Here is a 50,848-nt window from a genome sequence, read left to right as displayed (position 1 = left end):
TGCTCAAACTCGCCGATGCCATCGAGGCCCATGGCGAAGAGCTGGCCAAACTGGAATCGGACAACTGCGGCAAACCCTACAGCGCCGCGCTGAACGACGAGATCCCGGCGATTGCCGACGTGTTCCGCTTCTTCGCCGGCGCCAGCCGTTGCATGAGCGGTTCGGCCGGTGGCGAATACCTGCCGGGCCACACCTCGATGATCCGCCGCGACCCGGTGGGCGTCATCGCTTCCATCGCGCCGTGGAACTACCCGCTGATGATGGTCGGTGGCGAATACCTGCCGGGCCACACCTCGATGATCCGCCGCGACCCGGTGGGCGTCATCGCTTCCATCGCGCCGTGGAACTACCCGCTGATGATGGTYGCCTGGAAAATCGCCCCGGCCCTGGCCGCCGGCAACACCGTGGTGCTCAAGCCATCGGAGCAAACGCCGTTGACCGCCCTGCGTCTGGCGCAATTGGCGTCGGAGATTTTCCCGGCCGGTGTGCTCAACCTGGTGTTCGGCCGTGGTCCTAGCGTCGGCAGCCCGCTGGTCACTCACCCGAAAGTGCGCATGGTGTCGCTGACCGGNTTCCCGGCCGGTGTGCTCAACCTGGTGTTCGGCCGTGGTCCTAGCGTCGGCAGCCCGCTGGTCACTCACCCGAAAGTGCGCATGGTGTCGCTGACCGGCTCGATCGCCACCGGTTCGAACATCATTTCCAGCACCGCYGACAGCGTCAAACGCATGCACATGGAACTGGGCGGCAAGGCCCCGGTGATCATCTTCGACGACGCCGACATCGACGCCGCCGTCGAAGGCATCCGTACCTTCGGNGTCAAACGCATGCACATGGAACTGGGCGGCAAGGCCCCGGTGATCATCTTCGACGACGCCGACATCGACGCCGCCGTCGAAGGCATCCGTACCTTCGGTTTCTACAACGCCGGCCAGGACTGCACCGCCGCCTGCCGCATCTATGCGCAAGAAGGCATTTACGACACATTCGTCGAGAAGCTCGGCGCGGCGGTCAGCAGCATCAAGTACGGCTTGCAGGATGACCCGGCGACCGAGCTCGGCCCGCTGATTACCGCGCAACACCGCGACCGCGTCGCCGGTTTTGTCGAACGCGCCATCGCCCAGCCGCACATTCGCCTGATCACTGGCGGCAAAGCGGTCGAGGGCAATGGTTTCTTCTTCGAACCGACCGTGCTGGCCGATGCCCAGCAGGACGACGAAATCGTCCGCCGCGAAGTCGAACGCGCCATCGCCCAGCCGCACATTCGCCTGATCACTGGCGGCAAAGCGGTCGAGGGCAATGGTTTCTTCTTCGAACCGACCGTGCTGGCCGATRCCCAGCAGGACGACGAAATCGTCCGCCGCGAAGTGTTCGGGCCGGTGGTGTCAGTGACCAAATTCAGCGATGAAGCCCAAGTGCTGGGCTGGGCCAACGATTCAGACTACGGCCTGGCCTCCTCGGTGTGGACCGCCGACGTCGGCCGCGCCCATCGCCTGTCGGCGCGCTTGCAGTACGGCTGCACGTGGGTCAACACGCACTTCATGCTGGTCAGCGAAATGCCCCATGGCGGGCAGAAATTGTCTGGCTATGGCAAGGACATGTCGATGTATGGGCTCGAGGATTACACCGTCGTACACTTCATGCTGGTCAGCGAAATGCCCCATGGCGGGCAGAAATTGTCTGGCTATGGCAAGGACATGTCGATGTATGGGCTCGAGGATTACACCGTCGTACGGCATGTGATGTTCAAGCATTAAAAGCATCGCGAGCAAGCTTTGCTCCTACAGGATTGATGTCGTTGGCAGAATGGGTGCACGCCACAAAACCCGTAGGAGCATGGCTTGCCCGCGATGGCGTCACCGCAATCTCAGGGAAGAAACCGACACCAGGCAGCACCAGGCGCCACACCAAAGAAGTCAAAACAATAACCACCGATCCGGGCGGCGCCTCCATGGCACCGCCACGGCCTCGGACATCCGAAATCTGCCGATTTCCCGGAGCAAACACACATGAGTGCATCACCCGATCTCTCTGCAGCCATTGCCGACAGCGATGCCGAGCAACTGCGCAAACTGGGGTACACCTCCAACTTCAACCGCAGCATGAGCCTGTGGGAAAACTTCGCCCTGGGCTTCACTTATCTCTCGCCGGTGGTAGGGGTCTATACCCTCTTCGGCTTGTGCCTCGCCGCTGGCGGGCCACCAATGTTCTGGGCTTATTTGCTGGTCGGTTGCGGCCAGTTGCTAGTGTGCCTGATCTTCGGTGAAGTGGTTTCGCAGTTTCCGATTTCCGGTGGCGTGTACCCGTGGGCTCGTCGCCTGGTGGGCAAACGCTGGGCGTGGATGGTCGGCTGGATCTACTCCATCGCCCTGTGCGTCACCATCGCCGCCGTTGCGGTAGGTGCAGGTCCTTACCTCGCCGCCATGCTCGGTTTTGAGCCGAGCAACAACACCAACATCGTCATTGCCCTGGTGCTGACGCTGTTCGCCACGCTGGTCAACCTGAGCGGCACCAAGACGCTGGCGCGCATCGCCATGTTCGGTTTCCTCTGCGAACTGGTCGGTGCGGTGATCGTTGGCGTCTACCTGTTGCTCTTCGAACGTCATCAGCCGATCAGCGTGCTGTTCAACACCTTCGACATCAGCATCAACGGCTCGTACCTGCCGGCATTCCTCACCGCTTCACTGGCGGGGATGTTCCTGTATTACGGTTTCGAAGCCTGCGGCGACGTGGCCGAAGAAACCCCGAACCCGAGCAAGAAAATCCCGGTGGCCATGCGCATGACCATCTACATCGGCGGTATCGCAGCGATGTTCGCTTGCCTGGCACTGATCCTGGCCGTGCCGGACATGCAAGCGGTGATCAACGGCACTGACAAGGACCCGGTCGGCACCATCCTCAACAACGCCTTCGGCCCGGTCGGCTCGAAAATGGTGATGGCCGTGGTGATGATTTCCTTCATCTCCTGCGTGATCAGCCTGCAAGCGGCGGCGAGTCGTCTGCTGTACTCCTACGCTCGCGACGAAATGGTCATCGGCAGCCGGCTGCTGAAAAAGATTTCGCCTGCGACTCAGGTTCCGGTGGCCGCACTGTTCGTCTCCGGCGTCCTGCCGGCGCTGATCATCATTCTCGGTTTCTTCCTGCAAGACGCGGTCGCCACCATCGTCAGCTTCGCTGCGATCGGCATCTACCTGGCGTTCCAGATGATCGTGCTCGCTGCCCTGTACGCCCGCATGAAGGGCTGGAAGCCCAGCGGCAAATTCACCCTCGGCGCCTGGGGCTGGCCGGTCAACATCGGCGCGCTGGTCTACGGCGTCGGCGCCATCATCAACATGGCCTGGCCACGCACCCCGGATGCCGCGTGGTACATCAACTACGCCATGGTCCTGAGCACGGCCATCGTGATTGGTTTGGGGTTGCTCTACATGTGGATTGCCAAACCGTATGATCACGGTACGGCGCCTGCGGGGGATGCGTGGAAGGTTAGTCGCTGATTCAAATCGCTCCGGGATCATGTGGGGTCCCGGGGCGAGCTCTGCCCATCGAGCAACCACTTTCGTCACCACGCAGCAAAATCATCAGATCATCCGTACGCCATTTGATATCGGCTTTACACCGTACAGCTTCGAAGCGATCCAGGGCTTCAAACTTACGCATTCGTTTTCACTATCAGTCATCACTCTGTTCCTGATGCACAGCGGTTAGGTGGATGAGAATTCGAATAGATAGCGGAAAAATTGCCCATCATGTGCAGCTTCTCTGCAGCCGGCACAAAAACAGGAAATTCCTACAGATCCGCCCTTCCTGAAAATCCCCCGATTCCTACAACAAGCGTCGCCAGAGTAGACTTGGCGCCGCGAGCGCCTGACCGATAGGCTTTGTCCCGTCGCTGCCAAATCAGCGATCCGGAGTCGAAGCCGGAACACGTCAAAACGGTGCTTGCGCGCCCCCATAGAACTGTGGCTGTTTTTGCCTTCAGTTCTGTTTTATGGCGGGCCGTGTGGCGCGGGCCTTTCGGCTTCCGTTTTGACCTGGAAGTGTCCCGACTTCGAACGCCACTCGGTCCGCCACCCAACCTGTCGAAGGGTTGGTGGCGACTTTCCAAACCAAAACGGAATTCACGCCATGCCAATGCATCCTCAAAGCTCGCCTAGTCCCTATTTCGATCCGACCGTCTTCACCCGCCACAACCGCTTCCTCCACGCCTTCATGCAAGACAACCAAGCCTGGTTCTGTGTCCAGGATCTTGGTCGCCTGATGGGCAAACCACTGAATGAACGTCTGACCCTGAAACTCGACCCCGACCAACGCCGCAAAGTCTGGTTGCTCAAGGACGGCAAAACAGTTGAAACCCTGATGGTCAGCGAATCAGGTATGTACGCCTTACTGGTTCACCACTTCGTCCCGGAAAACCGCAACCTGCGCCAGTGGTTGAGTAAAGAGGTCATACCCTCGATGCGTGCCGCGAAATCAGAAACCATGGAAAACCTGCCCAGCCTGAGCTCATTGAATTGGGCCGGAGTCTCAGTGCCTTTGCTGCATTACCAACATCACGCCTGGATCAAGTGGCGCGACATGCCTGAGCTGATGCATGGACAGCGACCTTCTCCGGCTTTTAGGGCTTGAGTGCATGACCTGTGGCGAGGGAGCTTGCTCCCGCTGGACTGCGCAGCAGTCCTCGTTTTGAAGGTAAAGCGAGGGCCGCTACGCGCCCCAGCGGGAGCAAGCTCCCTCGCCACAGCAAGTTGATGGATCTGGCCAACGTAAAAGCCAAATGGCTTTCACGGTAACCAGCCCTGCTTCAAAACCTCGAAACACTCCTCATCGCATCCACCAGATACCTCATCGCGATCCGGTCGCTCTCCGACAACTCTCGATAGCGTTCCACCAGTTTCATTTCCTCACTGTTCAGACGACGTCTTCGCCGGCCGCTGGCCAGGCATGGAAAGATTCCCAACATTTCGGTGATGCCTTGTACTTTCGACATGGACGATGTCCTTCTCTACGTCAAAGAAAACTTCAGAAACCGCATCGCCCTAATCCTTTTTCAGCAGCGCCTCATGTCAGCTGAACCGCACCGGCCCGAAGGGCATAAACCGGTCATGTACACAGGATAGAAATAATCCGGGCGCTGAAAAGCGGTTTTTAGAGTAATTAGTCGAAAAAAGCAGAAATGCCCTGTAAATCAGAAGGTGCTGTCGGAAATGTTTCCCGACATGTCTTGTTTCATTGCCGCGCCAGCGTGGTGCCATCAATCATTTTTGCTCTGCAATCGAACGGTTTAAGCTAGCGGGCATCTGTTTTAAAGTCCGTTGCGTTTGGCCGAAGGCATGTCCGAACCGATATTTCTGATCCAGCACGTGCCAGGAACGGCGCGGGATTGTTAACGACAGGTTGTATTTATGCATCGCAGGAACTTGCTCAAAGCCTCCATGGCCATCGCTGCCTACACCGGTTTGTCCGCCTCCGGCCTGCTTGCCGCCCGCGCCTGGGCTGCCCCCGGCACCGCCGATGGTGAAGCCAGGGCCTTCGATTTCGAGGCGCTGAAAGTGCAGGCCAAGCAGTTGGCCAGCAATCGCTATCAGGACACCAAACAAGTGCTGCCGCCGACCCTCGCGACGATGACCCCGCAGAACTTCAATGCGATCCGTTACGACGGCGATCATTCGTTGTGGAAGGACAACAAGGGCCAACTGGACGTGCAGTTCTTCCACGTCGGCATGGGCTTCAAGCAGCCGGTGCGCATGTACAGTGTCGATCCGAAAACCCGCATGGCGCGCGAAGTGCATTTCCGCCCTTCGCTGTTCAACTACGAAAACACCACGGTCGACACCAAGCAACTGACCGGCGACCTGGGGTTTTCCGGGTTCAAGCTGTTCAAGGCGCCGGAGCTGGACAAGCACGATGTGGTGTCTTTCCTCGGCGCCAGTTACTTTCGCGCAGTTGATGCCACTGGCCAATACGGCTTGTCGGCCCGTGGTCTGGCGATCGACACCTACGCCAAGAAGCGCGAAGAATTCCCCGATTTCACCAAGTTCTGGTTCGAGACGCCGGACAAGAACAGCACCCGCTTCGTGGTCTACGCCCTGCTCGATTCGCCGAGCGCCACCGGTGCCTACCGTTTCGACATCGATTGCCAGGCCGAGCGCGTGGTGATGGAGGTCGATGCCCACGTCAATGCGCGTACCGCCATCGATCAACTGGGCATCGCGCCGATGACCAGCATGTTCAGCTGCGGCACCCACGAGCGCCGCATGTGCGACACCATTCACCCGCAAATCCATGACTCCGATCGCCTGGCCATGTGGCGCGGCAACGGCGAGTGGATCTGCCGCCCGTTGAACAACCCGGCCACCCTGCAATTCAACGCCTTTGCCGACACCGACCCGAAAGGTTTCGGCCTGGTGCAGACCGATCACGAGTTCGCCAACTATCAGGACACCGTCGATTGGTACAGCCGCCGCCCAAGCCTGTGGGTCGAACCGACCACGGCGTGGGGCGAAGGCTCGATCGATCTGCTGGAGATCCCTACCACCGGCGAAACCATGGACAACATCGTCGCCTTCTGGACGCCGAAGAAACCGGTGGCTGCCGGCGACTCACTGAACTACGGCTACAAGCTGTACTGGAGCGCATTGCCACCCGTCGGCACGCCATTGGCGCGGGTTCATGCCACGCGTTCGGGAATGGGCGGTTTCACTGAAGGCTGGGCACCTGGCGAACACTATCCACCGGTCTGGGCACGGCGCTTTGCCGTGGACTTCAACGGTGGCGGCCTGGACCGCTTGCCTGAAGGCACGGGCATCGAACCGGTGGTCACGTGCTCAAACGGTGAGGTCAAGGATTTCAGCGTGCTCAAGCTGGACGACATCAAGGGCTACCGCATCCTCTTCGACTGGTACCCGACCAATGACAGCGTCGCTCCCGTCGAGATGCGCCTGTTCATCCGTACCAACGACCGTACGCTGAGTGAAACCTGGTTGTACCAGTACTTCCCGCCCGCTCCGGACAAGCGCAAATACACCTGATGAACCGGTAGCACCCTGCCACCATTCGGTTTTCCGAACGCGACCTGCGGGTCGGTTCGGTTAACCGGATTTTTTCATCACAACAACACCGCCATAAATATTTAATTTCCTTATAAATCAATGCTTTGACCAATTGGCACTGGTCTGGCACGAGTCATGCTCTACACTTCTTCGACGAATGTCCTTTGCGCGAACTCACGTAGCGCCCAGGCATTTTTGCAGCACAAAAGGGCCGGCCAACTGGCTCCATAAAAAAAACAATGTCGAGGAAAATTTGATGCGCATCGTTCCCCATATCCTGGGCGCAGCCATTGCTGCCGCTCTGATCAGCACGCCAGTTTTCGCCGCCGAACTCACCGGCACCCTGAAGAAGATCAAAGAGTCCGGTGTCATCACCCTGGGCCATCGCGACGCTTCCATTCCGTTTTCCTACATCGCTGACGCTTCCGGCAAACCGGTCGGCTACTCCCACGACATCCAGCTGAAAGTCGTCGAAGCCATCAAAAAAGACCTCGACATGCCGAACCTCCAGGTCAAATACAACCTGGTGACTTCGCAAACCCGTATCCCGCTGGTACAGAACGGCACCGTGGACCTCGAGTGCGGTTCCACCACCAACAACGTCGAGCGTCAGCAGCAAGTCGACTTCTCCGTCGGCATCTTCGAAATCGGTACTCGCCTGCTGTCCAAGGCTGACTCCAAGTACAAGGATTTCGACGACCTCAAAGGCAAGAACGTCGTGACCACCGCTGGCACCACGTCCGAGCGCATCCTCAAGGCGATGAATGCCGACAAGCAAATGGGCATGAACGTCATCTCCGCCAAAGACCACGGCGAGTCCTTCCAGATGCTGGAAACCGGCCGCGCCGTTGCGTTCATGATGGATGACGCCCTGCTGGCAGGTGAAGCAGCCAAGGCCAAGAAAGCCTCTGACTGGGCCGTGACCGGCACTCCACAGTCCTACGAAATCTACGGCTGCATGGTTCGCAAAGGCGACGCGCCGTTCAAGAAGGCTGTAGATGACGCCATCAAGGCCACCTACGCGTCGGGCGAGATCAACAAGATCTACGAAAAATGGTTCATGCAGCCAATCCCGCCAAAAGGCCTGAACCTGAACTTCCCGATGAGCGACGAGCTCAAGGCCTTGATCGCCAATCCGACCGATAAAGCGGCTGACGACAAGTCTGCGGAAAAAAAGTCCTGATTTCTGACTAACCTTATCTCCTGACAGGGCCCAGGCCCTTTCAGGAGGTTGTCACTCCCTGCTGGCATTTTAGGAAACACTCGGACCGGTGGCTGTCGAGCCGATCGCGTGTGCCTGAACATCGAGTTCAGGCGGGAACGGAGCTTCCCCAAGCGGGTACTTGTACATCGATCGATCTGAGGGGAGACCCTAATGAATTACAACTGGGACTGGAGCGTGTTCTTCAAGTCCACCGGCGTGGGCAGCGAGACGTATCTCGACTGGTACGTGTCCGGTCTGGCCTGGACCATCGGCATCGCCATCGCGGCCTGGATCATCGCCCTGACACTGGGTTCGATCCTGGGTGTCATGCGTACCGTGCCGAACCGCATCGTATCGGGCATCGCCACCTGCTACGTCGAACTCTTCCGCAACGTGCCGCTGCTGGTGCAGTTGTTCATCTGGTACTTCCTGGTACCCGATCTGCTGCCGGCTGACCTGCAAGAGTGGTACAAGCAGGACCTGAACCCGACGACCTCGGCCTTCCTCAGCGTGGTCGTGTGCCTCGGCCTGTTCACCACCGCCCGCGTTTGCGAACAGGTGCGCACCGGTATCCAGGCGCTGCCAAAAGGCCAGGAATCCGCGGCCCGCGCCATGGGTTTCAAGTTGCCGCAAATTTACTGGAACGTGCTGCTGCCCCAGGCTTACCGGATCATCATTCCGCCGCTTACCTCGGAATTCCTCAACGTCTTCAAGAACACCTCCGTGGCCTCGCTGATCGGTTTGATGGAGTTGCTCGCGCAGACCAAACAGACCGCCGAGTTCTCCGCCAACCTGTTCGAAGCCTTCACCCTGGCCACGCTGATCTACTTCACCCTGAACATGAGCCTGATGTTGCTGATGCGTCTGGTCGAGAAGAAAGTCGCCGTGCCGGGCCTGATTTCCGTAGGGGGTAAATGATGGAATTCGACTTCTCGGGCATCATCCCGTCCCTGCCGGGCCTGTGGAACGGCATGGTCATGACCCTCAAGCTGATGGCCATGGGCGTGATCGGCGGGATCATCCTCGGCACCATCCTGGCGTTGATGCGCCTGTCCCACAACAAGTTGCTGTCGAACCTGGCCGGCGCCTACGTCAACTACTTCCGCTCGATCCCGCTGCTGCTGGTGATCACCTGGTTCTACCTGGCGGTGCCGTTCGTCTTGCGCTGGATCACGGGCGAAGACACGCCGATCGGTGCGTTCACCTCGTGCATCGTCGCCTTCATGATGTTCGAAGCGGCGTACTTCTGCGAAATCGTCCGTGCCGGTGTGCAGTCGATTCCCAAGGGCCAGATGGGTGCTGCCCAGGCGCTGGGCATGTCCTACGGCCAGATGATGCGCCTGATCATCCTGCCGCAAGCGTTCCGCAAGATGACGCCGTTGCTGCTGCAACAGAGCATCATCCTGTTCCAGGACACCTCGCTGGTCTACGCCGTCGGTCTGGTGGACTTCCTCAATGCGTCGCGCGCCAGTGGCGACATCATTGGCCGCTCCAATGAGTTCCTGATTTTCGCGGGTCTCGTGTACTTCATCATCAGCTTTGCCGCCTCGCAGCTGGTCAAGCGTCTGCAAAAAAGGTTCGCCGTATGATCTCTATCAAAAGCATCAACAAGTGGTATGGGGACTTCCAGGTACTGACTGATTGCAGCACCGAGGTCAAAAAAGGCGAAGTGATCGTGGTGTGCGGGCCATCCGGTTCCGGCAAATCGACCCTGATCAAATGCGTCAACGCCCTGGAACCGTTCCAGAAAGGCGACATCGTGGTCGACGGCACCTCCATCGCCGACCCGAAAACCAACCTGCCGAAACTGCGTTCGCGCGTGGGCATGGTGTTCCAGCATTTCGAGCTGTTCCCGCACCTGACCATCACCGAAAACCTGACCATCGCGCAGATCAAGGTGTTGGGCCGCAGCAAGGAAGAGGCCACCAAGAAAGGCCTGCAACTGCTCGAACGTGTCGGTCTCTCGGCCCACGCCCACAAGCACCCGGGCCAACTGTCCGGTGGTCAGCAGCAGCGTGTGGCGATTGCCCGTGCACTGGCGATGGACCCGATCGTCATGCTGTTCGACGAACCGACCTCGGCGCTGGACCCGGAAATGGTCAACGAAGTGCTGGACGTGATGGTGCAACTGGCCCACGAAGGCATGACCATGATGTGCGTGACCCACGAAATGGGCTTTGCCCGTAAAGTGGCTGATCGCGTGATTTTCATGGACCAGGGCAAAATCATCGAAGACTGCAAGAAAGAAGAGTTCTTCGGCGACATCAGCCACCGCGCCGAGCGGACGCAGCACTTCCTGAACAAGATTCTGCAGCACTAATCAGCAACTGGCTTTGCTCCTTGTGGCGAGGGAGCTTGCTCCCGCTGGGTCGCGCAGCGGCCCCGAAACCTGTAAATGCAATTTTTCTGACACACCGCATTCATCGGTTTTACGACTGCTTCGCAGCCGAGCGGGAGCAAGCTCCCTCGCCACAGATTCTTCGTTCGGCAGGAACCAGAGCAAGCCCGTTGCCATGCTGGTTGACCCAAGGCATCTGTGATGAAATGCGACCCCGAACTCTACCGCGCCACGTCGCCATCACTCGCCGTGAAACCTCGTCTGATCCGCCATCTGTTCCTGCCGCCGCTGATCATCGCGCTGATGATCGGACTGGGTTACATCGGCTTCTTGGTCAGTGAACACTACGGCATTCGCAGCCTCGGCGAAAACGGCCAGCGCCAGCTGGAGCTGCACGCCCGCGCCGTCGAAAGCGAAATCAGCAAATACACCTACCTGCCCAGCCTGCTGGAACTCGAAACCAGTGTTTCGAAGCTGCTGGCCGACCCGACTCCGGAACACCGGCAAACGGTCAACGATTACCTTGAAGGCCTGAACCGGCGCAGCCGCAGTCGGGCCATTTATGTGATGGACACCACCGGTCGCGTCATGGCCACCAGCAACTGGCGCGATGTCGACAGCTATCTGGGTGAAGACCTGTCCTTCCGTGCCTACTTCCAGAACGCCGTGCGCGGCCAGCCCGGGCGCTTCTACGGCATCGGCAGCACCAACGGCGAACCTGGTTACTACCTGGCCCATGGCCTGGAAGAACACGGCAAGATCATCGGCGTCGCGGTGGTCAAGGTGCGTCTCGAAGCCATGGAAGAACGCTGGCAACGGGCGCGTCTGGAAGCCTTCGTCAGCGACGAGAACGGCATCATCATTCTCTCCAGCGATCCGGCGCGCCGCCTCAAGTCAGTAGTGCCGCTGAGCGATGACACCAAAGAAAAACTCGCCCGCAGCCTGCAGTACTACTGGTTTCCGCTGAACGAATTGCAACCGCTGGCCCGGGAAACTCTGTCTGAAGGTGTGGAAAAACTCACCTTCCCGGCCAACAGTGAACTGGTTTCCGACGACGAGAACATCAGCTATCTGTCACAGACTCGGCCACTGAGCGACACCCCCTGGAACTTCACCCTGCTGACACCGCTCCAGGATCTGCGTCGCGAAGCGATCAATCAGGGGATTCTGGTGGCCGTGGCATTTGCCCTCGTGGCGTTCCTGCTGATTGCCTGGAACGAGCGGCGCAAGGTCATCGCCACCCGCCTCGCGGCCCGGGAAGCCTTGCAGGAAGCCAACAATCAACTGGAGCGTCGGATTACCGAACGCACCGTCGACCTGCGCGCCAGCAACGAGCGGCTCAAGGGTCAGATCCGCGAACGCCGTCAAGCCGAAGAGACTTTGCGCCGTGCCCAGGATGAACTGGTGCAGGCCGGTAAACTCGCGGCGATCGGCCAGATGTCCACCAGCATCGCCCATGAGCTGAACCAGCCGCTGGCGGCGCTGCGCACGTTGTCCGGCAATACCGTGCGCTTTCTGGAACGCGGCCAACTCGACGTGGCCAGTACCAACCTCAAGACCATCAACGAACTGATCGACCGCATGGGCCGCATCACCGCCAGCCTGCGCTCCTTCGCCCGCCGCGGTGACGACAAGGGCCAGGCGTGTCTGGGCAAGGGCGTGGACGCAGCCCTGCAATTGCTCGGTGGCCGAGTGGAAAGCATCGCCCTGCAATTGCACCGTCACTTTGAAGATGTGCAGGTGCAAATCGACCAGACCCGCCTCGAACAGATCCTGGTCAATCTCATCGGCAACGCCCTCGACGCGATGCAGGCGCAACCGCAGCCCGAGTTGTGGCTCGAAGGCGAAACCTTCGATGGCAAGTATCGGCTGCGGGTACGTGACAACGGCCATGGCATCGACGCCGAAGCGCGCAAGCATTTGTTCGAACCGTTCTTCACCACCAAACCCGGCGAACAGGGCCTTGGCCTTGGCTTGACCCTTTCCGCCAGCCTGGCCGCCGCCACCGGCGGTCACCTGGGTGTCGAACACCCGGCCAGCGGTGGCACCGCATTCGTTCTCAGTTTACCGTTGGTAAGCCCCCTTCCCGCCGAGCCAATATGAACAACGACCTTAGTGTATTGATCGTCGAAGACGACCCCCACGTGCTGCTTGGCTGCCAACAGGCGCTGACCCTGGAAGACATTCCGTGCGTAGGTGTCGCCAGTGCAGAAGAAGCCCTCGAGCGGGTCGGCGACAACTTTGCCGGCATCGTCATCAGCGACATTCGCCTGCCGGGCATCGATGGCCTGGAGTTGCTGGGCCGCCTCAAGGAGCGAGATCGCAGTTTGCCGGTGGTGCTGATTACCGGCCACGGCGATATTTCCATGGCCGTCGGCGCGATGCAGAAAGGCGCCTATGACTTCATGGAGAAACCGTTCTCCCCGGAGCGCCTGGTGGACGTAGCGCGGCGCGCGCTGGAGCAACGCAGTCTGGCGCGGGAAGTCTCGTCGTTGCGTCGGCAACTGGCCGAGCGCGACTCCCTCGAAGGGCGGATCATCGGCCGTTCGCCGGCCATGCAAAACTTGCGCGAATTGATCGCCAACGTCGCCGATACTTCGGCCAACGTGCTGATCGAGGGTGAAACCGGCACTGGCAAGGAATTGGTTGCCCGCTGCCTGCACGACTTCAGTCGTCGGCACACCAAGCAATTCGTGGCGCTGAACTGCGGCGGCCTGCCGGAAAACCTGTTCGAGAGCGAAATCTTCGGCCACGAGGCCAACGCCTTCACCGGCGCCGGCAAACGGCGAATCGGCAAGATCGAACACGCCGACGGCGGCACGCTGTTCCTCGATGAAGTGGAAAGCATGCCCCTGCCCTTGCAGATCAAGCTGCTGCGAGTATTGCAGGAGCGCACCCTCGAACGCCTCGGTTCGAACCAGAGTGTGGCGGTGGATTGCCGGGTGATCGCGGCGACCAAATCCGACCTCGACGAATCGAGCAAGGCCGGCGAATTCCGCAGCGACCTGTATTACCGCCTCAACGTGGTAACCCTGGAACTGCCACCGCTGCGTGAGCGTCGCGAAGACATCCTGCAATTGTTCGAGTATTTCTTGCAGCAGTCGTCCTTGCGCTTCGACCGTATCGCACCGGAACTGGATAACCAGACCCTGTCGAACCTGATGAGCCACGATTGGCCGGGTAACGTGCGCGAACTGCGCAACGTCGCCGAGCGCTTTGCCTTAGGCCTGCCGGCATTCAAGAAACCCGGCGCAAGTGGCAGCGCCCAAGGCCTGGCGTTTGCCGAAGCGGTGGAAGCGTTCGAACGCAACCTGTTGAGCGATGCCTTGCAGCGCAGCGGCGGCAATTTGACCCAGGCCAGCCAGGAACTCGGCATGGCCAAGACCACGCTGTTCGACAAAGTGAAGAAGTACGGTTTGAGCCACTGATTCACCAATCCCTGTAGGAGCCGGCTTGCTGGCGATGGCGGTATGTCAGTCAGCATTGATTTGACTATTAGACCGCTATCGCCAGCAAGCCGGCTCCTACAGGTTTGGGGTTTAGCGTCCGTACACTTTCTCAAGCTGCGCCTGGGTCAGCGCATCCTCGAACGGCACCGGTACGGATTTCACCGCGCCGTAAAGATTGCGGTAACGCCAATAGTTGCCGTTGTTCGCCAGTTGATAGCCACGTTCGACCACACGCCGGCCATCGAGCACGTAACGCAAGGTTTCCTGAGCGGCCGGTGGCGGAGTCGGTTGCATCAAGTCCGTGGCCAGCACGCGCATGGACTCGTCGATGCACTCATCGAGCACCGCGGTGACTTTCGCCAGTTCAAGGCCACCGTCATCGACGCATTGGCTACCGCAACGACGGATCGGCTGGCTGGTCACTTCGATGCGCATGCGGTACAGCGGCGACCCGGCGATGTCCTGGACCTGAACCTGATTGACCAGGACAAAACTGCCGCGATCGGGGGTCAACATCAGTTTCGGCTCAATCAACAAACGCGCCGTCACCTGCCCTTCGCCCTGCTTTAATCCGGCCACTTGCGCGGCATGCTGATAGCGTTGCTGCAAGCGCTCCTGCAAGGGTACGCCGGCAAGCAGATCCGCCATGGGGCGTGAGTCCTTGAGGGCGGACTTTTCCGCATCACGCTGCAAGGTGCCGCTGCCCATCTGGGTATTGACCAGACTGGCTACCAACACCCCCGCCAACCCGGCGCTGGTGCCCGAACTGAGCAACAGCGCCTGACTCGAAGACGCAGCCTTCAACGCCTCTTGGCTGTCAATCACGGTGCTGGCGCCGACGAAGGCTTGCGTTACCTGCACATCGACCTTGAGTCCGTGTGCTTGAACATAAGGCAACGCCCCGTGGTCCTTGAAACCGGCCTCGGGAGCCGGCTTCTGCGCACAGCCAGTCACCATCAGCAGGGCCAGTGCGCCGGCCGCTACGATTGAGCGCTTCATTTGGCGAACGGGGTGATCATTTGCTGACGGCTGTTATCCACAGCCTGGTAGAACGCGTTCGACAAGTTGGTGTAGGTCGGTTCGTCCCACTCACCCTGTGCCGCTTGTACCGCGACAAATGGCTGGAACCACAGCAGTTTGTTGTCGGCCAGATCAACCACCATGCCCTGCCCGCCCACTTGCGCCATCGGCACGCTGGTCGGCACGATGCTGTAGTAGCTGCGGGTCGCACCGGTGGCGGTGACGTACACCAGCAGCAAGCGATCGATACCGTACTTGGCTTTCATCGGGGTCAGGTCTTTGATCGTGTAGCCTTCGCGAAATTTGGTTTCCTTGTAGGCCTTCAGATCAACCTTGTCGTCGATGCGCTTGGCTTTGTAGCCCTTGGCTTGCAACTTGGCGACGATGGTATCCGGCAGGGTTTCGAAATCGCGCACTTGCCAGGTTTTGACGTTGTCGCTGAGCTTGCTGTTGACGCCCGCGTTGATCGCGTAATCGAGAAGCCCCTGATTGCCGGTCAAGGCCAGTACTGGCGGCGGTAATTCGCTGATTGCGACGCCGATGGTCGGCTCCTTGGCATCCCAGAATTGTTGGTCGAGCGGTACGGGAGGTTGGACGTTGGCGCAGCCGGTGAGGGTCAGGCAGGCGAGCAAAGTGACTGCAGCGAGGGTGCGTAGAGCGTGAAAAAACATGGATCAAGTCCCTATGATTGAAAGTCGCTGTCTGTATCGACAGCGACGACGCAAACAATAGTGGCACATTGATATATTTTTGACGACAGTGTTTTGTCAGCTGACAGCAAGCCCCTGTGGTCACGGGTTACAAGAGATTGTGCTCGGCTACCGGCTCGATCTGCGCCCAGTGGGAAGTGTCGTCGCGATGTTCGCGCAAATACGGCAGCACCGCCGCCAGTAACGGCGCCTTGAACGCTTCCTGAAAACGATGGGCCAGGCCCGGAATCAGCTTCAACTGACTGCCACGCAAATGCGCCGCCAGGTGCACGCCATGCATCACCGGCAGCAAAGGGTCGGCGGTGCCATGCACCACCAGCGCCGGCACCCGCAATTGGTTAAGCAGTGCCACCCGACTCGGCTCGGCGAGAATCGCCATGATCTGCCGCTTCACGCCTTCGGGATTGAACGCCCGGTCATAGGACAATGCCGCTTGATGCAGCAGTGCTTCACGATCATCGGCCACCGTCGGACTGCCCAGCGCCGCCAGCAAATCGGCCTGTTGCTCCAGGGCGACCTGGCGGTTGGGCGCTCCACGCCGCGACAGCAATTGCACCAGCGCCGCACTCGGTGCCGGCAAGCCCTCGGCACCGGAAGTGGTCATGATCAGGGTCAGGCTCTCGACCCGTTGCGGCGCCATGGCCGCCATGTGCTGGGCGATCATTCCGCCCATGCTCGCACCCAGCACATGGAACTGCTCGATGTGTAACGCGTCCATCAGGCCCAGGCCGTCGTTCGCCATGTCGGTCAACGAGTACGGTGCCGACACCGGCAGACCGAGTTTGTAGCGCAGCACTTCAAACGTCAGGTTGGCCTCGAGCGGCGTATGCCGCCAGGTCGACAAGCCGACATCGCGATTGTCATAACGGATCACGCGAAAGCCCTGCTGACACAATGCGACCACCACTTCGTCGGGCCAGTGAATCAATTGCCCGCCCAGCCCCATCACCAGCAGCAGCGCCGGGTCCGAGGCACGGCCGATGCTTTGATACGCCAGGCTCACCTGATCCAGATCGACTCGCTCGGTCGGTACATCGACATCGCAACGAGACGCCGCCAAGGACGGCAGGCCGAACAGACATGCGGCCAAAAATACTATTCTCGATAAAAAAACACACATGAAAAACACCAAAACGCAGAACCCCAGTAGAGCGCGAGTCTGATGAAGTTTGTTCAAGCGCGCTGCCACACTTCCATGACAGTTTGATGAAGAGTGCCGGGCGGTCATTTTCCAATCAGTAAGATCGCCGCCTGCGGCAGCTCCTGCGGGTGTTTAGATTTCCCCGCAGGCGGAGATCTTTTGATCTTCGTCAAGCCAACTGACTGCGCAACTGTCGCGCTGCCGCCACCATGTTCACCAACGCCGCCTCAGTCTCCGGCCAGGCACGGGTTTTCAGACCGCAATCGGGGTTGACCCACAAGCGTTCGGCCGGAATGCGCTGTACCGCTTTGGCCATCAGCTTGACCATTTCCGCCGTGTCCGGCACCCGTGGCGAGTGGATGTCATAGACGCCCGGGCCGATGTCGTTCGGGTAATCGAACGCCTTGAAGGCTTCCAGCAGTTCCATGTCCGAACGCGAGGTTTCAATGGTGATCACATCAGCGTCCATGGCCGCGATGGCTTCGATCACGTCGTTGAATTCGCTGTAGCACATGTGGGTGTGGACCTGGGTTTCATCACGCACACCGCTGGCGCTCAGGCGGAATGCATGCACGGCCCAGTCCAGATACTCCTGCCATTGCGCCCGGCGCAGCGGCAGGCCTTCACGGAACGCCGCTTCGTCGATCTGCACGATCTTGATCCCGGCAGCTTCCAGGTCCAGTACCTCATCACGCAGGGCCAGGGCCAGTTGCTGCGCCTGGACTTTGCGCGAAATGTCTTCGCGCGGGAACGACCACATCAGCATGGTCACGGGACCGGTGAGCATGCCTTTCATGACTTTGTCGGTCTGGCTCTGCGCATAGCTTATCCAGTCGACGGTCATGGCTTTAGGGCGGCTCAGGTCGCCGTAGATGATCGCCGGTTTCACGCAACGCGAACCGTAGCTCTGGACCCAGCCGAAACGGGTGAAGGCATAACCATCGAGTTGCTCGGCAAAGTACTCGACCATGTCGTTGCGCTCGGCTTCACCGTGCACCAGCACGTCCAGCCCCAGTTGTTCTTGAACCTGTATCGAGTGACGGATTTCGTGACGCATGGCGTCGGTGTAGTCGTTCACAGACAGCTTGCCTTGCTTGTGCGCCTGGCGGGCCAGACGAATCGAAGCGGTCTGCGGGAACGAACCGATGGTGGTGGTCGGGAATGCCGGCAGTTTCAGGCGTGCCCGCTGCTGCTCGATGCGCTCGGCGAACGGTGACTGGCGCTGGCTGTCGTTCGGGCCTATCGCCGCGATACGTGCCTGTACTTCGGTTTTGTGGATGCGTGGCGACTCGGCGCGGCTGATCCGAATGGCACGACTTTCGGCCAGGGCCGCTTGCACCTTGGGAGCCTGAGGATCGTTCAAGGCATCACGCAAAACCGCGATTTCGCCACACTTTTGCACGGCAAAGGCCAGCCAGCTTTTCAGTTCCGGGTCGAGCTTGTCTTCACGCTCCAGATCCACCGGGCTGTGCAGCAGCGAGCAGGAACTGCTGACCCACAGGTTGTCGCCAAAGCGCTCCTGGGCAAACTGCAGTTGTGCCAGCACCGGCTCCAGTTCGCAGCGCCAGACGTTGCGACCATTGACCAGCCCCACTGAAAGAATCTTGTAGATCGGCAGACGGTCGAGCACGTGCAGCAGTTGATCCGGGGCACGCACCGCGTCGATGTGCAGGCCTTGCACCGGCAGGCCGACGGCCAGACCGAGGTTGTCTTGCAGGCCGCTGAAGTAAGTCGCCAGCAGTTTTTTCAGCGGCGAATATTGAAGGATGTGGTAAGCGCGTTCGAAGGCGTTTTTCCACGCTTGCGGCAGGTCAAGGGTCAGGATCGGTTCGTCGATCTGCACCCACTCCACGCCTTGGGCGGCGAGGCGACCGAGGATTTCGCCATAGATCGGCAGCAGGCGTTCCAGCAGGTCGAGTTTGTCGAAGTCGTTGCCTTTGGCTTTGCCCAGCCAGAGATAAGTCAACGGGCCGATGATGACCGGTTTGACGGTATGGCCCAGGGCCTTGGCTTCCTCGACTTCGTCGAACAGCTGTTCCCAGCTCAATTTGAAGGACTGGTCAGCCGTGAATTCCGGGACCAGGTAGTGGTAGTTGGTGTCGAACCACTTGGTCAACTCTTGCGCATACTGCGCCTGGTCATGTTCGCCGCCGCAGCAGGTCGCGGTGGCGCCCCGGGCCATGGCGAACAGCGTGTCGAGGGTCGGCAGGCCGCGCTCGTCCCGGGTGTTGTCGAAACGCTCGGGGATCACGCCGAAGGTCAGAGAGTGGGTCAATACCTGGTCGTACCAGGCGAAGTCGCCGACCGGCAGCAGGTCGATCCCGGCGTCCTTCTGCAATTGCCAGTGGGTGGCGCGCAACTGGCGGCCAACGCTGTTCAATGCATTGTGGTCAATGTCGCCCTGCCAATACGACTCGAGGGCTTTTTTCAGTTCGCGGTCAGCGCCGATGCGCGGGAAACCAAGGGTGTGGGCCACGGCCATGTCGAAGGTGCTCCTGTGTAAATAATGGCACTATTGTCGACAGCCAAGGCAACATGAGACAAACTCAACCTTTTCGTGTTGATCACAAGTTTTCCTCATGGAGCCCCACGGTGCTTGAAATCCGTCACCTCAAGACCTTGCACGCCTTGCGCGAAGCCGACAGCCTGGTGGATGCCGCCGACCGCCTGCATCTGACCCAGTCGGCGCTGTCCCATCAGTTCAAGGAACTGGAAGAGCGCATGGGCATGCCGCTGTTCGTGCGCAAGACCAAACCGGTGCGTTTCACCAGCGCCGGTTTGCGCCTGCTGCAACTGGCCGACGCTACCCTGCCGCTGCTGCGTGCTGCCGAGCGTGACATTGCGCGACTGGCCGGTGGCACCGCCGGGCGCTTGCACATGGCTATCGAATGCCACAGCTGCTTCCAATGGCTGATGCCGACCATCGACCAGTTCCGCGATGCCTGGCCGGAAGTCGAGCTGGACCTGGCCTCGGGCTTCTCCTTCGCCCCGCTGCCCGCCCTGGCCCGTGGCGATCTGGACCTGGTGGTCACCTCCGATCCGGTGGACCTGGTCGGCATCACCTACGTGCCGTTGTTCACTTACGAGGCGATGCTCGCTGTGGCCAACCAGCACAAATTGGCCAGCAAGGCGTACATCGTCCCGGAAGACCTGCTCACGGAAACCCTGATCACCTACCCGGTGGAACGGGATCGCCTGGATATCTTCACGCGCTTCCTCGAACCCGCCGACGTCGAACCGGCCCAGGTCCGTACTTCGGAACTGACCGTGATGATGATGCAGCTGGTGGCCAGCGGACGCGGTGTGTGCGGCATGCCCCACTGGGCGCTGCATGAATACAGTTCACGGGGCTATGTGAAGGCCAAGCGGTTGGGTGAGAAAGGCTTGTTTGCGACGCTGTATGCAGCCATTCGGGCGGACATGCTGGATGCGCCGTATATGAGGGATTTTTTGCTGACGGCCAAGGACACGTCGTTTTCGACATTGGACGGGGTTAGCGCAGTTCGCTAAAACGACGAATCCCCTGCAGGCGCGAGGCTTGCCCGCGAAGGCGCCTTACCCGATCGTTCCCACGCTCTGCGTGGGAATGCAGCCCGGGACGCTCCGCGTCCCATCAAGAGCCGAACGCGGAGCGTCCGTTGAGGCGTTCCCACGCAGAGCGTGGGAACGATCATTCGCAGAACATCCTTTACACGATCGTTCCCCACGCTCTGCGTGGGAACGCAGCCCGGGACGCTCCGCGTCCCCTCCAGAGCCGAACGCGGAGCGTCCGTTGAGGNCATCCTTTACACGATCGTTCCCCACGCTCTGCGTGGGAACGCAGCCCGGGACGCTCCGCGTCCCCTCCAGAGCCGAACGCGGAGCGTCCGTTGAGGCGTTACCACGCAGAGCGTGGGAACGATCATTCGCTGAGCATCCTTTACACGATCGTTCCCCACGCTCTGCGTGGGAACGCAGCCCGGGACGCTCCGCGTCCCCTCCAGAGCCGAGCGCGGAGCGTCCGTTGAGGCGTGCCCACGCAGAGCGTGGGAACGATCATTCGCAGAACATCCTTTACACGATCGTTCCCCACGCTCTGCGTGGGAATGCAGCCCGGGACGCTCCGCGTCCCCTCCAGAGCCGAACGCGGAGCGTCCGTTGAGGCGTGCCCACGCAGAGTGTGGGAGCGATCATTCGCGGAGCATCCTTTACACGATCGTTCCCCACGCTCTGCGTGGGAACGCAGCCCGGGACGCTCCGCGTCCCATCCAGAGCCGAACGCGGAGCGTCCGTTGAGGCNATCCTTTACACGATCGTTCCCCACGCTCTGCGTGGGAACGCAGCCCGGGACGCTCCGCGTCCCATCCAGAGCCGAACGCGGAGCGTCCGTTGAGGCGTTACCACGCAGAGCGTGGGAACGATCATTCGCGGAGCATCCTTTACACGATCGTTCCCCACGCTCTGCGTGCGAATGCAGCCCGGGACGCTCCGCGTCCCCTCCAGAGCCGAACGCGGAGCGTCCGTTGAGGCGTGCCCACGCAGAGCGTGGGAGCGATCATTCGCAGAACATCCTTTACACGATCGTTCCCCACGCTCTGCGTGGGAACGCAGCCCGGGACGCTCCGCGTCCCCTCCAGAGCCGAACGCGGAGCGTCCGTTGAGGNCATCCTTTACACGATCGTTCCCCACGCTCTGCGTGGGAACGCAGCCCGGGACGCTCCGCGTCCCCTCCAGAGCCGAACGCGGAGCGTCCGTTGAGGCGTGCCCACGCAGAGCGTGGGAACGATCATTCGCAGAACATCCTTTACACGATCGTTCCCCACGCTCTGCGTGGGAACGCAGCCCGGGACGCTCCGCGTCCCATCCAGAGCCGAACGCGGAGCGTCCGTTGAGGCGTGCCCACGCAGAGCGTGGGAACGATCATTCGCTTAGCTTTCAGATTTCGCGCCACATATGGATCTTGTCGAAGTACTCCTCGCCAACCCGCACGGCCATTGGCTCAAGGCCGAACTGGATGAAGCCGCAGCGTTGGTACAAATTGAACGCCGCATCGTTACCGGCCGTGACCGTCAGTTTGATCAGCCTGAGTTCGCGATGGCATCGCCCCTCGGCCAGAACCGCCTCCACCAATTGCATGCCGAGCCCTCGCCGGCGCACATTGGCGGACACGTACATGCCAAACAGCGTCGCCTTGTGCCGGGCCTTTTCCCGTGGTTCGAACGCCAGCCCGACAATGCCCGCCAACTTGCCCTCTTCGAACGCCCCCAGCACCACATCGAGCTTGCTGGTCAGACGCGATTCCCACCAGCTCAATGGCATCGCCGCACGTTCGCGTACGCTTGAAGTGAAGGCTTGCGGATGCAGGTCATAGGCTTCGAGCATCAACGCCCGATAGTCCAGTGCGTGGCTGGCATCCAGCCGTTCGATCCACATGTTCAGGCCATCCGCTTTTGCTCAAGTATCAAGCGCAGCGCCAGTGCCGACAGCACGAAGCCCATGAAGTAACGTTGCATCGCCAGCCATGTCGGGTTGTTGACAAACCACGAGGCAATGCCCGCCGCGAACACGGCGATCATCAGGTTGACGCAGAAACTGACGCTGATCTGGGTCAGGCCAAGGACGATGCTTTGGGTGAACACAGAACCGTGTTCCGGGGTGATGAACTGAGGAAAAACCGAGAGATAAAAAACCGCGATCTTCGGATTCAGCGCGCTGGTCAGAAACCCCATGGTGATCAGTTTGCGCGCAGAGTCCGGCGGCAACTGCCGGGCCTCGAACGGCGAGCGCGCACCGGGTTTGACCGCCTGCCAGGCCAGCCATAACAGGTACAGCGCGCCGGCCCACTTCAGCACTTCATAAGCCATCGGTACCGCGAGGAACACGGCGGTCAGACCGGCCGCCGCCGCAAACAGATGGACGAAAAAACCCGCGACCACGCCGAGCAACGACGTCACCCCCGCCGCGCGTCCCTGGCAGATCGAGCGGGAGATCAGATAGATCATGTTGGGCCCCGGCGTCAGCACCATCAACAGAGCGGCGGCGGCAAAGATCAGCAAGTCCTGAAGCGGGATCATGGGCGAAGTCCTTTGCGTAAATGATCAAGCGATCGCGGTCAGCGAAGCTCGATAAAACGGCAGGATCAGATCCCGTGTCAATGGCGCCAGGATGACATCGCCGTCGGTGGCCGGATCTATCCAGAGCACTTCTTCGATCTCGGACGCCGGGGTGACCTCTGCATCGATGGTCAGCAGAAATATCTCAGCCTTTACGACACATCCCGGTTCATTGGCGGCAGGCGCCGAGAACTGCCCGAGGAACGTGCCGTGCGCCGGATCGATGAGCAGACCCAGTTCTTCTTCCAGTTCACGGGCCAGCGCGTTGACGGGTTGCTCTTGGGCTTCGATCTTGCCCCCCGGTTGCATGAACGCCTGGGTACCGCGCTTGCGCACCAGAAGGGTTCGACCGTCGGGACCGATCAGCAGGGCGGCGGCGATGTGGATAAGTGTCGACATGAACAAAAGGCCTTTGACTCAAAAACGGCAAGGATCACATGTCCGCCATTCGTGAGCAAAGGCCTCGCCTTATGCGGCTTCCTGGAAATCCATCTCCGGCGGCTGTCGACGGAACCCACCGGTCAGCACCGCCAGGTACACCACACCGATCGCCAGCCAGCTCAGCCCCAGGTAGATGGCGAGGTGATCGAGGCTGACCATCAGCCACAAATCCGCTGCCAGGCCGATGAACGGGAACAGCAGGAACAACACGAATTGGCGCAGGCCTTTTTTCTCGCCGCCGATCCAGTAATGGAAAATCACCGACAGGTTTACCAGGCTGAACGCCAGGAATGCGCCGAAGTTGATGAAGGAAGTCGAGGTGGTAACGTCCAGCTTCAATGCCAGCAAAGCCACCACTGCGCAGAGCAGGATGCTGTTGATCGGTGTGCCGAAGCGCTGGTGCAAGGTGCCGAAAAACGACTTGGACAACACGCCGTCACGGCCCATGGCATACAGCAGGCGCGAACCACTGGCTTGCGCCGACAGGCCCGAGGCGAACTGGCCGACGATCAGGCCGATCAGGAAGATCGACACGAACAGGTCGCCGCCGATATTGCGGGCGATCTCGTAGGCAGCCGAGTCGACACTGTTGAACTGGAACGACGGATGGGCGATCTGCACGAAGTACGACACGCCGACGAAAATCAGGCCGCCGATCAGGGTGATCAGCATGATTGCCCGCGGGATGGTGCGGCGTGGGTCACGGGTTTCTTCGGTCAGGGTGCTGACCGCGTCGAAACCGAGGAACGAATAACAGGCGATGGCCGCGCCACTCATGATCAACGGCATTTGCATGTCGCCATTGAAGAACGGCTTGATCGACCACAACGGTGTGCTCGCATCGCCACCGACGTAGTGCACACACAGTGCGACGAAAGCGATCAGCACCAGAAACTGCACCAGCATCAGCAAGGCGTTAATGCCGTTGGCCAGCTTCAGGCCGACGATGTTGATGGCGCTGGTGATGCCGATGAATGCAAGCACCCAGAGCCACTGCGGCACCGCCGGGAACGCGGAATTGAGGTAGGCCGCGCCGATCAGCCAGATCGCCATCGGCAAGAACAGATAATCGAGCAGCACCGCCCAACCGGCGATGAACCCGAGTTTCGGGCTGATGGCCTTGCGCACATAGCTGTAGGCCGAGCCAGCCACCGGGAACGCCGAGGCCATGCGCCCGTAGCTCATGGCGGTGAAAAACATCGCCACCAGCGCCGCGAGGTACGCGGCCGGTACCATGCCGGCGGTGGATTGAGCGAGGATGCCAAAGGTGCCGAGCACAATGATCGGCGTCATGTAGGCGATGCCAAACAGCACCACCGACCCTAATGACAGGGTGCGTTGCAAACGAGCCATGAGCGACTACTCCGGAATTTTATTGGATTTATGGCAGAGCCGAATTCGGCGCAATGATCGTTCCCACGCTCCGCGTGGGAATGCAGCCCGGGACGCTCCGCGCCCCCTTCACAGCCGAACGCGGAGCGTCCGTTGATGCATTCCCACGCAGAGCGTGGGAACGATCGGGTTAACGGTTATCGAGAAGGAATCAGCAGCTCGCGCAATCCGCAAGCATGCTCGACCATTTCCCCCGGCAACTTCAGCCGCTGATCATCCAGGTAGCGGTAATCCTGCCGCGCCGCCGTCAAGCGGTTCAGGTCCAGCTCAACCGCAAACTGCCCTTCCTCACGGCCAGCTTCGAACAACAGCGTGCCCAGGGGATCGACCAGCGCGCTGCCACCGGCGAACAGCAAGCCGCCATCGCCCTCTTCCACACGGTTGACCATCAGCGCGAACGCCTGGTTTTCCTGGGCGCGAGCCATGATGGCGGTGCGGTGCGTCGGGCCGTAGGGGTCCATGTTGCCGTTGGTCACCAGCAGCAACTCGGCACCGAGTTGCGCCAGGGCGCGGGCGCTTTCAGGGAACTCAATGTCGTAGCAAATCAGCAGGCCAACGCGCACACCGTTCCACAGGCAAGTGGCGTAGCGGTCGCCGGCCTCGAACACGCCGCGATCCGACGCCCACAGGTGCGTCTTGCGGTACTTCAAGGCAATGCCTTCGGGGGTGATCAGCAGCGTGGTGTTGTAGAAACGACCGTTGTCGCGCTCGGCGGTACCGACGACCACAGCAATATTGCGTTCACGGGCGGCGGCGACAATGGCGCTGACGGTGGGGCCGTCCAAGGGTTCGGCAACTTGAGCCACGGACTCGGCCGACGGAAAGCCCATCAAGTGGCTTTCAGGGAACATGATCAGTTGCGTGTCGGCGGCGCAAACGTTGATTGCCGTCAGGGCACGTTCGAGGTTGTAAGCCGTGTCGTTGTCACGGCCCGCCAGTTGGGCGAGTTCGACCTTCATGGGTAGTCCTTGTTCTAAGGCCGGGCTGGGAGAAAGATTGCCCGGTCGCTGTCTGTGCGCCAGTATGCGCAGCAAGCGAGCGGCCGGGAAATCACGCCGCTGGGGTAACACGATAGGGGTAGATGCATGGCACTCTCGTTGGACGACATCGCCTGGCACCGCTCGGTGGGGCAATTGATCGACGCCCTGGACAAGCCCAATTTCTGGACGCAACTGGTCCGCTTGCTGGATCAGTACGTGCCCTGCGACAGCTGGGTCGCGCTGCTGTTCAGCGCCGACCGGCATCCACAAGTGTTCGCCGAATCGCCGGGTGTCGATGGTGGCCCCGACCCGTTGTTCCAGGATTACCTGCGCGGTTTGTACCTGCTCGATCCGTTCTACATCGCCTGCCGCGAACAATCGCGCACCGGTTTGTATCGCCTGTCGGAAGTGGCGCCGGAGCATTTCGAACTCACCGAGTACTATCAACGATACTTTCGTGTGAATGTCGTGGCCGACGAAATACAGTTTAATTGCCAGCTCGAAGGCGACCGCACGCTGTGCCTGTCACTGGGCAGCCAGCAACGTTTCAGCGCCGGACAGATTGCCTTGCTGTCGTTGATCCAGCCGTGGGTGCTCGGGTTGTTGCGTCAGCGCCTGCCCTACGAGATCAACGAAACGGTGGCTCTCGCCCCGACGCCGGTACAGGGCGATTGGCGGGTGCAGCTCGAAGCGTCGGTGCAGCAACTCAAGGGCGCGCAACTGACCGCCCGGGAGCTGGATGTCGGGCGCTTGATGCTCAGTGGCTGCTCCAGCAAGGAAATCGCCCGCAAACTGGAAATTTCCATCGAGACCGTGAAAGTCCATAAGAAACACATGTACAGCAAGCTGGGGATCAAGTCCCAGTCCGAGCTGTTTTCGATTTTTCTCCAGGCACAAAATGCCTGATAACCCCTGCATTGCAGGACACCTGTGGCGAGGGAGCTTGCTCCCGCTGGACCGCGAAGCGGTCCCAAAACCAACACCGCAATCAGTCAGACAAAATCCATCAACAGGTTTTGCGGCTGCTGCGCAACCGAGCGGGAGCGAGCTCCCTCGCCACAAATGCGCTGTTGCCACCGAATAATTGAGTCCGAACCCAAGGAAACCGTATGAGCCTGTCACTCCTGAGCCGCTACGCCTTCTTTGCCGTCTGCGTGATCTTCACCCTCGCCAGCCTGCCTTTCCTCGAACACGACTGGCTCTGGCCGATCACTGCGGTCACGGGCGTGCTCAGCCTGATCGGCCTGTTCGACCTGCTGCAAAGCCCCCATGCAGTGCGCCGCAATTACCCGATCCTCGGCAATATCCGCTATCTGGTCGAAGGCATTCGCCCGGAAATCCGCCAGTACCTGCTCGAATCCGACAGCGATGCCCTGCCCTTCTCCCGCGCCCAGCGTTCGCTGGTCTATTCCCGGGCCAAGAACGAAAGCGCCGACAAACCGTTCGGCACCCTGATCGACGTCTATCAATCGGGCTTCGAGTTCATCGGCCACTCCATGCGCCCGGCACCGTTGAGCGACCCGAGCGGTTTTCGAGTGACCGTCGGCGGCCCGCAGTGCAGCCAGCCGTATTCCGCGTCGGTGTTCAACATCTCGGCCATGAGTTTCGGTTCGCTCAGCGCCAACGCCATCCGTGCGTTGAATCAGGGCGCCAAACTCGGCAACTTCGCCCATGACACCGGTGAGGGCAGCATCAGCCCCTATCATCGCGAACACGGCGGCGACCTGACCTGGGAACTGGGCAGCGGCTACTTCGGTTGCCGCACCAGCGACGGCCGCTTCGACCCGGAACGCTTCGCCGCACAGGCGCAAACACCGCAAGTACGGATGATCGAAATCAAGATGAGCCAGGGCGCCAAACCCGGTCACGGCGGAATCTTGCCCAAGCACAAGGTCACCCGGGAAATCGCCGAAACCCGCGGCATCCTGATGGGTGAAGACTGCATCTCGCCGTCTCGCCACAGTGCGTTTTCCACGCCGATCGAATTGATGCATTTCATCCAGCAATTGCGTGAGCTGTCCGGCGGCAAACCGGTGGGCTTCAAGTTCTGCCTGGGGCATCCGTGGGAGTTCATGGGTATTGCCAAGGCGATGCTGGAAACCGGCATTCTCCCGGACTTCATCGTCGTCGATGGCAAGGAAGGCGGCACCGGCGCGGCGCCCGTGGAATTCACCGATCACATCGGCGTGCCGATGCGTGAAGGTCTGCTGTTCGTACACAACACGCTGGTCGGCCTGAATCTGCGGGACAAGATCAAACTCGGCGCCAGCGGCAAGATCGTCAGCGCTTTCGACATCGCCAGCGTCTTGGCCATCGGTGCCGACTGGGCCAACTCGGCACGCGGTTTCATGTTCGCCATCGGCTGCATCCAGTCGCAAAGCTGCCATACCAACAAATGCCCGACCGGTGTCGCGACTCAGGACGCCCTGCGTCAGCGCGCGCTGGTGGTGCCGGACAAGGCCCAGCGCGTCTACAACTTCCACCGCAACACCCTCAAGGGCCTGGCCGAAATGCTCGCTGCGGCCGGTCTCGAACATCCGTCGCAATTGTCGGCCAAGCACCTGGTGCGGCGCATGTCGGCGACCGAAATCAAGTTGTTCTCGCAACTGCATGTGTTCCTCAAACCCGGTGAGTTGCTGACCGGCGAAGTGAATGGCGAGTTCTATTCGCGGATGTGGCAGATGGCGCGGGCGGACAGTTTCGAGCCCAATGAGATTGCGGCGGCCTGACGCCGATAGTGCGGCGCTGAAGATTTGGGATGACTTCAGCGTCCGCCGTCCAGAATGAACAGGCGAGCTTCGGCTTCATTCCCTTTGACCGTCAGCGTCTGCTTCCAGTCCTTGGGGAATGTCACTACGTCCTCGGGCCTGGGCTTGCCCGTCACCCACCAGATTCTTTTGGCGACGGGTTTCAAGGTCGATACATTGCTGAAAAAAATCCAGTCCAGACGCTGCGGAATGAGGCGCCAGCCGCCATAGTCGTAAGGCCCCTGCGGCGTCCCGTCCGGCGAACGGGAGATGTAGAGCCTTGGCTGGATACCCGTGGCGTTGTAGTAAGTGAAAGGCAGATACCAGAACAGACCATCGACCACGATCTCATCGCCCGCCTGGGCCTGGCGATTGATGCCCTCTGCCACCGAATCCAGCCAGGCCAACTTGCGAACGTCGGTACCATTCAAACCGTCCTCCTGTGCATAGACCTTCAGTGCGCCATGCACCTCGGCGGCTAGAAACAGACTCAGACAGAGGTAAGCCATCAGCGGCCGCTGTTTTGCCAGTCCATCCAGGGCGAGCGCCGCAAGCAGAGGCAAGCCGAGTGCGGCAAACACCAGGTAACGCGTGACGAACACCGGAATGATCAAGGACACCAGAAAAACCGCGATGGCCGGCACAAAGAAATAAGCCATCAACAGGAACGTCGAGCGGCGATCAGCACGCCCGTACCGCAATGCCAGGACACAACAGGCGAGCATCAATGCCGTGACCAGCAGCGCCCACCACAACCCGCCACCGGTCGCCGACACCATCATGATGCAGCGCGAAACAAGCCCCGGCAGCATCTCCCAGGTTGTGGGTGCCACCCACTCGAGCCCATCCATACGTCTGAGCTGATCAATGAGATTGGGCAACCAGGGCAGGTAGAGCGCGACTATCGCGACATTGGCCATCAGCCATTTTCGAATGGGCAACGCCGCCGGCTCACCATCCCCGAATCCCGACCAGTACAGCCAATGTACTAACACACACAGCGCGGCAAAGTAGTGGGTGTAAAACGCCGCAGCCATCAGCAGGACATAGGCAATCGCGTAAAGCCGCGCTTGCGGCTGCCGGCTCCAGCACACCAAAGCGACCGTCGCCGCCATCAGCCAAAAGCCGAGCAAGGTGTACATGCGCACTTCCTGGCTATAGCGAAGCGAGAGCGGCAACAGCACCAGCATCAGTCCGGCAAAGATCGTCGCTCTGCGCGTCGCGACGAGGCTCATCAGTTTGAGGCAAAGCATCAGCGCCCCCACGTCCGCCACCGCACTCAGCCCGCGCAAGGAAATCACGCTGTGACCAAACAACAGCACCCAGTAATGCAGAATCACATAATAGAGCGGCGGGTGAACGTCACGGGCCGTTGCGGCCCAGATCAGCGCCGGCGAGCGCTCACTCAGCAACACACTGAAGGCTTCGTCATACCAGATCACCGGAACAGACATCCCGTGGAACCTGAGCAACAGCGCCAGCATAACCAACGCCATCAATCCCGCACGGTACAGCCGCTGCTGGCTCACAGGCATCTCAGCCACCCGCGTTATCGTGCTCACAGGCTTTTGGTCATCGCGGGTTTTTCTGTCGTCTTGTGGGTACTTTTTACGATGTCCTTGATGACATACCGCGGCCGATGCTTGGCCTCGATGTAGATCCGCCCGATGTACTCGCCGAGGATGCCGATGCCGATCAGTTGCACGCCTCCAAGGAACAGAATGGCGGTCATCAAAGAGGGGTAACCGGGGACGCTGTTGCCGTAGACAATCTTGTCCAGCACCATGTACACCGCGTACAGCACAGCGAACAATGACACAAGACCACCGACATAGGTCCAGAGCCGCAACGGCACGGTGCTGAACGACGTGACCCCTTCCAGCGCCAGGTTCCACAGTTTCCAGCCATTGAATTTACTGTTGCCCGCTACTCGCGGGGCGCGCTCGTAGCTGACTACAACGGTGTTGAAGCCGGCCCAGGACAGCACGCCTTTCATGAACAATTGATGCTCGGGCAACGCGCGAATCACATCGACCACCTTGCGGTCCATGAGGCGGAAATCTCCGACGTTCTCTTCGATGCGCGTGTACGAAATGCGATTCAACAGGTGGTAGAACAGCGACGCACTGTGCCGCTTCAAATAGCTGTCAGACCGTCGATCGCGACGCTTGGCCAACACCACATCGGCGCCTTTTTGCCATTTTTCGATGAGCAACGGGATCACGCTGATCGGGTCCTGCAGGTCGACGTCCATCGGGATCACCGCATCACCGGTGGCATGCTCCAGTCCGGCGAACAGTGCCGGCTCCTTGCCGAAGTTGCGGGAGAAATTGATCAGCATCACCTGATCATCCGACTCTGCCAGGGCTGCGGCCTGCTCAGCAGTGCGGTCGGAACTGCCATCGTTGATGAAGACGATTTCGACGTCGATATCGCCCAGTCTCAATTCACGGCGCACCGCCTGATAAAACAGGTTGATCGACTGCTCTTCGTTGAACACCGGGACGATCAGCGAGACCTTCATACGCCACGCTCGCGGAACACCACGTACTTGGAAAACAGGAAACCGAGCACCAGGCTCAACGCGGAAAACAGCGCCACGGTCAGCAAACCATGCAGTCGCCACACATCACCGGCATGACCGACGCCGTAACTCAACGCGCCCATCGCTGTCATGAACAGCAGATAACCGCCAACCGACAGCTTGCTGTCAAAGGTGTAGAGCCCATTCATGTAAAAGGAAAACGAGGCGGCCACGCAAAACGCCACCAGATTGCTGACCGCCTGGCTGAACCCGGCAGCCACGCTGAGCAGGAAAAAGATCTGCCAGTGAATCAGGGTGTTGGCGACCCCGATCACCATGTAGCTGGAAAACCCACGCCACAGACGTCTCATGCTGACGATCCTTTGCTGGAACCCGTTGCGACTCATATGTATTGGAGCTTGTCTACTGTCAGAATTCGCAGGTTGTCGCACCTTTCAGACCAGCGGTTACCCCCTCGGCCCCGGCCAGGAGACATTCCGAAATACCCCGACTTTGCAATTGAGGGCGAATCAGTCCACCCTGCGCGCCGCCGATGAGCGGCAGTTAAACTCTGTCGCCCCGACCACTCCTTTGTTCAACACCCCGTTTACGAGCCTGCCGTCATGACGTTAGTGCGCGATCACCGGATCGACTTTTTTCGCGGTCTGGCACTGATCTTCATCTTTTGGGATCACGTGCCCCACAACCCTTTGGGTCAAATTACCCTGCGCAACTTCGGCTTCAGCGATGCCGCCGAGGTCTTCGTGTTTCTCGCTGGTTACGCGGCGGTGCTGGCCTACGGCAAAATCCTGGCGCGCGAAGGCTTTTTGATTGCCTGCGTGAAAATCCTGCGCCGTGCCTGGGTGCTGTACGTGGTGCATATTTTTTTGCTGGCGATGCTGATGGGCATCGTGTTCTTCGCCAACAGCCACGTGGAAACCCGCGACCTGGTCGAAGAAATGGGCATGCACCACTTCATCAGCGACCCGCAGCAGGCCTTGATCGATGAGCTGCTGTTGCGCTTCAAACCGAACCTGATGGACCCGTTGCCGCTGTACATTGTGCTGCTGGCGGGTTTGCCGCTGGTCCTGCCGATACTGGTGCGCAAGACCTGGGTGGTGGTGGCGATGTCAGTCGCGTTGTACCTGATGGTGCCGTTGGCAGACTGGAACCTGGCTGCCATCAAGGATGGGGTGTGGTACTTCAACCCTGTTGCCTGGCAATTGCTGTTTGTCCTCGGTGGCGCCGCGGCCATTCACTCCCAACGCCCGCGCGAGTCCGACAGCCGACCGCTGTGGCGCCAGCCGTTGTTCATGAGCGCGGCGCTGTACGTAATGGCCGCCGGGGTGCTGACCGTCCTGTGGCGCTGGCCGCACATCCACGAAGCTTTACTGCCGTCGAGCTTGAGCAACCTGCTGTACCCGATCAGCAAGACCAACCTGTCGCCCCAGCGTTTGGTGCACTTCCTGGCGCTGGCGTATGTCACCGCGAAACTGCTGCCCGACACGGGATGGACGCAAAACTGGCTGGCGCAGCAAAGCTGTCGCATGGGCCGTTTTTCATTGGAGATTTTCTGCCTGGGCGTATTGCTCGCGCCGCTGGCGGACATGATCAATGCGCTGACGGACGACGCGTTCGCCATGCAGATTTTCACCGCGCTGGCGGGTGCCGGGTTGATGGCTTTGCTGGCGGTTTGGCTGGAGTTCAACAAACGGCTGAATCAGACGCTTGCTCCCGCTGGGCTGCGCAGCAGTCCCCTTTAGGGCCGCTTCGCAGCCCAGCGGGACGGTGCGGCGATCCGACGAGCTCCCTCGCCACAAGGGTTTGCAGTAAGGGTGCTGCGTCAGGCAGGCCGTCTTCACCCACCTCGGCACTTCCAGCTCGCAATGAACCCGTGGCGAGGGNGTGTCATCGGCAGTCGGGTTCGGACGACGAGCTCCCTCGCCACAAGGGTTTGCAGTAAGGGTGCTGCGTCAGGCAGGCCGTCTTCACCCACCTCGGCACTTCCAGCTCGCAATGAACCCGTGGCGAGGGAGCTCACTCCCGCTCGGCTGCGCAGCAGTCGCCAATCCAGGCAACCGGTCTGGCCAGGAACATCCAATAGCTCATGTAGGGCCGCTTCGCAGCCCAGCGGGAGCAAGCTCCCTCGCCACAAGGGTTTGCAGTAAGGGTGCTGCGTCAGGCAGGCCGTCTTCACCCACCTCGGCACTTCCAGCTCGCAATGAACCCGTGGCGAGGGNAGCTCCCTCGCCACAAGGGTTTGCAGTAAGGGTGCTGCGTCAGGCAGGCCGTCTTCACCCACCTCGGCACTTCCAGCTCGCAATGAACCCGTGGCGAGGGAGCTTGCTCCCGCTCGGCTGCGCAGCAGTCGCAAACCCCGTCAACCGGTTTGGTCAGAAACATCCGATAGCCCTATGTAGGGCCGCTTCGCAGCCCAGCGGGACGGTGCGGCGATCCGACGAGCTCCCTCGCCACAAGGGTTTGCGGTAAGGGTACTGCGTCATGCAGGCCGTCTTCACCCACCTCGGCACTTCCAGCCTGCCGTGAACCCGTGGCGAGGGAGCTCGCTCCCGCTCGGCTGCGCAGCAGTCGCAAACCCCGTCAACCGGTTTGGTCAGGAACATCCGATAGCCCTATGTAGGGCCGCTTCGCAGCCCAACGGGAGCAAGCTCCCTCGCCACAAGGGTTTGCGGTAAGGGTGCTGCGTCATGCAGGCCGTCTTCACCCACCTCGGCACTTCCAGCTCGCAATGAACCCGTGGCGAGGGAGCTYGCTCCCGCTCGGCTGCGCAGCAGTCGCAAACCCAAGCAACCGGTTTGCCCAGGAACATCCGATAACCCATTTGGGGCCGCTTCGCAGCCCAGCGGGAGCGAGCTCCCTCGCCACAAGGGTTTGCGGTAAGGGTGCTGCGTCAGGCAGGCCGTCTTCACCCACTTCGGCACTTCCAGCTCGCAATGAACCCGTGGCGAGGGAGCTTGCTCCCGCTCGGCTGCGCAGCAGTCGCCAATCCAGGCAACCGGTCTGGCCAGGAACATCCAATAGCTCATGTGGGGCCGCTTCGCAGCCCAACCGGAGCAAGCTCCCTCGCCACAAGGGTTTGCGGTAAGGGTGCTGCGTCAGGCAGGCCGTCTTCACCCACCTCGGCACTTCCAGCTCGCAATGAACTCGTGGCGAGGGAGCTTGCTCCCGCTCGGCTGCGCAGCAGTCGTAACCCCCGTCAACCGGTTTGGTCAGAAACATCCGATAGCCCTATGTAGGGCCGCTTCGCAGCCCAGCGAGACGGTGCGGCGATCCGACGAGCTCCCTCGCCACAAGGGTTTGCAGGGGTTACTTTCCTTTGGGGATTTCGGACTTTTCCCGCAAACGTTACAGCTACCTGTAGGCCAGCGAGCAACTAACTTCAAAAGGAACCTATCAAAAGGACGCAAGGAATGCTTCCACGACCAAACTCACACTTGTTGCGCCAAGGACGTTTTTCCGAATCAGGCCGGGCCTACCTCATCACTGCGGTTGTACATCAGAGAAGGTCCATATTCAGCGATTGGCATCTGGGGCGTTTGCTAGTAGCGGAACTCAGACACGCCCACGATCAGGGAAGAGTGAACTCGATTGCCTGGGTGATCATGCCTGACCACTTCCATTGGCTCGTCCAAATCGAACGATGCACCCTGGCGCAACTCATGCAGGCCATCAAGTCCCGTAGCACGTTGACGATCAACCGGGCACTGAATCGAACTGGCGCATTCTGGCAAACCGGCTATCACGACCGGGCAATACGCGACGGCGAGGATTTACGCTCTTTCGCCCGCTACACCGTTGCTAATCCCTTGCGTGCAGGGTTGGTTGAAAAAATCGGTGATTACCCTCTGTGGGATGCCTGCTGGCTCTGAATCCAACGTTGCTCACTTTGTGGCGAGGGAGCAAGCTCCCTCGCCACAGGGCAAGCAGCTAACCGATATCTGGAGGTTCACAATTTTTTCACCATCGCCAACCACCGTCTAAGCTTCAGACAAGTCCGATCAATCTGCGTGAATGGATCAGTCGACTATGGGCGCTTTATGGCAAACCGATTCGAGTAAAACCGTGGTCCCGACTGAAGCTGTGGATGAAGCGCCATTACCTGAAAAACCACCTCGCAGCCGCGTAAAGCACGGCTGGAAGGCGTTTTGGCTGTTGCTGCTGATTATTGCCATCGTGGTAGGGCTCGCGGCTGCCAAAGAGATGCGCACGTCGCGATTTCAAGCTCGCGAGGTCAGCAAGTTCGCCAAGACGCTCACGTATGAGCTAAAACCTGGCCCCAGCGATGCGATTCACTACCCGGGCGCCGGTCCGTTCGACCTGCGTCTGGGCTACAGCTCCATGGGCGAGTTCCTGCCAAGATTGCTCAAGCGCAATTACGTGATTACCGAACAGACCCGCTTTTCCCCGGCGTTGATGAACTACACCGACAAAGGCCTTTTCGTACCCTATGCGGAAAAAATCCAGGCCGGTCTGTCGATCACCGATTGCCGGGCGGCACCGCTGTACCAGTACAAATATCCGCAACAACTCTATGCCAGCTTCGACTCGATCCCGCCGGTCGTGGTCAACAGCCTGCTGTTCATCGAAAACCGCTTCTTGCTCGACCCTCGCCAACCCTTGGCCAACCCTGCGGTGGACTGGCCGCGGTTTGGCATGGCGGCCTACACCCAGGTCGCCAAGATGCTCCATCTGCCTGGCCAATCGGCGGGCGGCAGCACTCTGGCGACGCAACTGGAAAAATACCGGCATTCGCCCGATGGCTTGACCATGTCGGGTGGTGAAAAGATCCGCCAGATGATTTCCGCCAGCGTACGCGCTTATCAGGACGGCCCGCAGACACTCAAGTCGCGGCAGAACGTGGTACGCGACTACCTCAACAGCGTGCCGCTGTCGGCTGTGCCTGGCCACGGTGAAGTGCACGGCATGGCGGAAGGTTTGCGCGTGTGGTACGGCGCCGATTTCAACCAGGCCAACCAACGCCTGGCCAGCGACGCCACGGATCCAAAAAGCCTGGCGGAGAAAGGCTTGGCCTTGCGCGAAATGCTGTCCTTGATGATCGCCCAGCGCCGCCCTTCGCACTACTTGACCAAAGGCCGCGATGAACTGGCTTCGCTCACCGACAGCCATATTCGTCTGCTGGCACAGAACAACGTGATCGACGCGCCTTTCGCCGCGGCGGCATTGGCGAGCAAGGTCACGTACCGCGACTGGGCGACCCAGCCGACCATTCAACCGATCGAAACCAACAAAGGCATCAGCGTGGCGCGCAGTCGGCTGGCGGGGTTGCTCAATCGTCCGTTGTACGACCTTGACCGCCTCGATCTTTCGGCCACCAGCACCCTGCAAGGTGAACTGCAAACCCAGGCCACTGCCTACCTGAAGAAACTCGCCGACCCCGTGTATGCCGCAGAAATCGGCCTGATGGGCGAGCGTTTGCTGACCCCCACCAGCACCACTCAGGTGCGCTACAGCTTCACTTTGTTCGAACTGACCCCGGACGGTTCGCGGGTGCGGGTACAAACTGACAGCACTGACCAGCCGTTCGATATCAATGAAGGCAGCAAACTGGAACTGGGCTCCACCGCAAAAATGCGGGTGATGACGACTTACCTGCAAATCATCGCCGAGTTGCACGATAAATATGCCGACATGAGCGTACCGGACCTGAAGAAAGTCGAAATACCGGAGCAGGACCGCCTCAGCCGCTGGGTCGTCGACTACTTTATCGAGAACAAGGACCACAGCCTGCAACCCTTGCTCAGTGCAGCGCTGGACCGCAAATATTCCGCCAGCCCCGGCGAAGCGTTTTTCACCGGCGGCGGGTTGCACACGTTCAATAACTTCCGCAAGGAAGACAACGGTCGCCTGCCGACCCTGCGCGACGCCCTGCGTGAGTCGATCAACCTGCCGTTCATACGCCTGATGCGCGATATAGTGCGCTACGTCACGTATTCCGGTCCCAACAGCAGCGCCGAACTGCTCAAGGATGACCGCGACCCGCGTCGTCAGGAATACCTGGCCAGTTTTGCCGACCGCGAAGGGACGTCGTTCCTGCTCAAGTTCTGGAAAAAGTACCGCAACAAGGACACCCAGGCACGGCTCGAAACCTTTCTCGATGGTATGCGCCCGACGCCGATCCGCATGGCCGCCGTGCACCGGTATCTGTTGCCACAGGCCAGCCAGCAAAGCTTCAACAGCTTCGTGCGCTCACACCTGACCGGCGCCAAACTCACCGAAAAACTCACCGACGAGCGCCTTGAGCGGCTCTATCAGGCCTACGGCCCCGGCAGCTACGACCTGCCCGACCAAGGCTTCATCGCCAAGGTGCATCCATTGGACCTGTGGATGATGGGCTACCTGCTCAACCATCCGGACGCGACGTTCAAGGACATCGTCAAAGCCAGCCAGTTCGAACGCCAGGAAGTCTACAGCTGGCTGTTCAAGAGCCGGCACAAAGGTGCGCGCGACAATCGCATCCGCACCATGCTGGAGATCGAGGCATTCCTCGACATTCACCAGCGCTGGCAGAACGTCGGTTATCCCTTCGACCATCTGGTGCCTTCACTGGCCACAGCCATCGGCAGCTCCGGCGACCGCCCTGCGGCACTGGCCGAGTTGATCGGCACCATCCTCAACGACGGCGTGCGCATGCCGACGCTGCGTATCGACAGCCTGCACTTTGCCGCCGGGACGCCGTATGAAACCAAGCTGATCAATGACCCGGATGTCGGTAAACGGGTCATGCCTGCGGAAGTTGCCAAAGCGATGCGCGAAGCCCTGTCGCAAGTGGTGGACGCCGGGACCGCCAAACGGCTGGCCGGCAGTTTCAAACTGCCCGATGGCGCACCGCTGGCCATGGGTGGCAAGACCGGCACTGGCGATAACCGTATCGAAGCCATCGGTTCGGGTGGGCGGATTCTCAGTTCGAAATCAATCAACCGCACGGCGACCTTCGTCTTCTATATCGGCGACACCCACTTCGGCACGCTGACCGCTTACGTACCGGGACGCTCGGCTGAAGCATTCAAGTTCACCTCTGCCCTGCCGGTACAGGTGCTCAAGGGTATGGCGCCGATCCTGACGCAGTACCTGCAACCGGGGACCCATACGATGTGTCTGCCGGTTCAAGTGGCGCAGCAATAGCCTCTGCGTGGTGGTCTCGGGAAAGTGTTGTGATGCCTGCAAAAAAATCCCGAGATCGCTCGTCAGACTTCCGAATCCCAGACCACCGTGACGTTGCCTCTGTAGGTTTTTCCAGGCCCGGTGAGCATTTCCTCGACTTGCTCGCGGCCGATTTCGAAGTGCAACGTGCCGGGTCTGCGATCGACGTAGTGCCCCGGCATGAAGAGTTCTGTGCCGCTGCCATCGCGCAACAATGCGCGGCGATTGACCGATTGTCCGGAGGCATCGGTGATGCCTCCGGGAAGGCTGACGAAGATATTCATCGGGACCGCGTGACCAGCAACCGGATCGTACACGGAGCACTCATTGCCGCCGCTGTACTGGCATTCGAGCTGCATCTTGAAGCGGCTGGATGCCGACAGATTGAAAGTCTGGTCGCGGAACAGACGTTCCGGGCGGCGGTTGCGTTGCAACCACGCCTGCCAGCCACCCTGTGGAAGCAGCTCGATGTGATTGCCACCGGGCGGCACTTCGACCTTGAGGGTGTGTTGCACATCAAGGTTGAAGTTGAAGGTCAACGTGCTGTCGTTGGGGATCATGATGTCGCCGAAGTCGAAATCCTGATTCGGCCCGACGGTGTAAGTGATCGATCCGGTGTAATGCCCCGTGGACATGCCCAAAGGGTTGGGCGTTCTCAGTTCATAGGCGTATTCGAAGTTGACGTACGCGATCGCAGGAACTTCGGAAATGGTATTCAGGATGCAAGCTCCAGCGCCTTCGGGAACTAACCAGAACCACAGCCGATAGGTGTTGGTTCCCACCGTGTACCCGGTGGACTGACAAGGAGCAGGGGCATACGTAAAATCACGAGGACCCCATGAGCGAGTGCCTCCAGAATGCGTGTCAAACCGATTGCCGATGCCGGCAATACGCATTTCTACCGTCTCCCGCTCCCCTCTGTCGGAAACCACCTCAAAACGTCGCCAATCGGATGGCAACTTGAACATCACCCCCCTGCGCGGATTTTCGGCACCTACCAGCATCGGTGCGTTCGACCTGAAATTCAGATCCCACGTGCGGATACTGAGAATACCTAATTCCTTACATCGCTCGGGAATGTGTCCAGGGCAGATACCGCTTTCCAGTGTCGTATTAACGAATCTGTTGACCGTTGGATTGGCCGGATCCGGGCGAAAAACCGCCGTGATCTCTTGCGTGGCGGCACTGACAACCTGCGCGCCAAACCACAGCACAATCCCTGCGCCAAACGTCGTTATGCGATTTTTTGCCGCTCTTGTTTTCCGATACATCGTTGCATCCCTGAATCACTGAATCACCTGGCAACCGAACTCTTCAAGGCGCCAACGCTTCGAAAATCATGTGCACGCTGCCGAAGTAAAGTCGATTTTATTCGTCATAACCNCGCCAAACGTCGTTATGCGATTTTTTGCCGCTCTTGTTTTCCGATACATCGTTGCATCCCTGAATCACTGAATCACCTGGCAACCGAACTCTTCAAGGCGCCAACGCTTCGAAAATCATGTGCACGCTGCCGAAGTAATCGCCCGGTTGGTAGCCGTCCGGTATGTCAGCTGCGGCCACTTCCAGCCCCACACGCTTGCCGAGTCGGCCATCGAGTTCGGAGATCACTTGCTCGGCATCCACCGTGAGGCGTTTTCGGTTGAACGTCACGATCAAGGCAATGTTGTCGCTGGGCCTGCCGTTGCTCAGATACGGCTCGGCGTTGAGCCGTGCGGAAATACCGCCGTTGGTGTTTTTTACATCGAAATTTTTACGCAACGAGGTCAACTGGCCCGTCACCGGGTTGAAGTGCAGCGGTTGCTCCTGATGAATCCAGNATACCGCCGTTGGTGTTTTTTACATCGAAATTTTTACGCAACGAGGTCAACTGGCCCGTCACCGGGTTGAAGTGCAGCGGTTGCTCCTGATGAATCCAGTCGGATTCCGACGGAGTCGTAGACAACACCGACATTGATCTGCGGCCCCGCGTTCGCCATCAACGGCAGCCAACCTGCAAACAGCAATGCCCATCGATAATTCATTCTCCTGACCTCATGGTGTTTAACAGCGGAACAGCTCGATTGGTGCGGTGATCAAACTTCCGAATCCCAGACCACCGTGACGTTGCCGCTGTAGGTTTTGTTATCGCCATCGAGCATTTTTTCGACCTCATCGCGGCCAATTTCGAAGTGCAGAGTTCCGGGTTTTCGTGCGATGTAGAATTTCGGCTCAAAGCGTTCAGTACCCATACCATCGAGCAACAAGGGACGGCGGTTGACCGCTTGGCCAGAGTCATCGGCCATGCCGCCGGGCAGGCTGACGGCAATATTCAGTGGCACGTTTCGCCCGGACACGGGTTCCTGCAACGCGCAGGTATTGCCCTCGGTGAACTGACATTCAAGCTTCATCTTGAACTGGCTGGAGGCCGATATATTGAAGGTCTGGTCACGGAACAGCCGCTCCGGACGGCGATTGCGTTGCAACCACGCCTGCCAACCGCCTTGGGGAAGCAACTCAATCCGGTTGCCGCCCGGTGGTATTTCCACCTTTAGGATGTGTTCCACGCTCAACACAAAATCGATGGTGATCTGGGAATCGTGAGGGACAATTACATTGCCTATATCGAAGTCCATGCCTGGCCCGACGCTGTAAGTGATGCTGCCTCTATAGATTCCGGTCGCCATCTTCAGAGGGTTGGGTGTACGCAGCTCGTAACCAAAATGCAGGTAGCGATAATGGAGTGTGGGAATATCAAACAACGCTGTCTTGGCACAGGCACCGACATTTTCCGGCACCCTCCACATGAACATGGCGTAATAGCTGAGGCCAGCTACCGAAGTCGTGGAAACACAGGGAGCAGGCGCGAAGCTCCAACTGCGGCCGCTCCATAGCTGATGCCACCCCTGCCCCCCCGTCAAATCCTCCACATGAGCGTTAAGGTCGACGCGTCCACCCACTCCCGATATTCGGACTTCCAATTGCTCGGTGTCTTCGTCGTTCGAAACGGTCAGCGTTCGCCATTCCGAGGGCACCTTCAGGTAAGCCCCTTCTCGGCGATCGGTATGATTGGCCAATACCTTGCCACCGGTCGTTTGCGGAAGACCTCCCAAGGGCATGCCCAAGCTGAACAAATTATTGTTTTTGCAATACACCGCGAAGTAGACGCAATAACCGCTATTGGTCGTTGTATTTTCAAAACGGTTGACCATGGGGTTCGCCGGGTCGGGCCTGAAACGCGCAGTCACCTCGACAGAACCAGCCTCGACCAACAGTGGAACGCCGGCAAAACATATCGCTACCAGGTATCGTCCGAGATCATTCTTCAGCGAATGTATAAATTTCATTTTTTCCTTCCAAGCATGCCTGCAACCCGTATATTCCGGGCTGAAAATGTTGGCCTGCCGTTGCTCAGATACGGCTCGGTATTGATCCGTGCGGAGATACCGCCGTTGGTGTTTTTTACATCGAAATTTTTACGCAACGAGGTCAACTGGCCCGTCACCGGGTTGAAGTGCAGCGGTTGCTCCTGATGAATCCAGTCGGACNCCGTTGGTGTTTTTTACATCGAAATTTTTACGCAACGAGGTCAACTGGCCCGTCACCGGGTTGAAGTGCAGCGGTTGCTCCTGATGAATCCAGTCGGACTCCGACGGGGTTGTAGACAACACCGACATTGATCTGCGGCCCCGCGTTCGCCATCAGCGGCAACCAACCTGCAAACAGCAGTGCCCATCGATAATTCATTCTCCTGACCTCATGGTGTTTAACAGTGGAACAGCTCGATCGGTACGGTGATCAAACTTCCGAATCCCAGACCACCGTGACGTTGCCGCTGTAGGTTCTGTTATCGCCATCGAGCATCTTTTCGACCTCTTCGCGGCCGATTTCAAAGTGCAGGGTGCCAGGTCTGCGATCGACGTAATGCCCCGGCATAAAGAGTTCAGTGCCACTGCCATCTCGCAACAATGCGCGGCGATTGACCGATTGTCCTGAGGCATCGGTGATGCCGCCGGGAAGGCTGACGAAAAGGTTCAACGGCACGGTGTGTCCACTCTTTGGCTCATGCAGAAGGCACTCATTGCCGCCGCTGTACTGGCATTCGAGCTGCATCTTGAAGCGGCTGGATGCCGACAGATTGAAAGTCTGGTCGCGGAACAGACGCTCCGGGCGGCGGTTGCGTTGCAGCCAGGCCTGCCAGCCCCCCTGTGGAAGCAGCTCAACGTGATTGCCACCGGGCGGCACTTCGACCTTGAGGGTGTGTTGCACATCAAGGTTGAAGTTGAAGGTCAACGTGCTGTCATTGGGGATCATGATGTCGCCGAAGTCGAAATCCTGATTCGGCCCCAACGTGTATTTAATCGATCCTTGGTATCGCCCCGTGGACATACCCAGCGGATTGGGGGTTCTCAGCTCATAGGCATATTCGAAATTAAAATAGTGGAGCCAGGGAATTTCCTCTCTGGCTATCTTTACGCATGAGCCGGCGTTCTCCGGAACCCTCCAGAACCACAAATACATTTGCGAGTGTCCAGCCCCAAATCCAGTACTCAGACAAGGAGTTGGGGCGGAATTGAAGCGGCCGTTCCAGGAATCGATTGTTGCAGGACTCTTGACATCAAAGCGATTACCAACGCCAGCAATACGTACTTCAACTGTATGGTGTTCGCCACGCTCCGACACCACATCGAATCTGCGCCATTCAGAGGGTACCTTGAACATCACACCCTGGCGTTCAGACACACCTGGTCCCGCAGGCATCGGTCCGGTGGAGGTAAACTTTATGTCGTTGGAGCGAATGCTGAAAATGCCAAGTGACTTGCACAGCTCAGATGCGAAGGAGGGGCAGTACCCGCTTTCCGGTGTCGTATTAACGAATCTGTTGACCGTTGGATTGGTCGGATCCGGGCGAAAAACCGCCGTGATCTCTTGCGTGGCGGCACTGACAACCTGCGCGCCAAACCACAGCACAATCCCTGCGCCAAACGTCGTTATGCGATTTTTTGCCGCTCTTGTTTTCCGATACATCGTTGCATCCCTGAATCACTGAATCACCTGGCAACCGAACTCTTCAAGGTGCCAACGCTTCGAAAATCATGTGCACGCTGCCGAAGTAATCGCCCGGTTTGTAGCCATCCGGCATGTCAGCCGCGGCTACTTCCAGCCTCACACGCTTGCCGAGTCGGCCATCGAGTTCGGAGATCACTTGCTCGGCATCCAGCGTGAGTCGTTTTTGGTTGAACGTCACGATCAAGGGAATGTTGTCGATGGGCCTGCCGTTGCTCAGATACGGCTCGGCGTTGAGCCGTGCGGAAATACCGCCGTTGGTGTTTTTCACATCGAAATTTTTACGCAACGAGGCCAACTGGCCCGTCACCGGGTTGAAGTGCAGCGGCTGCTCCTGATGAATCCAGTCGGACTCCGACGGGAGCACGTAAAACTCCGCGGTGGGAATGGTGACCGCCACCTCGAACGTTTCGCGCTCGGTGATCGCTTGCGCTGCACCACTGGACACCAGGAGCGCCAGTGATAGGGTTACCCGCGTTGCCTTGAACATTTTTTGTCACCTGACACAGTCAATATGGCCACTCGCACAGAGAGTTTCAGCCTTTGAGTTCCATCACTTTCGTCGCCTTGCCTTCGATCAGCGTGAAGCTATAAGCACGACCGCGCTGTTTTTCGAACTCGAAGGTACGGCCTGGCAAAATGTGATGTTTGGTGGTCGGTTGGCAGTCGTTTTCATCCTTGACCGCGCAGTCCCTGAACTCATCGATCACCACCACGGAATTGCCTTGATTGCGCATCCGGTACTGACCGGGGCCGTCATCTATCGCGCTGTCGAAGCGGGTCTGGGCGGGCCGTACAAAAAACACCGTGCCGTAACCGGCCAGCACATTGACCCCGGCAGACAAGCCCTTTTTGTACTCTTCGCGCTCCTCGGCGGACACGGCGAACTCATCTTCCTTTTCCGGCACCACCGGCACGAAGCGCACGCGGAAATACCGCTCTTTTTCACGCTCGCCCATGAACACCAGACGGCTGCCTTGCATGCCGTTGGCCGGGACAATCAACCGTGCGGGGCTGGCCATCAACCCGTCGCGGGCAGCGGTATCGGCCTGGGTTGCCAGGGGAATTTCCCGCGAAGTGCCATCCGCGTCGTAGATAATTTCCAGGATGTTGACCTTGACGAACGCAGTGGCATCACCGCCGTTGAACACGCGCTTCAGATAGGTACTTTTGTCGGCATCCAGGTAGTCGTAGACGACACCGACATTGATCTGCGGCCCCGCGTTCGCCATCAGCGGCAACCAACCTGCAAACAGCAATGCCCATCGATAATTCATTTTCCTGACCTCATGGTGTTTAACAGTGGAACAGCTCGATTGGTGCGGTGATCAAACTTCCGAATCCCAGACCACCGTGACGTTGCCCCTGTAGGTTTTGTTATCGCCATCGAGCATCTTTTCGACCTCTTCGCGACTGATTTCGAAATGCAGGGTTCCGGGTCTACGCTCGACATAAAAACCGGGTTGAAACAGTTCGGTGCCGCTGCCGTCACGTAACAACGGACGGCGGCTGACCGGTTGACCAGAGGGGTCCGTCAGGCCATTGGGCAAGCTCACGCTGATGTTCAGCGGCACCGAATGCCCGGAGATCGGCTCATACACGGAGCAGGTATTGCCGCCATCGTGGTATTGGCATTCGAGCTGCATCTTGAAACGTGACGAGGCTGATACATTGAAGGTCTGGTCGCGGAACAACCGCTCCGGACGGCGATTGCGTTGCAACCAGGCCTGCCAGCCGCCCTGGGGGACCAGTTCCACTCGGTTGCCACCGGGTGGGACTTCCACCTTGAGCGCATGCTGCACATTGAGGGTGAAGTTGAACTTCATCGATTTGTCGTCAGCGATCACCACATCACCGAAGTCGAAATCACCGCCTGGCCCTATGCTGTATTCGAGCGAGCCCGTGTATTCCCCGGAAGACATGGACAACGGATTGGGCGTTTTCAGCGCGTACGCATATTCCGTTTTCGAAAATGCAAAGCGTGTTATGTCCGCTATCGGCGCTCTCTTATTACAGGCACCTGCATCTTCAGGAACTATCCAGAAGAAGCGCAGATTGGGCCCTATACCCGAGATAAGTCCGGTTGAGCGACACGGGGGGGCGGAGAACCACGAGGACGACGGCCATACACTAAAATCTGGACGCGTCGATGTATGTTGACCAATTCCAGAGATACGCATTTGCACGGTTTCCACTTCGCCCGTGCGAGTGTGAGTGACCTGAAAAGCTCGCCATTCGGAGGGCACCTTGTACATCACCCCCTCCCGAGGATTGGTGTGACCCGCATAAATAACGGGCACCCCCGGCCCCAGGTCCGGTGTTGAACCACTGAGAGGCGCTTCAATGGAAAAATATCCGTGATGTTTACAAATCGTATGACCAAAATCGGCACAAAAGCCGCTGATCGGCGTGGTGTTGATGAATTCATTCTTCAGCGGATTCGCCGGATCAGGTGTAAAGACCGCGGTGATTTCCTGAGTCAGCGCATGGGCTGCCGGCGCGAACACCGCACACAGCAATCCGGCCAGGTAATTTTTCAAGCAACTTTTCATCATTATCCCGCCGAGTCCACCGAGAAGGTGGTGTTGGCCAAGGTGTCCGGCGAGCACCGCAAATCCCCGATCATCAACACATTGTTTTCACTGCGCGCATTGCTGGGGTCGAGGCGGAATTGGCACAACAATTCCTCGCCCCGGCGCACTTCAAGGGTTGGCGAACCCGCGTTCATTTCCATGGAGAAGAAGCCGTCCACCTCACTGACGCCACGGCTGGCGTGGTTGATGACGTGGTGCCCCTTGAGCGGCTTGCCCTGCGGGTCGAGCAGGCGCCCGAGTACGGTCAGGGTTTTGCTCACGGTGATCTTGCGGTAGTCCACCCCGCCCTTGTTCAGGTGATAGCGGGTTCGCTGCGGCTGGATACTCGCCGATGGCACGTGATTGCCTTCGAAGTCGAAGCTGACCGAACTGTTTTTGTAGGCGGTCAGCGGCACGAAGTTGCGCCCGGGACGCAAAGTCGCACTGCCGCCACTGAGGTCGTCGGCGCGCAGGGCGATTTCGTCGAGATCGGTTTCCACATCAATGATCATCCCGGCGCCACCGGTGTGATGCTGGCTGGTCATGACCATGTTCTGCTTACCCACGGCCACGGTGCTGTCGAGGTTCAAACCACCGGTGTAGTTACCGTTGTAGGAGGAGCGCTGGAGGAAGGCATCGCCATTGAACGCATCGGCCTCAAAACTGGTAAGGCCGGACAACCCGACGCCATAGGTATCGGCCAGGGCCGTCACAGAGACGCTTTGCAGCACATGGTCTTCAAGGGTCTTGCGATAAGACAGCGAGCCATTGTTGTCGCGCCCGCCCTCCCGCGCAGTTCGAGTGCCGATGCTGCCCGACCATTGTTCACCCGGGCCCCCAAGCGCCACACTGACGCTCAGGTCGACCCCGCGATTGCGTTGGTCGCCACTGCTATAACTGCCCGGTCGGTCGAACACCGAGAAGCGCCAGTTGGCATCACTGCCAAACAGCACGGTTCTTTGCGACCAGCCCAGATCGAGTGCGGCACCTTCGGTATTGCCCTCGCTGTAGGAGACCCGCCCGTTAATCGAATTCTTGCTGTTGAGCCGATGATTGATCGCCAGCGAGGTGTTGCTGGTCTGGCCGATAAATACGTTGCGCTGACGCACCCGGGTGCCGTCCGGCAAGGTTTCGTAGGTGTTGGTGGTGTCCAGCCAACTGCGGTTGTGTGTGGCAAACAGGTTTCCGGAGCCATAACTGTAATTGGCTTGCAGGTCCATCCCGGTGCCGTGGTCCTGGGTTCGATAAAGATTGCCGTACAGGCTGGTGTTGTTGGGCAGAGTCCAGTCGATCGACGAACCATACTGCTGTGTACCCTGCAACTGCCGCCCCGACAGCCCTACAATCACCCGCGGGTGCAACAGGTAATTGATGGCTGCGCCGGCCGTCATGTCGCCGTAGGACTGCTCGTCCCAGTTGCTCAGCAGTTTGCTTTCCTGCCCGGCAAACAGGTTGTAGCGCCAGCGTTCATCGAGGTTGCGCCAGTTGCTGGGCTTGTACACCAGCTCCTGGGTTGTCGATGTGATTTGCCCATCTTCGATCAGCCGCACCTCGACTTCGTAAATACCTCCCGGCAACGGCCGGGTGTCGAGGGTTTGTAATCCGGCACTGACCGCCTGTGTGTTGATCAACACGCCATTGCGAAAAATCTCCACCGAGGCCTGGCGGTTGGCAGTGACGTAGATCGGGTAAACGCTGGGTTTTGGGCTGTTGATGGCCAGGCTGTCGGAGCTGCCGTACATCAGGCCCACCGCCGTATCGGGGCTGGCGCCAAACGAACGCAACTGCCGGCTCAGTCCTTCGGAGTTGGGCGTGAAATACCCCAGGCGGACAAAACTGCCCTGTAGCTCACGCTGACCATAAAGCTCATGAACCGCGTGATAGAGCTTGTCATCCGGGCCGCCCAGACGGGCCAATTGCAGGTTCGCGCGCTGAGTCCAGTTACCCAGGCTGCTGCTCGCCTCCAGGCCATAACGCCCGCCCAGGTCCTGATCCTGGCCGCCGTTGAGGTTCAACTGGTTGCGCACGATCAGGCCAGTACTGCCGTTTTCAGGCAGATCGTAATAACGCCGGGCCTCGCTATCGCGTTCGGCATTTTCGGTGGCGATCGATACCAGCGAACTCTGCAAATTGTAATGCACCGCCAGCATTTGCTCCGGGCAACTGCCCTGGCAGGCACCCAGGACAACGCCCTGCTTGAGATAAGCCGCCCAGGTTTCTCGCTCATTGGCAGAAATCGGGCTGTCACCGGTGTCGGTGAATTCCAGCAACGTGACGCGATCATCCTTCGTCAAAACGATCATCGCCTCACCAAGAAACTGTTGATCACGTTCCACTCGTACCGCTAATGGCACATCGAAGAAATGCTCTTCGAATTCCGCCGGCAACCCTTTGGCCTGAGCAAGCAGACTTCGAGGTGTGTTGACGTTATTAGTGGGCGCAGCAACGGCACCAGCACATATAAAAAGTGCAAGCGCTGCCGCGATGGGAGTCATCGGGAACATGATCTTAATACTCGATTACAAATGAAGTCGGCACCTGCTTGTCATCAGGCGATAACAAGCAGGCAAGACCGCTGAATAAAATAGTTTATTCAAAAAGTTTACGATTATGGCTTCATTACAGGCTCGAAAATAACGGCGAAACTGGTGGTGTAGTTGCCATTCTGGCCGGTAGTCGGGGTATCGGCGGTAATGACCATTTCCCGCTGGATGCCCGGCACCGATTCAGTTTCGTCTACGACTTCAGTGGTGGTGTTGCTTAATTCAACGGTGCCGATCTTGACGGTCAATGGAATAGTGTCACGGCCGTTATAGAGTGCCGCATCGCCGTCGATCAGTGCGTTGATGGCGCCTCTCGGGTCAGTGTGCTTGAAGTTGAAGAGACCACGTACACTGGTCAACTCACCGCTGCCCTGTTGGGTCATGGTTTCGTCGCGACCGAAATTACTGTCTTGCGGCGCGACACTGAACAGCGAAGTCGGAACGAACGCCTTGATGTTAATCACCTGGCTAATCGGCTCGGCAGCAAAAGCCATGGAAGAGCTCAGAGCCAGGACGGACATCGGAACAGCGATAGCAAACTTCTTGAACATGTTAAGTACCTGTCTTCTTAATTGGAATAAACGTGAAGTTCTTGCGAGCCGGCCATTTAGATAATGGCGTTTTGACTCACCCTCCTCAACGCGACAGCATGATCAAGTATTTTTACAACAAAGTAAGTAGGAAAATTCCTCAACACATGTAGTTCTTTCAGCCTGTAATTGGGACGAAAAAGTCGCCATCGTCGCAACTTAACTGTTTAACCTTCAGAAATAAACTACATACAGTATTAATCGAAAAAACATACAGATAGTCCCAGCTAAACTTTCTGTAAGGCGTGTGTGATCTACAACATTAATACACGACAATTAGTTCAATTACTCTAAATTACATGAATCCCTCCGGCACCAAGTCTGCTCGCCACGAAATCGACCGTTGATCGGGGATGCTTGCATCCCGACAAAGATATATCTTAAGTTGTATCTAAACACGACAAAGAGAACGCTAGAGATGAGAGACCATCATTCTCCCCACCGCGAACACGGCGACGGTCGCGACGGCTTCGAAAAACGCCCCGGCCGCGAACGCGGTGGTCGCGGGCCACGGGTATTTGCCCCCGGCGATCTGAAATTGCTGTTACTGGCATTGATCGCCGAGCAGCCGTGCCACGGTTACGACCTGATCCGCCAGATCGAAGGCATGTTCGACGGCGCCTACAGCCCGAGCCCCGGTGTGATTTATCCGACCCTGACTTTTCTGGAAGAGAGCGAACTGATTACCGGTGATGCCGAAGGCGGAAAAAAGCGCTACAGCGTCACAGAGGCCGGTCGCCAGTCATTGGCTAAGCAAGCCGTTGCGCTCGAAGGCGTGCGAATGCGCATCGACGTCAGCAAGCGTTCATTGCGCGGGCATGATCGTCCGGCCGAAATTCACGAGGCCGTGCATAACCTGCGCCATGCGTTGCAGTTGCACCATGGACGCTGGAGCCCGGAAGAAATCCAGCGTGTCGCGACGCTGCTGAACAACACCGCCAATGCCATCGTCGACGGCCCCGCCGTTCCATCAACCCAGGAGAAAGCGAATGACTGAAGTGAACACACAAGCCATTCACCGTGTCATGCATGAAATCAAACGTCGTCGCCTGGAAGTCTTGCGCGTGGTTGACCTGACCCCACGAATGCGCCGGATTACCCTGGGCGGGCCGGAGCTGGCGGGCTTCGTCAGCCTCGGCACCGACGACCACGTCAAATTGCTGTTCCCGCAAAATGCCGAGCAAGCCGCGGTGCTGGAAACGCTGGAGCTCGGCGCCGGCAAGAGCGGCGGCCCGATGCCTGAGATGCGTGACTACACCCCGCGCCGCTACGACCTAGAAAAACTGGAGCTGGACATCGATTTTGTCCTGCACGGCGACGGCCCGGCCTCGACCTGGGCCGAGCAGGCCAAACCCGGACAGTTCCTGCACATCGGCGGGCCACGGGGTTCGATGATCGTGCCGGATATCTTCGACAGCTATCTGCTGATCGGCGATGAAACCGCCCTGCCCGCCATCGCCCGACGCCTGGAAAGCCTGGCAGCCAACCGCCGTGCGCTGGTGATTGTGGAAGTGGAAAACGGCAAGGAACAGCAAGTGCTGCAAAGCGCTGCCGAGGTCAATGTGATCTGGGTCTTGCGCGAGGGCGGCAAGGACCATTTGCTGAGCACCGTGCGGCAGATCAAGGTGCCGGCCGGCAGCCTGTATGCGTGGGTTGCGACAGAGAGCAAAGTATCGCGGCAGATCCGTCGGATACTGCTGGATGAGCATGGGCTGGATGAGCAGTTCGTCAAAGCCGTTGGTTACTGGAAGCTGAATGCTGGCGATGATGAGTGATTCAGCCTGACATGACTCCTGTGGCGAGGGAGCTTGCTCCCGCTCGRCTGCGCAG

Annotated in this window: 40 protein-coding genes and 3 pseudogenes; 20 read left to right on the top strand and 23 right to left on the bottom strand. The window is 59.2% G+C overall.

Features of this window, described 5'->3' with window-relative positions:
* The 3 pseudogenes from ASD60_RS29500 to ASD60_RS29490 form a co-directional block, all read left to right on the top strand.
* Positions 1 to 571, top strand: a pseudogene (locus ASD60_RS29500) (aldehyde dehydrogenase family protein); the annotation flags it as partial.
* Between the two features lie 85 nt (positions 572 to 656).
* Positions 657 to 814 (top strand): annotated as a pseudogene (locus ASD60_RS29495) (aldehyde dehydrogenase family protein); the annotation flags it as partial.
* 1 nt (position 815) lies between these two features.
* Positions 816 to 1,652 (top strand): annotated as a pseudogene (locus ASD60_RS29490) (aldehyde dehydrogenase family protein); the annotation flags it as partial.
* A 91-nt stretch (positions 1,653 to 1,743) separates the two neighbouring features.
* On the opposite strand, the gene ASD60_RS28915 reads toward ASD60_RS29490, so the two are convergent.
* Positions 1,744 to 1,950 (bottom strand): hypothetical protein, encoded by a 207-nt coding sequence (locus tag ASD60_RS28915; protein ID WP_130930721.1) that lies wholly within the window; start codon positions 1,948 to 1,950, stop codon positions 1,744 to 1,746.
* Positions 1,951 to 2,006: 56 nt separating this feature from the next.
* On the opposite strand from ASD60_RS28915, the gene ASD60_RS17810 reads away from it, so the two are divergent.
* Positions 2,007 to 3,491 (top strand): APC family permease, encoded by a 1,485-nt coding sequence (locus ASD60_RS17810; RefSeq protein WP_056855254.1) that lies wholly within the window; start codon positions 2,007 to 2,009, stop codon positions 3,489 to 3,491.
* Positions 3,492 to 4,122: 631 nt separating this feature from the next.
* Entirely contained in the window at positions 4,123 to 4,623 is a 501-nt protein-coding gene (locus ASD60_RS17805; RefSeq protein ID WP_056855253.1) for a BRO-N domain-containing protein, read from the top strand.
* A gap of 175 nt (positions 4,624 to 4,798) precedes the next feature.
* Here the strand turns inward: ASD60_RS17805 and ASD60_RS17800 are convergent, their stop codons facing one another.
* Positions 4,799 to 4,984, bottom strand: coding sequence for a hypothetical protein (locus ASD60_RS17800; protein WP_056855252.1), 186 nt, complete (start codon positions 4,982 to 4,984; stop codon positions 4,799 to 4,801).
* 415 nt (positions 4,985 to 5,399) lie between these two features.
* Here ASD60_RS17800 and ASD60_RS17795 point away from each other — a divergent pair, with 415 nt between their 5' ends.
* The 7 genes from ASD60_RS17795 (at position 5,400) to ASD60_RS17765 (ending at position 14,016) form a co-directional block, all read left to right on the top strand.
* Positions 5,400 to 7,025, top strand: a complete 1,626-nt coding sequence (locus tag ASD60_RS17795) for a glucan biosynthesis protein D (RefSeq protein WP_056855251.1) — start codon at positions 5,400 to 5,402, stop codon at positions 7,023 to 7,025.
* A gap of 277 nt (positions 7,026 to 7,302) precedes the next feature.
* Positions 7,303 to 8,229, top strand: coding sequence for a glutamate/aspartate ABC transporter substrate-binding protein (locus tag ASD60_RS17790; protein ID WP_056855250.1), 927 nt, complete (start codon positions 7,303 to 7,305; stop codon positions 8,227 to 8,229).
* 192 nt (positions 8,230 to 8,421) lie between these two features.
* Positions 8,422 to 9,168: an amino acid ABC transporter permease gene (locus tag ASD60_RS17785; RefSeq protein WP_056855249.1), complete on the top strand. Its 747-nt coding sequence runs from the start codon at positions 8,422 to 8,424 to the stop codon at positions 9,166 to 9,168.
* Positions 9,168 to 9,839, top strand: coding sequence for an amino acid ABC transporter permease (locus tag ASD60_RS17780; protein WP_056855248.1), 672 nt, complete (start codon positions 9,168 to 9,170; stop codon positions 9,837 to 9,839). Before ASD60_RS17785 ends, ASD60_RS17780 begins: the two co-directional genes overlap by 1 nt.
* Positions 9,836 to 10,570 (top strand): amino acid ABC transporter ATP-binding protein, encoded by a 735-nt coding sequence (locus ASD60_RS17775; protein ID WP_015093699.1) that lies wholly within the window; start codon positions 9,836 to 9,838, stop codon positions 10,568 to 10,570. The genes ASD60_RS17780 and ASD60_RS17775 overlap by 4 nt, the downstream gene beginning before the upstream one ends.
* 219 nt (positions 10,571 to 10,789) lie before the next feature.
* Positions 10,790 to 12,691 carry a sensor histidine kinase gene (locus ASD60_RS17770; RefSeq protein ID WP_056855247.1) on the top strand — a complete coding sequence of 634 codons (1,902 nt, stop codon included), beginning with the start codon at positions 10,790 to 10,792 and terminating at the stop codon, positions 12,689 to 12,691.
* A gap of 44 nt (positions 12,692 to 12,735) precedes the next feature.
* Entirely contained in the window at positions 12,736 to 14,016 is a 1,281-nt protein-coding gene (locus ASD60_RS17765; protein WP_236708482.1) for a sigma-54-dependent transcriptional regulator, read from the top strand.
* Positions 14,017 to 14,127: 111 nt separating this feature from the next.
* Here ASD60_RS17765 and ASD60_RS17760 read toward each other — a convergent pair whose 3' ends face one another.
* The 4 genes from ASD60_RS17760 to metE all read right to left on the bottom strand — a co-directional run bounded on the left by ASD60_RS17760 (position 14,128) and on the right by metE (position 19,390).
* Positions 14,128 to 15,036 carry a hypothetical protein gene (locus tag ASD60_RS17760; RefSeq protein WP_056855245.1) on the bottom strand — a complete coding sequence of 303 codons (909 nt, stop codon included), beginning with the start codon at positions 15,034 to 15,036 and terminating at the stop codon, positions 14,128 to 14,130.
* Positions 15,033 to 15,728 carry a hypothetical protein gene (locus ASD60_RS17755; RefSeq protein WP_056855244.1) on the bottom strand — a complete coding sequence of 232 codons (696 nt, stop codon included), beginning with the start codon at positions 15,726 to 15,728 and terminating at the stop codon, positions 15,033 to 15,035. Before ASD60_RS17755 ends, ASD60_RS17760 begins: the two co-directional genes overlap by 4 nt.
* Before the next feature lie 127 nt (positions 15,729 to 15,855).
* A complete protein-coding gene (locus tag ASD60_RS17750; RefSeq protein WP_056855243.1) occupies positions 15,856 to 16,887 on the bottom strand; it encodes an alpha/beta fold hydrolase in 1,032 nt (343 codons plus the stop codon).
* 190 nt (positions 16,888 to 17,077) lie between these two features.
* Positions 17,078 to 19,390: a 5-methyltetrahydropteroyltriglutamate--homocysteine S-methyltransferase gene (metE, locus tag ASD60_RS17745; RefSeq protein WP_056855242.1), complete on the bottom strand. Its 2,313-nt coding sequence runs from the start codon at positions 19,388 to 19,390 to the stop codon at positions 17,078 to 17,080.
* Positions 19,391 to 19,500: 110 nt separating this feature from the next.
* Between metE and metR the strand changes: the two genes are divergently transcribed.
* Positions 19,501 to 20,418: a transcriptional regulator MetR gene (metR, locus tag ASD60_RS17740; RefSeq protein WP_056855241.1), complete on the top strand. Its 918-nt coding sequence runs from the start codon at positions 19,501 to 19,503 to the stop codon at positions 20,416 to 20,418.
* A 1,404-nt stretch (positions 20,419 to 21,822) separates the two neighbouring features.
* Here the strand turns inward: metR and ASD60_RS17735 are convergent.
* The 5 genes from ASD60_RS17735 to ASD60_RS17715 all read right to left on the bottom strand — a co-directional run bounded on the left by ASD60_RS17735 (position 21,823) and on the right by ASD60_RS17715 (position 25,792).
* Positions 21,823 to 22,320, bottom strand: coding sequence for a GNAT family N-acetyltransferase (locus ASD60_RS17735; protein ID WP_056855240.1), 498 nt, complete (start codon positions 22,318 to 22,320; stop codon positions 21,823 to 21,825).
* A gap of 2 nt (positions 22,321 to 22,322) precedes the next feature.
* Positions 22,323 to 22,961 carry a LysE family translocator gene (locus ASD60_RS17730; protein WP_056855239.1) on the bottom strand — a complete coding sequence of 213 codons (639 nt, stop codon included), beginning with the start codon at positions 22,959 to 22,961 and terminating at the stop codon, positions 22,323 to 22,325.
* A gap of 24 nt (positions 22,962 to 22,985) precedes the next feature.
* Complete coding sequence (locus tag ASD60_RS17725) at positions 22,986 to 23,399, bottom strand: NUDIX hydrolase (RefSeq protein ID WP_056855238.1); 414 nt, start codon at positions 23,397 to 23,399, stop codon at positions 22,986 to 22,988.
* Positions 23,400 to 23,468: 69 nt separating this feature from the next.
* Positions 23,469 to 24,794: an APC family permease gene (locus ASD60_RS17720; protein WP_056855237.1), complete on the bottom strand. Its 1,326-nt coding sequence runs from the start codon at positions 24,792 to 24,794 to the stop codon at positions 23,469 to 23,471.
* Positions 24,795 to 24,970: 176 nt separating this feature from the next.
* Complete coding sequence (locus ASD60_RS17715) at positions 24,971 to 25,792, bottom strand: carbon-nitrogen hydrolase family protein (protein WP_056855236.1); 822 nt, start codon at positions 25,790 to 25,792, stop codon at positions 24,971 to 24,973.
* A 126-nt stretch (positions 25,793 to 25,918) separates the two neighbouring features.
* On the opposite strand from ASD60_RS17715, the gene ASD60_RS17710 reads away from it, so the two are divergent.
* Positions 25,919 to 26,719, top strand: a complete 801-nt coding sequence (locus ASD60_RS17710) for a helix-turn-helix transcriptional regulator (protein ID WP_056855235.1) — start codon at positions 25,919 to 25,921, stop codon at positions 26,717 to 26,719.
* Positions 26,720 to 26,922: 203 nt separating this feature from the next.
* Positions 26,923 to 28,542, top strand: coding sequence for an FMN-binding glutamate synthase family protein (locus ASD60_RS17705; protein WP_056855234.1), 1,620 nt, complete (start codon positions 26,923 to 26,925; stop codon positions 28,540 to 28,542).
* Between the two features lie 35 nt (positions 28,543 to 28,577).
* Here ASD60_RS17705 and ASD60_RS17700 read toward each other — a convergent pair whose 3' ends face one another.
* Genes ASD60_RS17700 through ASD60_RS17690 form a run of 3 tightly spaced genes read right to left on the bottom strand, consistent with a single transcriptional unit; the run spans position 28,578 to position 31,455 of the window.
* Positions 28,578 to 30,095, bottom strand: a complete 1,518-nt coding sequence (locus tag ASD60_RS17700; protein ID WP_236708481.1) for a glycosyltransferase family 39 protein — start codon at positions 30,093 to 30,095, stop codon at positions 28,578 to 28,580.
* Positions 30,096 to 30,118: 23 nt separating this feature from the next.
* A complete protein-coding gene (locus ASD60_RS17695; RefSeq protein ID WP_056855232.1) occupies positions 30,119 to 31,084 on the bottom strand; it encodes a glycosyltransferase family 2 protein in 966 nt (321 codons plus the stop codon).
* The gene (locus tag ASD60_RS17690; RefSeq protein WP_056855231.1) at positions 31,081 to 31,455 is read right to left on the bottom strand and encodes a GtrA family protein; all 375 of its coding nucleotides are present in this window, start codon (positions 31,453 to 31,455) and stop codon (positions 31,081 to 31,083) included. Before ASD60_RS17690 ends, ASD60_RS17695 begins: the two co-directional genes overlap by 4 nt.
* Before the next feature lie 252 nt (positions 31,456 to 31,707).
* Here ASD60_RS17690 and ASD60_RS17685 point away from each other — a divergent pair, with 252 nt between their 5' ends.
* The 3 genes from ASD60_RS17685 to ASD60_RS17675 all read left to right on the top strand — a co-directional run bounded on the left by ASD60_RS17685 (position 31,708) and on the right by ASD60_RS17675 (position 38,248).
* The gene (locus ASD60_RS17685) at positions 31,708 to 32,847 is read left to right on the top strand and encodes an OpgC family protein (protein WP_056855230.1); all 1,140 of its coding nucleotides are present in this window, start codon (positions 31,708 to 31,710) and stop codon (positions 32,845 to 32,847) included.
* 1,668 nt (positions 32,848 to 34,515) lie between these two features.
* Entirely contained in the window at positions 34,516 to 34,974 is a 459-nt protein-coding gene (locus ASD60_RS17680) for an REP-associated tyrosine transposase (RefSeq protein WP_056855229.1), read from the top strand.
* A 157-nt stretch (positions 34,975 to 35,131) separates the two neighbouring features.
* The gene (locus tag ASD60_RS17675) at positions 35,132 to 38,248 is read left to right on the top strand and encodes a transglycosylase domain-containing protein (RefSeq protein WP_056855228.1); all 3,117 of its coding nucleotides are present in this window, start codon (positions 35,132 to 35,134) and stop codon (positions 38,246 to 38,248) included.
* Between the two features lie 62 nt (positions 38,249 to 38,310).
* On the opposite strand, the gene ASD60_RS17670 is transcribed toward ASD60_RS17675, so the two are convergent.
* From ASD60_RS17670 to ASD60_RS17630, 9 genes are all read right to left on the bottom strand, one after another.
* A complete protein-coding gene (locus tag ASD60_RS17670; protein WP_056855227.1) occupies positions 38,311 to 39,537 on the bottom strand; it encodes a hypothetical protein in 1,227 nt (408 codons plus the stop codon).
* A gap of 205 nt (positions 39,538 to 39,742) precedes the next feature.
* Positions 39,743 to 40,081, bottom strand: a complete 339-nt coding sequence (locus ASD60_RS29940; RefSeq protein ID WP_082557609.1) for a CS1 type fimbrial major subunit — start codon at positions 40,079 to 40,081, stop codon at positions 39,743 to 39,745.
* Positions 40,082 to 40,341: 260 nt separating this feature from the next.
* The gene (locus tag ASD60_RS17660; protein ID WP_236708480.1) at positions 40,342 to 41,592 is read right to left on the bottom strand and encodes a hypothetical protein; all 1,251 of its coding nucleotides are present in this window, start codon (positions 41,590 to 41,592) and stop codon (positions 40,342 to 40,344) included.
* Between the two features lie 451 nt (positions 41,593 to 42,043).
* Entirely contained in the window at positions 42,044 to 43,273 is a 1,230-nt protein-coding gene (locus tag ASD60_RS17655; protein WP_082557608.1) for a hypothetical protein, read from the bottom strand.
* Positions 43,274 to 43,316: 43 nt separating this feature from the next.
* Positions 43,317 to 43,802, bottom strand: a complete 486-nt coding sequence (locus ASD60_RS17650; RefSeq protein ID WP_056855225.1) for a CS1 type fimbrial major subunit — start codon at positions 43,800 to 43,802, stop codon at positions 43,317 to 43,319.
* A gap of 46 nt (positions 43,803 to 43,848) precedes the next feature.
* Positions 43,849 to 44,589 carry a hypothetical protein gene (locus ASD60_RS17645; RefSeq protein ID WP_056855224.1) on the bottom strand — a complete coding sequence of 247 codons (741 nt, stop codon included), beginning with the start codon at positions 44,587 to 44,589 and terminating at the stop codon, positions 43,849 to 43,851.
* Between the two features lie 51 nt (positions 44,590 to 44,640).
* Positions 44,641 to 45,852, bottom strand: coding sequence for a hypothetical protein (locus ASD60_RS17640; protein WP_330219575.1), 1,212 nt, complete (start codon positions 45,850 to 45,852; stop codon positions 44,641 to 44,643).
* Positions 45,853 to 45,866: 14 nt separating this feature from the next.
* Positions 45,867 to 48,389 (bottom strand): TcfC E-set like domain-containing protein, encoded by a 2,523-nt coding sequence (locus tag ASD60_RS17635; protein WP_056855222.1) that lies wholly within the window; start codon positions 48,387 to 48,389, stop codon positions 45,867 to 45,869.
* A gap of 104 nt (positions 48,390 to 48,493) precedes the next feature.
* Positions 48,494 to 48,979 carry a CS1 type fimbrial major subunit gene (locus ASD60_RS17630; protein ID WP_056855221.1) on the bottom strand — a complete coding sequence of 162 codons (486 nt, stop codon included), beginning with the start codon at positions 48,977 to 48,979 and terminating at the stop codon, positions 48,494 to 48,496.
* Between the two features lie 457 nt (positions 48,980 to 49,436).
* Between ASD60_RS17630 and ASD60_RS17625 the strand changes: the two genes are divergently transcribed.
* Both ASD60_RS17625 and ASD60_RS17620 read left to right on the top strand, forming a co-directional pair.
* The gene (locus ASD60_RS17625; RefSeq protein WP_056855220.1) at positions 49,437 to 50,015 is read left to right on the top strand and encodes a PadR family transcriptional regulator; all 579 of its coding nucleotides are present in this window, start codon (positions 49,437 to 49,439) and stop codon (positions 50,013 to 50,015) included.
* Positions 50,008 to 50,793, top strand: a complete 786-nt coding sequence (locus tag ASD60_RS17620; protein WP_056855219.1) for a siderophore-interacting protein — start codon at positions 50,008 to 50,010, stop codon at positions 50,791 to 50,793. Before ASD60_RS17625 ends, ASD60_RS17620 begins: the two co-directional genes overlap by 8 nt.
* The last annotated feature ends 55 nt before the right edge of the window (positions 50,794 to 50,848 follow it).

Origin of the sequence: Pseudomonas sp. Root562, assembly GCF_001427125.1 — a bacterium.
Taxonomy (GTDB): domain Bacteria; phylum Pseudomonadota; class Gammaproteobacteria; order Pseudomonadales; family Pseudomonadaceae; genus Aquipseudomonas.
This window is presented reverse-complemented; position numbering and strand designations above follow the sequence as displayed.

Bases quoted from the DNA above. Each gene is read 5' to 3' on its own strand.
- metE (WP_056855242.1), bottom strand. From the start codon at position 19,390: ATGGCCGTGGCCCACACCCTTGGTTTCCCGCGCATCGGCGCTGACCGC.
- ASD60_RS17630 (WP_056855221.1), bottom strand. From the start codon at position 48,979: ATGTTCAAGAAGTTTGCTATCGCTGTTCCGATGTCCGTCCTGGCTCTG.
- ASD60_RS17675 (WP_056855228.1), top strand. From the start codon at position 35,132: ATGGGCGCTTTATGGCAAACCGATTCGAGTAAAACCGTGGTCCCGACT.
- ASD60_RS17760 (WP_056855245.1), bottom strand. From the start codon at position 15,036: ATGAAGCGCTCAATCGTAGCGGCCGGCGCACTGGCCCTGCTGATGGTG.
- ASD60_RS17720 (WP_056855237.1), bottom strand. From the start codon at position 24,794: ATGGCTCGTTTGCAACGCACCCTGTCATTAGGGTCGGTGGTGCTGTTT.
- ASD60_RS17660 (WP_236708480.1), bottom strand. From the start codon at position 41,592: ATGAAATTTATACATTCGCTGAAGAATGATCTCGGACGATACCTGGTA.
- ASD60_RS17805 (WP_056855253.1), top strand. From the start codon at position 4,123: ATGCCAATGCATCCTCAAAGCTCGCCTAGTCCCTATTTCGATCCGACC.
- ASD60_RS17800 (WP_056855252.1), bottom strand. From the start codon at position 4,984: ATGTCGAAAGTACAAGGCATCACCGAAATGTTGGGAATCTTTCCATGC.
- ASD60_RS17650 (WP_056855225.1), bottom strand. From the start codon at position 43,802: ATGTTCAAGGCAACGCGGGTAACCCTATCACTGGCGCTCCTGGTGTCC.
- ASD60_RS17685 (WP_056855230.1), top strand. From the start codon at position 31,708: ATGACGTTAGTGCGCGATCACCGGATCGACTTTTTTCGCGGTCTGGCA.
- ASD60_RS17710 (WP_056855235.1), top strand. From the start codon at position 25,919: ATGGCACTCTCGTTGGACGACATCGCCTGGCACCGCTCGGTGGGGCAA.
- ASD60_RS17690 (WP_056855231.1), bottom strand. From the start codon at position 31,455: ATGAGACGTCTGTGGCGTGGGTTTTCCAGCTACATGGTGATCGGGGTC.
- ASD60_RS17625 (WP_056855220.1), top strand. From the start codon at position 49,437: ATGAGAGACCATCATTCTCCCCACCGCGAACACGGCGACGGTCGCGAC.
- ASD60_RS17785 (WP_056855249.1), top strand. From the start codon at position 8,422: ATGAATTACAACTGGGACTGGAGCGTGTTCTTCAAGTCCACCGGCGTG.
- ASD60_RS17725 (WP_056855238.1), bottom strand. From the start codon at position 23,399: ATGTCGACACTTATCCACATCGCCGCCGCCCTGCTGATCGGTCCCGAC.
- ASD60_RS17770 (WP_056855247.1), top strand. From the start codon at position 10,790: ATGAAATGCGACCCCGAACTCTACCGCGCCACGTCGCCATCACTCGCC.
- ASD60_RS17695 (WP_056855232.1), bottom strand. From the start codon at position 31,084: ATGAAGGTCTCGCTGATCGTCCCGGTGTTCAACGAAGAGCAGTCGATC.
- ASD60_RS17705 (WP_056855234.1), top strand. From the start codon at position 26,923: ATGAGCCTGTCACTCCTGAGCCGCTACGCCTTCTTTGCCGTCTGCGTG.
- ASD60_RS17810 (WP_056855254.1), top strand. From the start codon at position 2,007: ATGAGTGCATCACCCGATCTCTCTGCAGCCATTGCCGACAGCGATGCC.
- ASD60_RS17700 (WP_236708481.1), bottom strand. From the start codon at position 30,095: ATGCCTGTGAGCCAGCAGCGGCTGTACCGTGCGGGATTGATGGCGTTG.
- ASD60_RS17620 (WP_056855219.1), top strand. From the start codon at position 50,008: ATGACTGAAGTGAACACACAAGCCATTCACCGTGTCATGCATGAAATC.
- ASD60_RS28915 (WP_130930721.1), bottom strand. From the start codon at position 1,950: ATGGAGGCGCCGCCCGGATCGGTGGTTATTGTTTTGACTTCTTTGGTG.
- ASD60_RS17775 (WP_015093699.1), top strand. From the start codon at position 9,836: ATGATCTCTATCAAAAGCATCAACAAGTGGTATGGGGACTTCCAGGTA.
- ASD60_RS17735 (WP_056855240.1), bottom strand. From the start codon at position 22,320: ATGTGGATCGAACGGCTGGATGCCAGCCACGCACTGGACTATCGGGCG.
- ASD60_RS17635 (WP_056855222.1), bottom strand. From the start codon at position 48,389: ATGTTCCCGATGACTCCCATCGCGGCAGCGCTTGCACTTTTTATATGT.
- ASD60_RS17795 (WP_056855251.1), top strand. From the start codon at position 5,400: ATGCATCGCAGGAACTTGCTCAAAGCCTCCATGGCCATCGCTGCCTAC.
- ASD60_RS17790 (WP_056855250.1), top strand. From the start codon at position 7,303: ATGCGCATCGTTCCCCATATCCTGGGCGCAGCCATTGCTGCCGCTCTG.
- ASD60_RS17715 (WP_056855236.1), bottom strand. From the start codon at position 25,792: ATGAAGGTCGAACTCGCCCAACTGGCGGGCCGTGACAACGACACGGCT.
- ASD60_RS17645 (WP_056855224.1), bottom strand. From the start codon at position 44,589: ATGAATTATCGATGGGCATTGCTGTTTGCAGGTTGGTTGCCGCTGATG.
- ASD60_RS17750 (WP_056855243.1), bottom strand. From the start codon at position 16,887: ATGTGTGTTTTTTTATCGAGAATAGTATTTTTGGCCGCATGTCTGTTC.
- ASD60_RS17755 (WP_056855244.1), bottom strand. From the start codon at position 15,728: ATGTTTTTTCACGCTCTACGCACCCTCGCTGCAGTCACTTTGCTCGCC.
- ASD60_RS17730 (WP_056855239.1), bottom strand. From the start codon at position 22,961: ATGATCCCGCTTCAGGACTTGCTGATCTTTGCCGCCGCCGCTCTGTTG.
- ASD60_RS17670 (WP_056855227.1), bottom strand. From the start codon at position 39,537: ATGTATCGGAAAACAAGAGCGGCAAAAAATCGCATAACGACGTTTGGC.
- ASD60_RS17680 (WP_056855229.1), top strand. From the start codon at position 34,516: ATGCTTCCACGACCAAACTCACACTTGTTGCGCCAAGGACGTTTTTCC.
- ASD60_RS17655 (WP_082557608.1), bottom strand. From the start codon at position 43,273: ATGTATCGGAAAACAAGAGCGGCAAAAAATCGCATAACGACGTTTGGC.
- ASD60_RS17780 (WP_056855248.1), top strand. From the start codon at position 9,168: ATGGAATTCGACTTCTCGGGCATCATCCCGTCCCTGCCGGGCCTGTGG.